The sequence below is a fragment of the Enterobacter asburiae genome, assembly GCF_008080435.1.
Taxonomy (GTDB): domain Bacteria; phylum Pseudomonadota; class Gammaproteobacteria; order Enterobacterales; family Enterobacteriaceae; genus Enterobacter; species Enterobacter asburiae_C.
Genome location: NZ_VRKN01000016.1, coordinates 1 through 57444 on the forward strand (window position 1 = coordinate 1; position 57444 = coordinate 57444).

The window sequence follows — 57444 nt, forward strand, 5'->3', positions numbered from 1 at the left end:
TTGTCCGAAGACGTTAAGAATCCATGTCACTTTGAGTGCCCACACAGATTGTCTGATAAATTGTTAAAGAGCAGTGCAACGCGGCTTTCGCTCACCGTTGCGAGGTCACGTATATTACGTTTTCCTCATTCAGAGTCAAGTGATTATTTTCGCTTTTCTCTGCTGGCGTTCATCTCTGAACCCCGCTAACCCGGCGGCCTGTAGCCGTTGTTCCGTGTCAGTGGAGGCGCATTATAGGGAGTTCTCAGACGTTGACAACCCCTCTTTTAAAAAAAACGTTCAACCGTCTCTTTTTTGCTCAAAACCGTGCTACAGCGCCAGTTTTTCGAGCGTTTCAAAGCCATAACGGCGTAAAACGGGTAAAAGTTGCTCAGTCTCTTTCGTGATGGCCATACAAAACGCGATATTCGCATCTGTAGATTTCGCATCCGGTGCTTCGTGTTCCAGCAGCCAGGCCGTACGACGGGCGATAGCTGCACCGGAATCCACCAGGCGCGTCCCCTCCGGCAGCACCTCTAATAGCTCTTCCTGTAATAGCGGGAAGTGGGTACAGCCCAGCACAACGGTATCCGGGGGTTCGGGCATCCGCAGCCACGGACGAAGAATACGACGCAGCTCGTCGAGTGATACCGCCTTTCCATGAAGCTTCGCTTCAGCCATCTCCACCAGCTCAGCCGAACCCAGCATCGCAATCTGGCATTCGTTGGCAAAACGGTCGATCAGCTCGCGGGTATAAGGACGCTTTACCGTACCTCGCGTTGCCAGCAAACCCACAATGCCGTTCGCCGTCAGACGTGCGGCAGGCTTTATCGCAGGCACGACGCCTACAACCGGGAACGGGAATTTTTCACGCAGGGCGGGAAGAGAAACGGTGCTTGCCGTATTACAGGCAATGACGGCCAGCGCAAGGGGATAGCGCTTTTGTACCGCGGTGACGATTTCAACCACACGCTCAACAATAAAATCTTCGCTCTTTTCCCCATACGGGAAAGCGACGTTATCGAAGGCGTAGATGTAATGGAGATCCGGCAGGAGATGCCGAATCTCATCATAGACCGAAAGCCCACCGACGCCGGAATCAAACACCAGCACGGTGGGACGCGGATTAGAAGGTGTAGCTGCCAGACAAGGTGTATTCCCGTCCTGCAGTTTGGTAGCCATAAACTGTCTCGTAATCTTTATCGAACAGGTTGGCTATTTTACCACGAACTGTGAGATGTGAGGTGACAGGATACGAAACTGCGACATCCCACAGACTGACACCGCCCATTTTCACGCGTTCTGACGAATAGGTGTCTGGATCAATCGCGACATCATAGCGGGTGCCCAGATAACGGTAGGCAAGGTTCCAGTCGAGATCCCATACCTGCCAGTCCAGCTGGTACTTAACCTGCTGCTTAGAACGGCGGGCCAGTACTTCGTTGGTTTTGGCATTACGCGGGTCGACATAATCATAGGAAATCTGATGTCCGACCGGGCCAGTATCGAACTGTGCCGTCGCTTCCACACCTTTAATACGTGCTTCGTCAACGTTGTAGTAACGATACGTATGCGGATCGCTGCTAATAAGATTATCGATGTCATTGCGATAACCGGTGATACGCCAGTTGACCGGTCCCGTCAGGCCTTCAAAGCCCCCTTCCCACTGCTTACTCTCCTCCGGTTTAAGATCCGGATTGCCGTAAGAAGCGCTGTGGATCTGGCTCATAGTTGGTGCTTTAAATGCGGTACCGTAGGAGGCAATCACGCGATAGCCATCCACAAACTCCCACGCTGCGCTGGTTTGCCATGTTCCATGGTTACCAAAGTTGGAGTTGTCGTCATTACGCGCCGCCGCTTCCAGCGTCACGCTGCTGAACTGCTGCATCGCCGAAACAAACACGCCGGTATTGCGTTGCTCGTAACCTTTATCCAGGTAGCCCGTTCCGGCCTGCGTCTTCTGCTTTTGCCAGTCCAGACCTGCGCCGATGTTGCCGTGACCGACTTCCACGGTGTTGAGCCATTGGGTGGTGTACTGCTTCACATCATCCATGGTGGCGGAATCAGCGTAACGCCCTTTCTTCGGATCATAGTTCTGATCTTTACTGCGACCGTAACCCGCCACCAGCTGAGACTGGAAAATCCCCTGGTTGTAACGCAGACCGGTATCCCAGTTCTGGCTGTAGAGCTGGCGAGTATCAGGTCGTCCATCCACCATAAAGTTGGCGTCGTAGTGATCGTAACCGTCATACGCGGTGCGGTTGTCATAACCAAAGCCACGGAAGAAGCCGCTCACGCTGTCGGTAATCTGCTGTTCCACGGAGCCGTACAGCGATTTACTCATAAAGCCATCGCGGTCAGGCTGGCGCGGCGCATCCTGGGCATCAATATCAAAACCACGGGTATAGGTGTAGTTACCCGCCATGGTGATTTTGGTTTTATCCAGCACCTGCTGAAAAGCGCCGTCATAGGTCTGATAACCCTTAGAGCCGACGCCCGCCGAGATTTCTGCACCCGGCTTGTCACGTCCGGTGATGATGTTGATCACGCCTCCAATCGCGTCGGAGCCATACAGGGCCGAACGCGGGCCACGGATGTACTCAATACGCTGAATCAGTGAGGTCGGGATTTGGCTCAGATCGGGAACATTGCTGATCCCGGCGTTATTCAAAGGAATACCGTCAATCAGCACCAGCACATGGCGAGATTCTGTTCCGCGAATAAAAGTCGAAGAGTTCGAGCCCATTCCACCGCTTTGCGCGATATCCACGCCAGGCAGACGTGACATGATTTCTACCACGCTCTTTGCCTGCCAGCGTTCAATATCTTCACGCGTCACGACGGACGTCGGCGCCAGAACAGTTTTTGCCGGTTGTTCAAAACGATTTGCCGTCACCACCAACGAGTCGGCGCTATCCTGCGCCCAGCCCGAAAATGCCGTAACGGACAACGCCGTCAACAGCGATACTTTTTTAATCATTGTTAAAGCATCCACAATATAAGAAGGATGCCGCAGGCCTCATCGATAGCACGCGATGATGAAACCAAATGCGACGTGATCCCGGCAGGTCTTCGGGCTAGGTGGCTATATAAGGATGAAGACTTCCCATTTTCACAGTGTCTACAACGCTCATCCCGCCAGACTTTACCGCTGCGCGTCAGCTCCAGATTTACACTGGATTCCCTTTTCACTCTCAGGAGACCGGAAACAGAATGCTACAATTAGACACGTATAGATGTCCAGACAGCTATTGGCCATTAAATCTGGACATCCCCTGAACAATGCCTACAATCCCCGCGTAATTCTTTATCACTCAGGACGCATCATGACCCCAGAACACCTCCCGACAGAACAGTACGACGCGCAGCTGGCAGAGAAAGTCGTCCGCCTGCAAAGTATGATGACGCCTTTCAACGCGCCCGTTCCCGAGGTGTTCCGCTCTCCTGTCAGCCACTACCGCATGCGCGCCGAGTTCCGCATCTGGCACGACGGCGACGACCTGTACCACATCATTTTCGATCAGCAGACGAAATCCCGTATTCGCGTGGACAGCTTTCCGGCGGCGAGCGAGCTCATTAATCAATTAATGACGCTGATAATGGACGGCGTGCGCAACAATCCGGTACTGCGTAACAAGCTGTTCCAGATTGACTACCTGACCACGCAAAGCAATCAGGCGATTGTCTCTCTGCTTTATCACAAAGCCTTGAACGACGAGTGGCGCGAGCAGGCAGAAGCGCTGCGCGATGCGCTGCGTGCGCAGAACATCAACGTTCACCTGATTGGCCGCGCGACAAAAACCAAAATCATGCTGGACCAGGATTACATCGACGAGCGCCTGCCGGTGGCAGGTAAAGAGATGGTGTATCGTCAGGTCGAGAACAGCTTCACCCAGCCGAACGCCGCGATGAACGTGCAGATGCTGGAGTGGGCGCTGAAGGCGACGGAAGGGTCAACGGGCGATCTGCTTGAGCTCTACTGCGGTAACGGTAACTTCTCGCTGGCGCTGGCGCGTAACTTCGATCGCGTCCTGGCAACGGAAATCGCCAAGCCGTCGGTGGCCGCCGCGCAGTACAACATTGCCGCCAACCACATCGACAACGTGCAGATCGTACGTATGGCCGCAGAAGAGTTCACGCAGGCCATGAACGGCGTACGCCAGTTTAACCGCCTGGAAGGGATCGATCTCAAGAGCTACCAGTGTGAGACGATTTTTGTCGACCCGCCGCGCAGTGGCCTGGACAGCGAAACCGAGAAGATGGTGCAGGCGTACCCGCGCATTTTGTACATCTCCTGTAACCCGGAGACGCTGTGCAAGAACCTCGAAACATTAGGCCAGACGCACAAGGTTGAACGTCTGGCGCTGTTCGATCAGTTCCCGTATACGCACCATATGGAGTGTGGCGTACTGCTCACGGCGAAGTAATGTGGGCCTTGTAGGGCAGGTAAGCGAAGCGCCACCTGCCAAAAAAGCCGGATGGCGCTTCGCTTATCCGGCCTACAATGAAGAAACCCTTTACTCTGGTAACTGGCTCTTACGGCTACGCATGCGCGAGCCAATCCAGAACACCAGCGCCACAGACAGTACCGCAGGGAAGAAGTTAGAGCCGATATCCGGATATTCCGCGCGTACCACGGTGCTATACAGCAATACGCCCAGAATAAAGCAGGCAGCGGCCAGCCCCGGTAACCCCACCGGCATGGTGCGGTTCAGGTAACGTTGATGCAGGCAGTAAACCGTCAGCACCAGCGCAATAAGCGGGAAAATAGAAAACGGCACGATTGAGCTAAAAATAGCGGCAAACGTACCATTAATGGATAAGCCAGCGATCAATGCCAGCAACAGCGTCCCTTTATCCTGACCTGACTGTTTCATTACTCACCTTCACTCTTCGGTTTGATGTGCCAGTTTCTCTTGTTCACGGCGATACCAGTAGTACGCGCCTTTGGAGATCATCCTGAGCTGCAATACCAGTCGCTCTTCGAGCTGCTTGCGTTGTTCAATGCTGACATCCAGCGCTTCGGCACCTGCGCTGAAAACAATCGTCACCATCGCCTCGGCCTGTGCTTCAGTAAACGCACGCGGCATATGGTTTTCGAGTTCAAGATAGTCGGCAAGTTCCGCGATGAAGTGCTGAATTTCACGCGCGACGGCGGCGCGAAACGCCGCCGATGTGCCCGAACGCTCACGCAGAAGCAGACGAAACGCGTTGGGATTATTGCCGATAAATTCCATAAAGGTCGATACGGAGGTGCGGATCACGCTGCCCCCTTTGGCGATACGCTGACGCGCCTGGCGCATCAGCTGGCGCAGCATCAGCCCGCTCTCGTCGACCATGGTCAGGCCCAGTTCATCCACATCACGGAAATGACGATAGAAGGACGTTGGCGCAATCCCGGCCTCGCGTGCGACTTCGCGCAGGCTCAAACTGGCAAAACTCCGCTCAGCACTCAGTTGACTGAATGCGGCTTCCACCAGCGAACGCCGGGTTTTCTCTTTTTGTTGTGCTCTTACGCCCATCACGATAGTTGAATCCTTCCAAAGGTCTGATGGCACTATACCAGAGAATAAAATTAATCTGTTTGCCTGGCTTTGTGAATGATTGTTTACGTGCGGTTTGTGCTCCACTGCCGGAAAAAAGCACAACGATAATTGGGTTACTCTGGCAATGATGTTATGATTCTGTTGCTTTTATGTATAAGAACAGGTAAGCCTTGCCATGCCACATTCCTACGATTACGACGCAATAGTTATTGGTTCCGGCCCCGGCGGCGAAGGTGCTGCTATGGGTCTGGTGAAACAGGGAGCCAGAGTAGCGGTCATTGAGCGCTACCATAATGTCGGCGGCGGTTGCACCCACTGGGGCACCATCCCTTCGAAAGCCCTCCGCCACGCCGTTAGCCGCATTATCGAATTTAACCAGAACCCTCTTTACAGCGACCACTCCCGACTTCTTCGTTCATCTTTTGCTGACATCCTGAATCACGCGGATACCGTTATTAACCAGCAGACACGCATGCGTCAGGGATTTTATGAGCGTAACCACTGTGAGATTTTGCAGGGCAACGCGCATTTTGTGGATGAACACACCCTGGCACTCGAATGCCACGACGGTTCGGTTGAAACCATCACGGCTGAAAAATTTGTGATTGCCTGCGGTTCACGCCCGTACCATCCGGCCGACGTGGACTTCTCTCACCCGCGCGTCTACGACAGCGACTCCATCCTCAGTCTGCACCACGAACCACGCCACGTGATCATTTATGGCGCGGGCGTGATTGGTTGCGAATATGCGTCGATCTTCCGCGGAATGGAGGTCAAAGTTGACCTGATCAACACCCGCGACCGCCTGCTGGCGTTCCTCGATCAGGAGATGTCGGACTCCCTCTCCTACCACTTCTGGAACAGCGGCGTGGTGATTCGCCACAACGAAGAGTACGAGAAGATCGAAGGCTGTGACGACGGGGTGATCATGCACCTGAAGTCCGGTAAGAAGCTGAAAGCAGACTGCCTGCTGTACGCCAACGGCCGCACCGGCAACACCGATTCACTGCAGCTGGAAAATATCGGGCTTGAAACCGACAGCCGCGGTCAGCTGAAGGTCAACAGCATGTATCAAACCGCCCTGCCGCACATTTACGCAGTCGGCGACGTGATTGGTTACCCAAGCCTGGCATCCGCCGCTTACGACCAGGGACGCATTGCCGCCCAGGCGCTGGTAAAAGGCGAAGCGACGGCGCATCTGATTGAAGATATTCCAACGGGCATCTATACCATCCCGGAAATCAGTTCAGTCGGGAAAACCGAGCAGCAGCTGACGTCAATGAAGGTGCCTTACGAGGTGGGTCGCGCGCAGTTTAAACATCTGGCGCGGGCGCAAATCGTGGGAATGAGCGTGGGGACGCTGAAGATCCTGTTCCATCGCGAGACGAAAGAGATCCTCGGCATTCACTGCTTTGGTGAACGCGCCGCGGAAATCATTCATATCGGCCAGGCGATCATGGAGCAAAAAGGTGGTGGTAACACCATTGAGTACTTCGTTAACACCACCTTTAACTACCCGACCATGGCAGAAGCCTATCGGGTAGCGGCACTAAACGGTCTGAACCGCCTGTTTTAACGCGCTGTCGAAATGGCCATCCATCGAACTACGGATGGCCTCTGCCAGCTGCTCATAGCGGCTGCGCAGCGGTGAACCCGGACGATACACCAGGCCGATAGTGCGACGCGGCTCCGGCTTAATGCACGGCAGATAGACCACGCCATCACGCTTACGCTCTCGCGGCACCGCCAGTGCAGGCAGCAGCGTGATGCCACTTCCCGCCGCGACCATATTACGCAGCGTTTCCAGGCTGGTTGCGCGGAAATGGGTATCCTCATCCGCACCCGCTTCGAAGCAGAAGCCCATCGCCTGATCGCGCAGGCAGTGGCCATCTTCCAGCATCAGCAGCTTTTCACCGGCCAGATCGGCCATCGGTACGCGATCGCGGTTCGCCCACGGGTGATCTTCATAGATCGCCAGCATCATTGGCTCATCGAACAGCGGCACTTCGATAAAAGCTTCACTCTCTTTAACCAGCGCCAGAATAGCGCAGTCGAGCTTACCGCTGTCTAACTGCGCCAGCAGCTGATGAGTTTGCGCTTCATGCAGGTACATTTCGAGTTTCGGGAACGTCTGGTGCAGCATCGGAATAATTTGCGGCAGCAGATACGGGCCAACGGTTGGGATCAGGCCAATATGCAGCGGGCCGGACATCGCTTCCCCCTGCTGGCTTGCCATTTCCTTGAGCACTTTGACCTCGCGCAGCACGGTGCGCGCCTGATCCACCAGCAGAAGACCTGCCTGTGTGAACAGAACCTTACGACTGGTGCGCTCCAGCAGCATCACGCCCAGCTCATCTTCCAGCTTGCGGATCTGACCGCTCAGCGTGGGCTGGCTGACGTGGCAGGAATCTGCCGCGCGGCGAAAGTGACGATGCTCGGCTAACGCTACCAGGTATTCAAGATCACGAATATTCATTATTCATCCTCCGTCGCCACGATAGTTCATGGCGATAGATAGCATAGCAACGAACGATTATCCCTATCAAGCATTCTGTTGAATAATACACCACATAGACGAGGTGGCACGTGTTTGACCCAAAACGACCCCGCACCGTCAGCGAGTTTCTCTCAAAACTCGAACAACTAAAGCCAACGTGAACTTTTGCGGACCCCGTGGTCCGCTTTTTTTTGCGTAAAAAAACCCAGCGCTAAGCCAGGCTTTGTTTTTCTCCCTCTCCCCGTGGGAGAGGGCTGGGGTGAGGGCACCAGCCCGCACTATTCAAACCAAATCAAACCAACCGGTTTTTCGCATCCGCAATCGCCTGCGCCACCTGCTTCGGCGACACACCGCCTTTCGCTGCACGCTTATCCAGGCACGACTGCAGCGCCAGAATCGGATACACATCATCCCCGATAACTGCGCTAAATTTCTGCAGGTCGGCCAGCGTCAGATCTTCCAGCGGTTTACCCTGACGAATGGCTTCCACTACCGCTTCACCCACAATATGGTGCGCCTCACGGAACGGTACGCCTTTCGCCACCAGGTAATCCGCCAGCTCGGTAGAGTTGGCATAGCCCTGCTGCGCCGCTTCCTGACAGCGCGGACGTTTCACCTGAATGCCGTCCAGCACCAGTGCGCCCATATGCAGACAGTCCAGCCAGGTGTCGAGCGCGTCGAACAGCCCTTCTTTGTCTTCCTGCATATCTTTGTTGTACGCCAGCGGCAGACCTTTCAGGGTCATCATCATGCCGGTCAGCGCGCCCTGCACGCGGCCACATTTGCCGCGAATCAGCTCCAGCGCGTCCGGGTTTTTCTTCTGCGGCATCAGGGATGAGCCTGAGGTCACGCGGTCGGACAGCTCGACGAAGCCCGCTTCGCCAGAATTAAAGAAGATCAGGTCTTCCGCAAAGCGCGACAGGTGCACCATCCCGATAGACGCATTGGAGAGCAGCTCCAGCACGTGGTCGCGGTCGGACACGCTGTCCAGGCTGTTACGGGTGGCGGAGGCAAAGCCCAGCCAGCCTGCCAGCTGATCACGGTCAATTTCATACGCCGTACCGGCCAGCGCGCCGCTGCCCAATGGGCTGACGTCCAGACGCTTCAGGGTATCCTGCAGACGGCTTTCATCACGCGCCAGCATCTCAACGTAGGCCAGACACCAGTGCGCAAAGGTCACCGGCTGGGCGCGCTGCAGGTGGGTATAACCCGGCATCACCGCGTCCTGGTTGTTCTGCGCGGTCTCCACCAGCGCGCTCTGCAGCTGACGGTTGGCCGCCAGCAATTCGCCAACGGTATCTTTACACCACAGCTTCAGATCGGTGGCGACCTGGTCGTTACGGCTGCGGCCGGTGTGCAGCTTTTTACCCAACTGACCGACTTTGTCGATAAGTTTGCCTTCCACCCAGCTGTGAATATCTTCAGCATCGCTTTCGAGGATCTGCTGCGGGTTAAGACGCACCTCTTCCAGCAGATTGTTCAGCGCCTCTTCCAGCTGTAATTGTTCGTCTGCGGTCAGTACGCCCACCGTCACCAGCGCTTTGGACCAGGCTACAGAGCCGACAATGTCCTGTTCGGCCAGGCGGTAATCGAAGCGCAAAGAGTCGTTGAACTGCTTGAACCGCTGATCCGCTGCCTGTGTAAAACGCCCACCCCAAAGTGCCATAACATGCTTCCTTAATATCTTTGAATTTCATTGCCCGGTGGCGCTGCGCTTACCGGGCCTACAAAACATTAAATCGATTACGCTAAAATACGCGTGCCAATCGACGTGCCGTTAAACAGCGCCGGCAGTTGTTCCGCGTGACGCCAGGAGGCGATATCCACCGGGCGACCCAGCGTGCGTGCGGCATCCAGCGCGGCGTTCACTTTGACGATCATGCCATCGGTAATAATGCCCTGGGCGATCAGCTGCTCGGCTTTCTCAGCCGTCATTTCCGCAATGCGCTGGCCTTTGCCGTCCAGAATGCCGCTCACATCGGAGAGCAGGATCAGATCCGCGCCCAGCGTTGCCGCCAGTGCCGTCGCCGCCTGGTCAGCGTTGACGTTCATCAGCTCGCCCTCTTCGGTCACGCCGATAGAGCTCACCACCGGCAGGAAACCGCCTTCCAGCAGCGTGTTAATCAGCTTAGGCGAACCTGGCTGCGCCAGTCCAACGTGGCCGAGCTCTTCGTCGAGCTGGGTCACTTTTACGCTGTCGCCATCGCCCAGATAGAGACCAACGGACGCGATATGATGTTTCTTCGCCCACGCCAGCAGCGTTTTGTTCGCCGTACCCGCCAGCGCACCGGTAATGATGTCAATCTGATCGGCAGGCGTGACGCGCAGGCCGTTTTTCTTTTTCACCGGCAGGTTGAGCCCTTTCATCAGCTCATCCACCACGCAGCCGCCGCCGTGCACAATCACCAGCGGACGCTGGTGTGATTCGCGATAGTTCACCAGCGCGGTAAACAGACGCTCCAGCGCTTCTTCGCTGTCCAGCAGTACACCACCGAGTTTGATAATTAATGGGTTCATCATCACACCTTAAATAAGAGCCTGCGTTTCCGGGAAACCGAAACGAATATTTGCACACTGCATTGCCTGTGCGGCAGCGCCTTTGAGTAAGTTATCTTCTGCGGCGACAACGATGAGATGCTCGCCCTGCACGGCAAAGCCGATGTCGCAGAACGGCAGGCCGACCACGTTTTTCAGCGCCGGCACGCCTTTGTCGTACAGGCGCACCAGCGGTTTATCCGCATACGCCTGCGTGAAGACCTCGCTCACCTGCTCTTTAGTCACGCCCGGCTTCAGGCGGCAGGTAATGGTTTCGAGGATCCCACGCGGGAAGCTACCCAGGTGCGGGGTGAAAATCACCTCCGCGCCCAGATGCGTCGTGATTTCAGGGTGATGACGGTGATTGAACACGCCATACGGCTGAAGGCTCACTTCGCAGAAGCTGTTGGAGATAGCGGCCTTACGCCCTGCTCCGCTCACGCCGCTGGTGGCGTTGATCACCGGCCACTGGTTGAGATCCAGCAGGCCTGCATCGATCAGCGGCTTCAGGGAAAGCTGCGCCGCGGTCGGGTAGCAGCCCGGCACGGCAATCAGGTCCGCTTCTTTTAGCTTGTCTGCGCTCCACTCCGCCAGGCCGTACACCGCTTTTTCAAGCAGATCCGGATGCTGATGAGTGAAGCCGTAATATTTTTCGTAAAACGCGCCGTCGTTAACCCGGAACGCGCCGGAGAGGTCGAAGACCACGCAGCCGGCCGCCAGGAACTGCGGCGCCAGGTCGTGGCTGACCTCATGCGCGGTGGCTAAAAACACCACGTCGACGCCGTCGGTAAACTCGCTGATGTCAGACATGGGCTGCAGCGGCAGATCGACAATGCCCTTAAGCCACGGATGCAAATCGGAAATTAACTTTCCTGCATCATTGCTTTGCGCTGACACGGTCAAAGCGGTTATGGTCATATGTGGATGGCGATTCACGTAGCTTACAAGCTCTGCGCCCGCATAACCGCTAGCGCCTACAATCAGCGTATTCAACATCGGGTTCCTTTATGCTCAACGTTAATGTATTTTTATTCACATTTATTGCATGAATATTGATACTATCACGACCTAAGGTGTGTCAACAATGAAAATGAACTTACCGCCATTTATCGAGATCTACCGCGCCCTGATTGCCACGCCGTCCATCAGCGCAACGGAAGAAGCGCTGGATCAGAGCAATGAGTCTTTAATCAATCTGCTGGCGGGTTGGTTTAGCGATCTTGGGTTCAACGTTGAGGTTCAGCCCGTCCCCGGAACACGCAACAAATTTAACCTGCTCGCCAGCACCGGAACCGGTGCGGGCGGCCTGCTGCTGGCCGGACATACCGACACCGTGCCGTTTGACGATGGCCGCTGGACGCGCGATCCGTTCACCCTGACCGAGCACGACAACAAGCTCTATGGTCTGGGCACCGCCGACATGAAAGGCTTCTTCGCCTTTATCCTCGACGCGCTGCGTGACGTGGACGTGACGAAGCTGAAAAAACCGCTCTACATCCTCGCGACTGCCGATGAAGAAACCAGCATGGCGGGCGCGCGTTACTTCTCTGAAAACACGTCAATTCGCCCGGATTGCGCGATCATCGGCGAGCCGACTTCTCTGCAGCCGATCCGCGCGCACAAAGGCCACATCTCTACCGCCGTGCGCGTGCTGGGCCAGTCCGGCCACTCCAGCGATCCGGCGCGCGGCGTGAACGCCATCGAGCTGATGCATGACGCCATCGGCCGCATCATGACCCTGCGCGACGCTCTGAAAGAACGTTATCACTATGACGCGTTCACCGTGCCGTATCCGACCCTGAACCTCGGCAGCCTGCATGGCGGCGACGCCTCCAACCGTATTTGCGCCTGCTGCGAACTGCATATGGACATCCGTCCGCTGCCTGGCATGACGTTGAGCGATCTCGACGGCCTGCTGAATGAAGCGCTGGCCCCGGTGAGCGAACGCTGGCCGGGCCGCCTGACGGTCTCTGAACTGCATCCGCCGATCCCGGGTTACGAATGCCCGCCGGACCATCAGCTGGTTGAAGTGGTGGAAAAGCTGCTCGGTGAGAAAACCGACGTGGTGAACTACTGCACCGAAGCGCCGTTTATTCAGACGCTTTGCCCTACGCTGGTACTTGGCCCTGGCTCCATCAACCAGGCGCACCAGCCGGATGAATATCTGGAAACCCGCTTCATCAAGCCCACCCGCGAACTGATTACCCAGGTTGTGCATCACTTCTGCTGGCATTAATGACGTTTCCCCTCTCCCTGGAGAGGGGAAAATCCCGCGATCTCCGTCACATTCCCATAAGCATCTCTTATCTGACGCAATGCGAATTAAATTTCGTAAATTGCCCACATTTATTCGTTTGCTGAACCGTTTTCGCAGCAATTGACGACGGGGGTTTTACGTGGCTTTATAAAGGGAGATGACAAAATAATGTCCAGAAGATTTTCGTCTGGGCATAAACAAAAATGATGGGGTGACTGGGTTTTTATGAACGAACAATATTCCGCGTTGCGTAGTAATGTCAGTATGCTCGGCAAAGTGCTTGGAGATACCATCAAAGATGCGTTGGGGGAGAACATCCTCGACCGCGTTGAAACCATCCGCAAGCTGTCTAAATCTTCCCGTGCCGGTAACGAGGCCAATCGTCAGGAGCTGCTCACCACCTTGCAGAACCTCTCTAACGATGAGCTGCTGCCCGTTGCACGCGCATTCAGCCAGTTCCTGAACCTGGCCAACACCGCTGAGCAATACCACAGCATTTCGCCAAATGGCGAAGCGGCCAGCAACCCGGAAGTCATTGCCCGCACCCTTCGTAAACTGAAAGACCAGCCAGACCTCAACGAAGCCACCATCAAAAAAGCGGTGGAGTCTCTTTCGCTGGAGCTGGTGCTGACCGCACACCCAACCGAAATTACCCGTCGCACCCTGATCCACAAAATGGTGGAAGTGAACAACTGTCTGAAGCAGTTGGATAACAAAGACATTGCCGACTACGAACGCAACCAGCTGATGCGCCGTCTGCGCCAGCTGATTGCCCAGTCCTGGCACACCGATGAAATTCGTAAGCATCGCCCAAGCCCGGTAGACGAAGCCAAATGGGGCTTTGCGGTGGTGGAAAACAGCCTGTGGGAAGGGGTGCCTAACTACCTGCGTGAGCTAAACGAGCAGCTGGAAGAGAACCTCGGCTACCGCCTGCCGGTCGACTTTGTTCCGGTTCGTTTCACCTCCTGGATGGGCGGCGACCGCGACGGTAACCCGAACGTGACCGCGGAAATCACCCGTCACGTCCTGCTGCTGAGCCGCTGGAAAGCGACCGACCTGTTCCTGAAGGATATTCAGGTACTGATCTCCGAGCTGTCGATGGTTGAAGCGACGCCTGAACTGCGCGCGCTGGCCGGTGAAGAAGGAGCCAGCGAGCCGTACCGTTTTCTGATGAAAAAACTGCGTGGTCAGCTGATGGCCACTCAGGCCTGGCTGGAAGCGCGTCTGAAAGGTCAGCGCCTGCCAAAACCAGAAGGCCTGCTCAGCCAGAACGAACAGCTCTGGGAGCCGCTGTACGCCTGTTATAAATCACTGCAGGCCTGCGGGATGGGCATCATCGCCAATGGCGAACTGCTCGACACCCTTAGGCGCGTGAAGTGTTTCGGCGTGCCGCTGGTGCGTATCGACGTACGTCAGGAAAGTACCCGTCATACCGAAGCCCTGGGCGAGCTGACCCGCTATCTCGGCATCGGCGATTATGAAAGCTGGTCCGAAGCCGACAAACAGGCCTTCCTGATCCGCGAGCTGAACTCCAAGCGCCCTCTGCTGCCGCGCAACTGGGAGCCAAGCAACGAAACCCGCGAAGTGCTCAACACCTGTAAAGCGATCGTTGATGCACCGAAAGGATCGGTAGCCGCCTATGTGATCTCCATGGCGAAGACCCCGTCCGACGTGCTGGGCGTTCACCTGCTGCTGAAAGAAGCGGGAATCGACTACGCTCTGCCGGTCGCCCCGCTGTTTGAGACCCTCGACGACCTGAACAATGCCAACGACGTCATGAGCCAGCTGTTGAATATCGACTGGTATCGCGGCTTTATTCAGGGCAAACAGATGGTGATGATTGGCTATTCCGACTCCGCTAAAGACGCGGGCGTGATGGCGGCATCCTGGGCGCAGTATCAGGCGCAGGACGCACTGATCAAAACCTGCGAGAAAGCCGGTATTGAGCTGACTCTGTTCCATGGCCGTGGCGGTTCAATTGGCCGTGGCGGCGCACCTGCACACGCAGCGCTGCTGTCGCAGCCGCCGGGAAGCCTGAAAGGCGGCCTGCGCGTCACCGAGCAGGGCGAGATGATCCGCTTCAAGTACGGCCTGCCGGAAGTGACCATCAGCAGCCTGTCGCTCTATACCAGCGCGATCCTGGAAGCAAACCTGCTGCCGCCGCCGGAGCCGAAAGCGTCCTGGTGCCATATCATGGACGAACTGTCTGACATCTCCTGCGATCTGTACCGCGGCTACGTGCGTGAAAACAAAGATTTCGTCCCTTACTTCCGCTCGGCCACGCCTGAGCAGGAGCTGGGTAAACTGCCGCTGGGCTCACGTCCTGCAAAGCGTCGCCCAACCGGTGGCGTAGAGTCTCTGCGCGCGATCCCGTGGATCTTCGCCTGGACGCAGAACCGTTTAATGCTGCCCGCCTGGCTGGGTGCCGGTGCCGCGCTGCAAAAAGTGGTGGAAGACGGCAAACAGAACGAACTGGAAACCATGTGCCGCGACTGGCCATTCTTCTCTACCCGTCTGGGTATGCTGGAGATGGTCTTCTCGAAAGCTGACCTGTGGCTGGCGGAATACTACGACCAGCGTCTGGTGAAACCTGAACTGTGGGCGCTGGGTAAAGAGCTGCGCGAACTTCTGGAAGGCGACATCAAAGTGGTGCTGGACATCGCCAACGACTCGCATCTGATGGCGGACCTGCCGTGGATTGCCGAGTCTATTCAGCTGCGTAACATCTACACCGACCCGCTGAACGTCCTGCAGGCAGAGCTGCTGCACCGTTCGCGTCTGGCGGAAGAAGAAGGCAAAGAGCCGGACCCACGCGTTGAACAGGCGCTGATGGTCACGATCGCGGGTGTTGCGGCGGGTATGCGTAACACAGGCTAATGCTGTATGCCCGGCGGCGCTGCGCTTGCACGGGCCTACGTCAGGTAGGCCGGGTAAGCGTGAGCGCCACCCGGCAAATTTCGGTCATCTCCCCATGCATCACGATATCACCCGCATTTTGACTGACCTGGTTAACCGTGCGTTACCGCTGCATCAGGTTAATTTTGCAGCCCTGGCCGAACAGCCCCCCCGGACATCACCCAGCCTCGTCATTATCCTTGATAACCCCTGTGAGGCGTTATTTTCATCATCCGGGCATACCCATCAACCGGCTAACGCCCTTAGCATACACTTTGGTAAACAGCTGCTGACTATCGAGTTGCAGTATGAGAACGCGCTTTTGCAACAGTTACAGGTTGCCCGGCGTGGCCCGCGAACGGGCGCTTTTCTGCTGCAAACGCTGAACGAAATACAAATGCAGCCGAATGAGCAAGACACCGCCAGACTGGTGGTACTGAGCCTGCTCAGCCATTGTCGGGATCTGCTCGGCAGCGATATCCACACCGCCAACCGCAGCCGCGCATTATTCGAAGCCGTTCGTAGCTATATCGAAGAAAATCACGCCTCTTCGTTAACTCGCGAATCCGTGGCGCAGGCGTTCTACATCTCACCGAACTACCTTTCCCATCTTTTTCAGAAAGTCGGCAGCGTCGGATTCAACGAATACCTGACACAAACGCGTCTCGAGCATGCTCGACAGCTACTGAAAGGCTACGATCTCAAAATCAAAGACATTGCCGCGAGCTGTGGATTTTCGGACAGCAACTACTTCTGCCGTCTCTTTCGCAAGCACACAGAACGCTCCCCTTCCGAATATCGACGCCAGTATCACAGCCAGCTGAGCGCCAAAAAATAGCACTGTGATCGCCCTCTCACTTTGCTAAGGACATTACATTTGTCCAGTATTTGGCAAAATTGACCTGTATCCGCCGCACCTGGCAGAGCCTTATCCTTTATTTAACCTTTCTGACTTAAGGAAAAATAATGGAACTGTACCTGGATACCGCCAACGTGGTGGAAGTTGAACGCCTGGCGCGCATCTTTCCCATTGCGGGCGTCACTACCAACCCGAGCATCATTGCCGCCAGCCGTGAATCCATCTGGGACGTGCTACCGAGTCTGCAAAAAGCCATCGGACCGGAAGGCACGCTGTTTGCTCAAACCATGAGCCGCGATGCCGAAGGCATGGTGGCGGAGGCCAAACGTCTGAGCAACGCCATCCCGGACATCGTGGTGAAAATCCCGGTGACGGCTCAGGGGCTTATCGCAATTAAGGCATTGAAAAAAGAGGGGATAACAACGCTGGGGACCGCCGTTTACAGCGCGGCACAGGGCTTGCTTGCCGCACTGGCAGGGGCGAAATATGTCGCGCCGTATGTAAACCGCGTTGACGCTCAGGGCGGTGATGGCATTCGTATGGTCCAGGAGCTGCAATCCCTGCTGGAAATGCACGCGCCGGAAAGCAAGGTGCTGGCCGCCAGCTTCAAAACGCCGCGTCAGGCGCTGGACTGCCTGTTGGCGGGATGCGAGGCAATCACGCTTCCCTTAGACGTAGCGCAACAAATGCTCGGCACGCCAGCGGTAGAGTCAGCCATAGAGAAGTTCGAACAGGACTGGAAAAACGCGTTTGGTAACCTCAACCTCTAAGGGAGAACTGTTATGGACCGTATCATTCAATCGCCGGGGAAATACATCCAGGGCGCTGATGTGCTTACCCGTCTCGGCGACTATCTGAAACCTCTGGCCAATCGCTGGCTGGTTGTCGGCGATAAATTTGTGCTGGGTTTTGCCGAAGAGACCCTGCGACAGAGTTTTAAAAAAGCCGAACTGCATGCCGAAATCGCACCGTTTTGTGGCGAATGTTCACAAAATGAAATCGATCGCCTGAAAAAACTGGCCGACAGAGCCGACTGCATGGCGGTGCTGGGCATTGGCGGCGGTAAAACGCTGGATACCGCCAAAGCGCTGGCCCATTTTATGGACGTACCCGTGGCTATTGCCCCGACGATTGCCTCCACCGACGCCCCGTGCAGCGCCCTTTCCGTGATTTATACCGACAACGGCGAATTCGATCGCTACCTGATGCTGCCGCACAACCCGAACATGGTTATCGTCGATACCAAAGTGGTAGCGGGTGCGCCGGCACGTCTGCTGGCCGCCGGGATTGGCGATGCCCTCGCCACCTGGTTTGAAGCACGCGCCTGCTCGCGCAGCGGCGCGACCACCATGGCGGGCGGCAAATCTACGCAGGCAGCACTCGCGCTGGCCGAGCTGTGCTACAACACGCTGGTTGAAGAAGGTGAAAAAGCGATGCTGGCGGCAGAACAGCATGTGGTTACACCGGCGCTGGAACGTATTATCGAAGCCAATACCTATCTCAGCGGTGTCGGCTTTGAAAGCGGTGGTCTGGCGGCGGCACATGCTATTCATAACGGAATGACGGCGGTGCCGGACGCGCATCATTTCTACCATGGTGAAAAGGTCGCGTTCGGCACGCTGGCGCAGCTGGTACTGGAAAACGCACCGGTAGAAGAAATAGAGACCGTCGCCGCGCTTTGTCACAGCGTTGGGCTGCCGATCACGCTGGCACAGCTGAACATCAAAGAGGATATTCCGGCCAAAATGCGTCTGATCGCGGAAGCCTCCTGTGCCGAAAGGGAAACTATCCATAACATGCCCGGCGACGTAACGCCGGATCAGGTATATGCGGCGCTGCTGGTGGCCGACCAGTATGGGCAGCGGTTCCTGCAGGAGTGGGAGTAAATAGCGTGAATAAAAATCCCCGCATCAGCGGGGATTTTTTTGCCAGTAACCCGGGTAAGCGTTAGCGCCACCCGGCACAAGGGTTACTGCAGGTCAAACCGGTCCAGATCCATCACCTTCGCCCATGCGGCAACGAAGTCGCGGACAAACTTCTCATGCGCATCATCACTGGCATAAACCTCTGCCAGCGCGCGCAGGACGGCGTTAGAACCGAAGACCAGATCGGCGCGGGTGGCGGTGTATTTCACTTCACCGCTGGCGCGATCGCTTCCGGCAAACAGTTCATTAGATTCGTCGGTCGCCTTCCACCGGGTGTTCATGTCCAGCAGGTTCACGAAGAAATCATTGCTCAGCACGCCCTCGCGGTCGGTGAATACGCCATTCTTGCTGCCATCAAAGTTTGCACCCAGTACGCGCAGGCCGCCGATCAGCACCGTCAGCTCAGGCGCGGTCAGCGTCAGCTGCTGGGCTTTATCAATCAGCAGTGACTCCGTCGTGGACACATCCACCTGCGCACGGTAGTTGCGGAAGCCGTCGGCAATCGGTTCGAGCAGGTTAAACATCTCGATATCCGTCTGATCCTGACGCGCATCCACACGACCCGGGGTGAACGGCACGTTGACGTAAACGCCTGCGGCTTTTGCCGCCTGCTCAACGCCTACCACGCCCGCCAGCACGATGATATCGGCCAGTGAGGCTTTGTTAGTGGTGCGCTGAATAGCTTCCAGAGCCGGCAACGCGCGAACCGCCGCGGCGTTAACGTCCCAGTCGCGCTGAGGTGCCAGCGCCAGACGTGCGCCGTTGGCACCGCCACGCTTATCGCCACCGCGGAAGGTTGAAGCTGACGCCCAGGCAACAGAAACCAGTTCGCTCACGGACAGACCGGATGCCACGATTTCCGCCTTCAGGCTTTCAATGTCTTCTTTCGACGGGTTGAACACCGCCTGCGGCAGCGGATCCTGCCAAATCAGATCTTCTTTCGGCACTTCCGGACCAATGTACCGCGCTTTTGGCCCCATATCGCGGTGGGTCAGCTTGAACCACGCGCGCGCGAAGGCTTCGTTGAAAGCCTGCGGATCGTTCAGGAAGCGGCGGGAAATTTTCTCGAACTCCGGGTCAAAACGCAGCGTCAGGTCGGTGACCAGCATAGTAGGTTTGCGTTTTTTCGACGGGTCGAACGGGTCAGGCATGATTTCCGGCGCATCCACGGCTTCAAACTGAATCGCACCCGCCGGGCTGCGGGTCTGTACCCATTCGTATTGGAACAGGTTCTCGAAGAAGTAGTTGCTCCACTGGGTCGGGGTTTGCGACCAGATGACTTCCAGACCGGAGGTAATAGCATCTGCGCCAACGCCCGTGCCGTGTGTGCTCGCCCAGCCCAGGCCCTGTGCTTCAATCGGCGAGGCTTCCGGGTCGGTGCCGACGTGCGTGGCTTCACCCGCGCCATGAGTTTTGCCGAGGGTGTGGCCGCCCGCGATCAGCGCAACGGTCTCTTCGTCGTTCATCCCCATGTTGCCGAAGGTCGCGCGAATCGCCGCCGCCGCGGACAGCGGTTCACCGCTGGCGTTTGGCCCTTCCGGGTTCACGTAGATCAGGCCCATTTCGGTGGCGGCCAGAGGACGCTTCGCCAGCGCTTCCGGATCGCGGTGGGTCAACCAGGCTTTTTCATCACCCCAGTTCACGTCCAGATCCGGTTCCCAGACGTCTTCACGCCCGGCACCAAAACCAAAGGTGCGGAAGCCGGAGTTCTCCAGCGCCACGTTACCCGCGAGGATAAACAGGTCAGCCCAGGAAATTTTTTGTCCGTATTTTTGCTTGATGGGCCACAGCAGACGGCGCGCCTTATCCAGGCTCACGTTATCCGGCCAGGAGTTCAGCGGCGCAAAGCGCTGTTGACCGCGTCCTGCGCCACCGCGCCCGTCAACGGAGCGATAGGTACCCGCGCCGTGCCAGGCCATACGGATAAACAGGCCCGCATAGCTGCCCCAGTCGGCAGGCCACCACGGTTGGGAGTCGGTTAAAAGTGCTTTGAGGTCGCCTTTAAGGGCGGAGTAATCAAGCTTGCTGAATTCTTTGCGGTAGTCAAAGTCTTCACCCAGTGGGTTCGAACGGTTGGAATGTTGGTTAAGAAGATCGATGCGGAGTTGTTTTGGCCACCAGTCGCGGCTGCCTGTACCTGCGCCCGCGCTGTGATCGACGCCGCCCTGATGGAACGGGCATTTGCCGACTGATGCCGCTTTATTGGTCTCGTCTGACGTGCTCATCGCTATGCTCCCTTTTACAGTGTTACCGTTACGATATACGCCCTTGTTGATAAGGTATAGTTGAGATAACCCACAGATTCGATAGTTAATTCCGTTTAATTTCCCATGGAAAATACATGAGTTCTGTACGTCAAATGCAGCTTTGCTGATATGGCGGGAAAATAAAACCCTTATAAATCAAAAAACCCTCCGAAGAGGGCTTTTCGTTATTATGCGCCAGGTCTCACACCGAGCGTATGGCAAATGGCGTAACTCATTTCCGCGCGGTTCAGCGTGTAGAAGTGGAAATCCTTCACCCCTTCACGACTTAAGATCTTCACCATGTCCATCGCGATATTTGCGCCCACCAGCTTGCGTGTTTCCGGGTCATCGTCCAGCCCCTCGTACATTTTAGACATCCACAGCGGAATGCGCACATTGGTCATATCAGCAAATTTCTTCGCCTGTTTGAAGTTTGAGACCGGCAGAATGCCCGGGATGATTTCGACATCGATACCCGCTGAGACGCAGCGATCACGAAAGCGCAGATAGCTTTCCACATCAAAGAAGAACTGGGTAATGGCGCGGTTCGCACCGGCGTCCACTTTACGCTTCAGGTTAAGCAGATCCGCCTGGGCGCTTTTCGCTTCCGGGTGCACTTCAGGGTATGCGGCAACGGAGATATCAAAGTCGGCCACATCTTTCAGCAGCGCGACCAGATCGGCGGCATACATGTCCGGCTTGCCACTGCCCGGCGGCAGGTCACCGCGCAACGCGACAATATGACGAATGCCGTTATTCCAGTAATCCTGGGCGATAGCCCGCAACTCGTCGCGGGTGGCGTCGATACAGGTGAGGTGCGGAGCCGCTTCCAGACCGGTACGATCTTTGATGCCTTTAATGATGCTGTGCGTACGGTCACGCTCGCCGGAGTTAGCACCGTAAGTCACGGAGACAAACTTCGGTTTCAGGCTGCTGAGACGATCGATAGAGCTCCACAGGGTTTGCTCCATTTCACTGGTGCGCGGCGGGAAAAATTCAAAAGAGACGTTAATCTGGCCGTTTACTTCGGCCAGGCTCTGATTCAGTGCTTCCCGCTGGTTGGCGTGAAAAAAGCTCATACCTTACCTCTATCAATCGCATGTCGTTGTCTGTTGTGTTGTGAACTTCTATACGTTTAGACGTCCAGATGTAAAAATGACGGAAAAGCGGAGGGACGTCAACATAAATAATCAACAATAACGGTGAGGTTTGCTCAGGGAATATGAGGGAAATTCATGTTGGGGGTGAGTGCGGTTGGTTGCCCTCACCCTAACCCTCTCCCACAGGGAGAGGGAAAAAGTGAAATTACAGCAGCTTAGCCAGACGGTTGATGTCGGACTGGATGGCCCCGGCGGTAACATCGCGCCCTGCGCCAGGACCGCGGATCACCAGCGGGTTATCGCGGTACCAGCGGCTTTCGATGGCGAAGACGTTATCACACGGCAGCAGCGCCGCCAGCGGATGTTCAGGACGCACCGCCTCGACGCCGACTCGCACTTTTCCATTGGCCTCGAAACGCGCCACATAGCGAAGCACCAGCCCCATCTCGTTCGCCGCTTCCAGACGCTGCACCATCTGCTCGTTAAGCTCTTCACCATTTTCAAAGAAATGGTCCACAGAACCTTCTTCACAGCCGGCAGGCACCAGCGATTCGACGCGGACGGAATCCGGTTCGATGTCGTAACCGGCTTCACGCGCCAGGATCACCAGCTTACGCATCACGTCTTTACCGGAGAGGTCAACGCGCGGATCGGGTTCCGTTAAGCCCTGCTGCCACGCCTGATCCACCAGGTCGGTGAACGGTACGGTGCCGTCAAACTGCAGGAAAAGCCATGAGAGCGTGCCGGAGAAGATACCGCTCAGCGCCAGAATGCTGTCGCCGCTTTCAATCAGATCACGCACGGTGTGGTTAACCGGCAGGCCCGCGCCCACGGTGGCGTTATACAGCCAGTGGCGCCCTGTTTTTTCAAACGCGTCGTGGATCTGGCGGTATTTATCGGTACTGCTTGCCCCCGCCAGCTTATTGGCACTGATGACGTGAAAACCGTGGCTGGCGAAATCAAGGTACTGATCGGCCAGCTGTTCGCTGGCAGTGACGTCCAGCACCACCAGATCGTCATACGGGTGCGCCCGCATCCACAGGAACAGCGACTCTTCATCCTGCTCTACGGCTTCATCATTAAAGAAGGCAAGCGCGCGGCTGGCGTCCAGCCCTTCGTAGTTCAGCAGGCTGCGGCGGCTGTCCACTACGCCCGCGAGAATGAATTCGAATCCGGTACGCGCTGAGAGTGTTACCTGTTCGCGGGCAAACAGCTCCAGCCAGCGGGAACCGATGTTGCCTTTACCAAACAGCACCAGACCGATGCGTTTTTCCGCGCGGAACAGGGAGGTGTGCAGGCCCTGAATCAGGCTCTCGGTTGGCCCTTTACGCAGGACGGCGACCAGGCTGATGCCCTCTTCCGACTGCCAGGTGACCTCCACCGGCTGGCCTTTCAGCTGCTGCCAGAAGCGGTGGCAGTGCAGCGGGTTACGGGTGACGCCCGCGCCCACCATCGCCACCAGCGCCAGTCCCTGACGCAGGCGAAGCTCGCCCGGCAGGCCCGCTTCATCCAGAATTTTCAGCGCGCTGTCAGCCACTTCAGCGGTATAGCAGAACTGCAGCAGCTGGCGGTCATTGTGAACACCAACGGCCAGCGGGCGTACCTGAGCACGCTTTAATACCAGGTCGATATCTTTATGCGCCAGTTTGAAGTCCTGGCCCGCAGGCACCTGGAACTCAATCAGGCAGATGTCGTCATGGCTGGTGACGATACGCGCCCCGGTACCGGACGCCAGCACGCGCTCAATGCGCGTGGAGCCTTGATCCGGGGTGTAACTGCAGCGCAGCTGGAGGTCGATATCGCTGCCGGAAACCGGCTGCAGCGTGCGCGCGTGCAGTACCGGCGCGGCCAGACGCGCCAGCTCGCTTGCTTCGTCGAGACGCAGCAGCGGCAGCAGACAGGCATCTTTCACTTTACGCGGATCCGCGCTGTAAACACCGGCCACATCGCTCCAGATGGTGACGCGGGACACGCCCGCCAGGGCACCAATTTGCGTTGCCGAGTAGTCCGAACCGTTACGGCCCAGCAGCACGGTTTCGCCCGCGTTGCTACGGCTGATAAAGCCGGTGACGACAATACGTTTGCCCGGATGCTGCACCAGCAGCTGTTGCAGCAGCGGGTAGGACAACCCTTCATCTACCTGCGGCTGCGCGGCGCGTTCGGCACGCAGGAAATCACGCGCATCGAGCCAGGCCGCTTCCACACCCAGGTGTTGCAGCACGGCCGCCATCAGGCGCGCGGACCACACTTCACCGTGGCCCACCACTTCGGCATACACCGCATCGGTAATTCCGCTGTCCAGCAGGGCAGCCAGACGCTCAAGGTCATGCGTGAAGGCGCTGATCAGCCCGTCCGCCATGTCCGCAGGCAGCAGGCCGGCAATCAGCTCGCTCTGGTAACGGCGTAAGGACTGTTGCACCTGATGCGCAGAAAGGCGATCGGTCTGGCTCAGTTTCAGCCAGCTAATCAACTGGTTGGTGGTGCTGCCCGCCGCCGAGACAACCATCATGTCACCCGGCTGTGAATATTCCGTCATGATCCCTGCGACACGCAGGTAACATTTCACATCAGCAAGACTACTACCACCAAACTTGTGCAGTTGACGACCCTTCGCCCCTGCCTGCGCTATCACACTCATGATTACCCCTTGGCTGCGATCCGGAAGGCATTTTCCAGATCGGCAATTAAATCTTCAGAATCTTCAATACCGGTTGAGATCCGCAGCAGCGTCTCAGAAATCCCGGCGGCGGCACGTGCTTCGGGTGCCATACCTGCGTGCGTCATGGTCGCGGCGTGGGAGATTAAGCTTTCAACCCCACCTAAGGATTCCGCCAGCGTAAACAATGACAGCCCGCTCAGGAAGCGACGCAGCGTTTGCTCGTCACCGTCCAGTTCAAAACTTAACATCGCGCCAAACCCTTTCTGCTGACGCGCGGCAATCTCGTGCCCCTGATTTTCCGGCAGCGACGGGTGATAAAGCTTTTTCACCAGCGGCTGGTTTTTCAGGAAATCGACAATCGCCTGGGCATTGCGCTGCGCCATATCCATGCGCGGCGACAGCGTGCGGATGCCGCGCAACAGCAGATAGCTGTCGAAGGCACCCGCGGTGACGCCAATATTATTGGCCCACCATGCCAGTTCGGTGACAACGTCGGGATCTTTGGCAATCACCACGCCCGCTACCACATCAGAATGGCCGTTCAGATATTTAGTGCATGAATGCAATACCAGATCGGCACCCAGTGCGAGTGGGTTCTGAAGGGCCGGACTGAGGAACGTATTATCCACTACACTTATCGCTCCCGCATCCCTTGCGAGCTGACAAATTTTCGCAATATCGACAACGCGCAACAATGGATTGCTTGGACTTTCCACCAGAACCAGCTTTGGTTTCTCTGCCAGCGCCTGTTTCAGCGCCTGTTCGTCGTTTTGATCGACAAACAGTACGCGATAGCAGCCGCGTTTCGCCAGGCTATCAAACAGGCGATAGCTGCCGCCGTAGCAATCGTGCGGCGCAACCAGAAGGTCACCTGGTTTCAGGAACACCGTGGTCACCAGGTGAATGGCGGACATCCCTGTATTGGTTAATACTGCACCTGCGCCACCTTCCAGCTCGGCCAGCGCACGCTGGGTCACGTCACGCGTAGGGTTACCACGACGCGAATAATCATGCGCGCGGGGTTCATTAAATCCGGTGAAATTATAGGTACTGGAAAGATGAATCGGCGGGACAACGCAGCCGTACTGCTCGTCATCATTTAATCCGCTACGCACTGCAATAGTGGCCTGTTTACGCGTCATGGTGAGGGCTTCCTGGCGAATGAGGTGAAAAGTCAGGCATCAGAGTAAACATTGAAAGTATGGACGTCAATACATCTGGACATCTAAACTTCTTTGCGTATAGATTGAGCAATGCGCAAATAGCCGTTAAAATTATATGCTTTAGTGCACGCTGCAGTGGCAATATCCGTGCCACGGTATCGTCTCTACGGTAAACTAGGCAAGATTGCGGTTCAAAACGGGTGGTTACAGGTTTTGCACCTTTAGATAAATGACTGAGAGGATTAAAGGTATCTCATGGCTGAATGGAGCGGCGAATATATCAGCCCATACGCTGAGCACGGTAAGAAGAGTGAACAAGTAAAGAAAATTACGGTTTCTATTCCTCTGAAGGTGTTGAAGATCCTCACCGATGAACGTACGCGTCGTCAGGTGAACAACCTGCGCCACGCGACCAACAGCGAACTGCTGTGCGAAGCGTTCCTGCATGCGTTTACCGGTCAACCGTTGCCGAACGATGACGATCTGCGTAAAGAGCGCAGTGATGAAATCCCGGAAGAGGCGAAGGTGATCATGCGTGAACTGGGTATCGACCCGGAGACGTGGGAATACTGAAAAGCGGATACAAAAAAGGCACCTTGCGGTGCCTTTTTTTCGGGAAACTTATTTAGCGCCCGGGATGCTGAAACGCTTGTTGAAGCGGTCAACACGGCCACCGGTTGCAACATCACGCTGCTTACCAGTGTAGAACGGGTGGCATTTGCCGCACACGTCCAGGTTCAGATCGTGGCCCACGGTGGAGCGGATCTGGATAGAGTTACCGCAAGAACAGTTTGCAGTAATCATTTCGTATTTCGGGTGAATATCTTTTTTCATGGGAGAACCTCAGTTAAGGCCGCGTCGCTCTTCCAGCCCTAACGCCAGACACCACGCGATGTTGAATGTAATTTCTCTGGCGTAATATACACCAAAGGCGGCGAATCATACAGAATTTGACCAACGTATGCAAACTGATCCGCACGCCGCTTTTACTAATGTGTATACTAACGCGCCACTTTTCAAGTCAGGAAGATTCGATGCCCGTCGCTCACGTTGCCCTGCCCGTTCCGCTTCCCCGCACCTTTGACTATCTGCTGCCCGACAGCATGAGCGCCAAAGCGGGCTGTCGCGTGACCGTGCCGTTTGGCAAACAGCAGCGCGTGGGGATTGTCGTCTCCGTCAGCGATCAAAGCGAACTGCCGCTCAATGAACTCAAGTCAGTCGTTGAGGTGCTGGACAGCGAGCCGGTTTACTCCACCAGCACCTGGCGACTGCTGCTGTGGGCGGCGGATTATTATCATCATCCGATTGGCGACGTTCTGTTCCACGCTCTGCCGATTATACTGCGCCAGGGCAAGAGCGCCAGCCACGCACCAATGTGGTACTGGTTTGCTACCGAGCAGGGTCAGGCTGTGGACATTAACAGCCTCAAGCGCTCGCAGAAACAACAGCAGGCCCTGGCGGCGCTGCGTCAGGGGAAAATCTGGCGGCATCAGGTCGACGAACTTGAGGTCAGCGAAACGGCGCTACAGGCCTTAAGAAAGAAAGGGCTGAGCGAACTGGCCAGCGAAGCACCTGTCCTTTACGACTGGCGGGAGAGTTTCTCCGTGTCAGGGGATCGCCTGCGTCTGAATACCGAGCAAGCCACCGCCGTGGGCGCGATTCATAGTGCCTCCGATCATTTCTCTGCCTGGCTGCTGGCAGGGGTGACGGGTTCCGGCAAAACGGAGGTCTACCTGAGCGTGCTGGAAAATGTGCTCGCTCAGGGCAAACAGGCGCTGGTGATGGTGCCGGAAATTGGCCTGACGCCGCAGACCATCGCCCGATTCCGCGAACGCTTTAACGCGCCGGTTGAGGTGCTGCACTCCGGCCTGAACGACAGCGAGCGCCTCAGCGCCTGGCTAAAAGCCAAAAACGGCGAAGCGGCGATTGTGATCGGCACCCGCTCGTCGCTGTTTACGCCGTTTAAAAATCTTGGCGTCATCGTCATCGACGAAGAGCACGACAGCTCCTATAAACAGCAGGAAGGCTGGCGCTATCACGCCCGCGACTTAGCGGTATACCGCGCGCACAGCGAGCAAATCCCCATTATTCTGGGGTCGGCCACGCCAGCGCTCGAAACGCTGCACAACGTTCGCCAGCGTAAATACCACATGCTGCGCCTGACGCGTCGCGCGGGGAATGCCCGTCCGGCCATTCAGCACGTGCTGGATCTGAAAGGTCAGCAGGTGCAGGCCGGATTAGCGCCTGCATTGATTACCCGTATGCGCCAGCATTTGCAGGCGGGAAATCAGGTCATTCTGTTCCTCAACCGGCGCGGATTTGCCCCCGCCCTGCTGTGCCACGACTGCGGCTGGATTGCCGAGTGCCCGCGCTGCGACCATTACTACACCTTCCACCAGGCCCAGCGGCATTTGCGCTGCCACCACTGCGACAGCCAGCGCCCGGTGCCGCGCCAGTGTCCGTCATGTGGTTCCACGCATATCGTGCCGGTGGGGCTGGGAACGGAACAGCTGGAACAGGCGCTTGGCCCGTTCTTCCCTGACGTGCCTATTTCGCGTATCGACCGGGACACCACCAGCCGCAAAGGGGCGCTGGAGCAGCAGTTGGCGGAAGTGCATCGCGGCGGCGCGCGCATCCTGATTGGCACCCAGATGCTGGCCAAAGGCCACCACTTCCCGGACGTGACGCTGGTCGCCCTGCTGGACGTGGACGGCGCGCTGTTCTCGGCAGATTTCCGCTCTGCCGAGCGTTTTGCCCAACTTTATACGCAGGTGGCGGGGCGCGCCGGTCGCGCCGGTAAACAGGGCGAGGTGGTGCTGCAAACGCACCACCCTGAGCACCCGCTGCTGCAAACCCTCCTGCATAAAGGCTATGACGCCTTTGCCGAGCAGGCGCTGGCCGAACGCCAGACCATGCAGCTGCCGCCGTGGACCAGCCACGTCATCATCCGCGCGGAAGATCACAACAACCAACAGGCCCCTCTTTTCCTGCAGCAGCTGAGAAACCTCCTGCAGGCCAGCCCGCTGGTGGATAATCAGCTGTGGATTTTGGGCCCGGTGCCGGCACTCGCACCAAAACGCGGCGGACGTTTTCGCTGGCAAATTTTGCTCCAGCACCCCTCGCGTATTCGTCTTCAGCATATCGTCAGCGGCGCGCTGGTACTGATTAATACCCTGCCGGAAGCGCGAAAAGTGAAGTGGGTACTGGACGTCGATCCCATCGAAGGTTGAAGACGGATCGAAAAATTTAACGCTCCTCACACTTTTTATGAAAATTCTGTAACCGATTCCATTAACTATCTGTAAAAATGGTGATGTCAGAAGTTCGGTGTTCAGGCGAGGAGAAGACGTTGAAGTCCAGGAAAGAGGTTGCACCGGCGACCATGAAAGACGTTGCCCAGAAAGCACAAGTCTCTACGGCAACGGTATCCCGCGCATTAATGAACCCGGATAAAGTCTCCCAGGCGACCCGTAACCGGGTGGAGCAGGCTGCGCTTGAAGTGGGCTATTTCCCACAGGCGATGGGGCGTAACGTCAAACGCAATGAGTCGCGCACCATTCTGGTGATTGTGCCGGACATCTGCGATCCCTTCTTCAGCGAGATTATCCGCGGTATTGAAGTCACCGCAGCGGAACAGGGTTACCTGGTGCTGATTGGCGACTGCGCCCACCAGAACCAGCAGGAAAAAACCTTCATCGACCTCATTATCACCAAGCAGATCGACGGCATGCTGCTGCTTGGCTCTCGCCTGCCGTTTGATGCCAGCATTGAAGAGCAGCGTAATTTACCGCCGATGGTCATGGCCAACGAGTTTGCGCCAGAGCTGGAGCTGCCGACGGTCCATATTGATAACCTCACCGCCGCGTTCAACGCCGTAAATTATCTCCAGGAGCTGGGGCATAAGCGCATTGGTTGTATTGCCGGGCCGGAAGAGATGCCGCTGTGTCACTATCGCTTACAGGGCTACGTTCAGGCGCTGCGCCGTACCGGCGTCACCGTCGATCCGCACTACATTGCGCGCGGTGACTTTACCTTCGCCGCGGGTGGACAAGCGCTGGAGAAACTTCTGGACCTGCCTGAACCGCCAACCGCCGTATTTTGTCACAGCGACGTGATGGCGCTGGGCGCATTATCGTACGCCAAACGCCGCGGCCTGCGGATACCGAAAGATTTATCGATCATCGGATTCGATAATATTTCGCTTTCAGAATTTTGCGATCCGCCGCTCTCAACGGTCGCTCAGCCGCGTTATCAAATCGGCCGCGAAGCGATGCTGCTTTTGCTGGATCAGCTTCACGGTCAAACAGTTAGCAGCGGTTCGCGGTTGCTGGACTGCGAACTGATTGTCCGCGGAACTACCCAGGCATTGACTTAAAGTAAACGTCTTTCGGATACCCTTATCTGGTCAAAGCCCCGCCGCTTAAGTAACATGGCGGACTGACGAACGAATAAATACAGCGAAACGATAGTGGCACAACGAGATTATGTACGTCGCGGCCAGCCGGCACCTTCGCGACGCAAAAAGAGTAGCTCAAGGAAAAAGCAACGTAACCTGCCTGCTGTATCGCCAGCAATGGTCGCTATTGCTGCGGCTGTAGTCGTCGCCTTTATTGGTGGCCTGTACTTTATCACGCACCATAAAAAAGAAGAGTCTGAGGCGCTTCAGGCCAGTAAAGTTGCCGGAAATGGCCTTCCTCCGAAGCCTGAAGAGCGCTGGCGCTATATCAAAGAGCTGGAAAGCCGTCAGCCTGGGGTGCGTGCGCCAACCGAACCTTCTGCGGGCGGTGAAGTGCAGAATGCGAATCAGCTGACGGATGAACAGCGTCAGCTGCTGGCACAAATGCAGGCCGATATGCGCCAGCAGCCTACGCAGCTGAACGAAGTGCCGTGGAATGAGCAGACGCCGGCACAGCGCCAGCAAACGCTGCAGCGACGTCAGGCGCAACAGCAGATTCAGCAGCAACAGCAGCAGCAGTGGGCGCAAACCCAGCCGGTGCAGCAGCCGAAAGCACAGCCGCGGGTAACGGAACAGCCATACCAGCAGCAGACGCGTACGGTGCAGTCTCAACCGGTCCAACAGCAGCCGAAAACTCAGCCGCAGAAACAGGCGGCTCAGCCGTATCAGGATCTGCTCCAGACGCCAGCGCATACCACCGCGCAGCAGCCGAAAACGCAGCAGGCCGCGCCGGTCACCAAAGAGACCGAAGCGCCGAAGCAGACGGCAGAGAAAAAAGACGAACGCCGCTGGATGGTGCAGTGCGGTTCGTTCAAAGGCGCCGAGCAGGCGGAAACGGTACGCGCACAGCTGGCCTTTGAAGGGTTTGATTCACGTATTACCACCAACAATGGCTGGAACCGCGTGGTGATTGGTCCGGTTAAAGGCAAAGAAAATGCCGATGGCACCATTTCGCGTTTGAAAGTGGCCGGCCACACAAACTGCATTCGACTCGCCTCCGGGGGTTGAAACCCCCAAAATCCCCCCCATCTATCATTTAATTCAGCCCTGAGCACAGGCTCAGGGCTTCTGTTTCCCGATTCTGTAACCAGGGGGTCTGCTCGTGACAACAATAGTAAGTGTACGCCGTAACGGCCATGTGGTAATCGCCGGTGATGGCCAGGCCACGCTGGGTAATACCGTCATGAAAGGCAACGTGAAGAAAGTGCGCCGTCTCTACAACGACAAAGTGATCGCCGGTTTTGCAGGCGGCACGGCGGACGCCTTTACGCTGTTTGAACTGTTTGAACGCAAACTGGAAATGCACCAGGGTCATCTGGTGAAAGCTGCCGTTGAGCTGGCGAAAGACTGGCGTACCGACCGCATGCTGCGCAAGCTCGAAGCGCTGCTGGCCGTGGCCGATGAAACCGCCTCGCTGATCATCACCGGTAACGGTGACGTGATTCAGCCGGAAAATGACCTGATTGCCATCGGCTCTGGCGGCCCTTATGCCCAGGCTGCAGCCCGCGCGCTGTTGGAAAATACCGACATGAACGCGCGTGATATCGCGGTGAAGGCGTTGGATATTGCAGGTGATATCTGCATTTATACCAACCACAACCACACCATCGAAGAATTGACCTCCAAAGCGTAAGGATCTCCCATGTCTGAAATGACCCCACGCGAAATTGTCAGCGAACTGAACAAACATATTATCGGCCAGGATAACGCCAAGCGTTCGGTGGCTATCGCTCTGCGTAACCGCTGGCGTCGTATGCAGCTTGACGAAGAGCTGCGCCACGAAGTGACGCCGAAAAACATTCTGATGATCGGCCCGACCGGCGTCGGTAAAACTGAAATCGCCCGTCGTCTGGCGAAGCTGGCTAACGCACCGTTTATCAAAGTTGAAGCCACCAAGTTCACCGAAGTGGGCTATGTGGGTAAAGAAGTGGACTCCATCATCCGCGATCTGACCGACTCGGCGATCAAGATGGTGCGCGTCCAGGCGATCGAGAAAAACCGCTATCGCGCGGAAGAGATGGCTGAAGAGCGCATTCTCGACGTGCTGATCCCACCGGCAAAAAACAACTGGGGCCAGGCAGAGCAGCAGGCGGAACCTTCTGCGGCACGTCAGGCATTCCGCAAGAAACTGCGTGAAGGCCAGCTGGATGACAAAGAGATTGAGATCGATCTCGCTGCCGCGCCAATGGGTGTGGAAATCATGGCACCTCCGGGCATGGAAGAGATGACCAGCCAGCTGCAGTCTATGTTCCAGAACCTGGGCGGCCAGAAGCAGAAAGCACGTAAGCTGAAAATCAAAGACGCGATGAAGCTGCTGATTGAAGAAGAAGCGGCGAAGCTGGTGAACCCGGAAGAGCTGAAGCAGGACGCTATCGACGCGGTTGAGCAGCACGGGATCGTGTTTATCGACGAAATCGACAAGATCTGTAAGCGCGGCGGCAACAGCTCCGGCCCGGATGTGTCCCGCGAAGGCGTTCAGCGCGACCTGCTGCCGCTGGTTGAAGGCTGCACCGTCTCCACCAAGCACGGCATGGTGAAAACGGACCACATCCTGTTTATCGCTTCAGGCGCGTTCCAGGTTGCCAGCCCGTCGGATCTGATCCCCGAACTGCAGGGGCGTCTGCCTATCCGCGTTGAGCTGCAGGCGCTGACCACCGAAGATTTCGAGCGTATCCTGACCGAACCAAACGCCTCTGTGACCGTACAGTACAAAGCGCTGATGGCGACCGAAGGCGTGAATATCGAGTTCACCGAAGACGGTATCAAACGCATCGCCCAGGCCGCATGGCAGGTCAACGAAACCACCGAAAACATCGGTGCGCGTCGTCTGCACACCGTGCTGGAACGCCTGGTGGAAGATATCTCTTACGATGCGAGTGACCTTAACGGTCAAACCATTACCATTGACGCAGAATATGTGGGTAAACACCTGGATGCGTTAGTGGCAGATGAAGATCTGAGCCGTTTTATCCTATAATCGCGGTTACTGGATTCTCATCACGTTTAATGGGGGCTAATGCCCCCATTTTTATTGGCTAAATACTTATGACTGACATCAGCCGTACTCAGGCGTGGCTCGAAAGTCTGCGCCCTAAAACACTTCCTCTGGCCTTTGCCGCGATTATCGTCGGCACCGCCCTTGCCTGGTGGCAGGGTTATTTCGATCCGCTGGTCGCCGCGCTGGCATTGATTACCGCCGGCCTGCTACAAATCCTCTCCAATCTCGCCAACGACTACGGCGACGCGGTAAAAGGCAGCGACAAGCCGGACCGCATAGGGCCACTGCGCGGAATGCAGAAAGGGGTGATTACCCAGGCGCAGATGAAACGCGCGCTGATTATCACCGTGGTGCTGATCTGCGTATCCGGCCTGGCGCTGGTGACGGTGGCGTCTAATACCACCAGCGATTTCATTGGCTTCCTGGTGCTGGGGTTGTTGGCCATTATCGCGGCCATTACCTATACCGTCGGCACACGCCCTTACGGTTATATTGGGCTCGGGGATATCTCCGTACTGGTGTTCTTCGGCTGGCTGAGCGTGATGGGAAGCTGGTACCTGCAGGCGCATACGGTGATCCCTGCCCTGTTCCTGCCCGCGACCGCCTGCGGTCTGCTGGCGACGGCGGTCCTCAACATCAACAACCTGCGCGACATCGACAGCGATCGCGAGAACGGCAAAAACACCCTGGCGGTTCGTCTGGGGCCGGTCAATGCCCGCCGCTATCATGCCTGCCTGCTCATTGGCGCACTGGTTTGCCTGGCGCTGTTTAACCTGATTTCCCTGCAGAGCTTGTGGGGCTGGCTGTTTGTGCTTGCCGCGCCGCTGCTGATTAAGCAGGCCCGTTTTGTGATACGTGAACTCAGCCCGTCCGCCATGCCGCCGATGCTGGAACGCACGGTAAAAGGTGCATTGCTGACTAACCTGTTGTTCGTCATTGGGATTGTCCTGAGCCAGACGCTCAGTTAGCTGACAAATATCAATTAACAATTGATGATTTTGCCAACAACGCGTTTCGCACGATATACTGAACACATTCGCAGCAACTGAGCGTTAAACCTATGAAATACGATACCTCCGAGCTTTGTGACATCTACCAGGAAGATGTCAACGTCGTTGAACCGCTGTTCTCCAACTTTGGTGGACGGCCGTCGTTTGGCGGTCAAATCGTCACGGTGAAATGTTTCGAGGATAACGGGTTGCTGTACGATCTGCTCGAACAGAACGGTCGTGGCCGCGTTCTTGTGGTCGACGGCGGCGGTTCCGTACGCCGTGCATTAATTGATGCTGAACTGGCCGGGATTGCCGTCCAGAATGAGTGGGAAGGGATTGTGGTGTACGGTTCCGTGCGTCAGGTGGACGATCTTGAAGACCTGGATATCGGGATTCAGGCCATCGCGGCCATACCGGTAGGGGCGGCGGGTGACGGCATCGGCGAAAGCGACGTGCGCGTTAATTTCGGCGGCGTGACCTTCTTCTCCGGGGACCATCTCTACGCCGATAATACCGGCATTATCCTTTCCGAAGATCCGCTGGATATCGAGTAGTAAAACCGTAAGCGTGAACCATAAAAAAACCGCCAACAGCAATGTGGCGGTTTTTTTGTCCCTCGGGATTCGCGGTCCGTTGGGAAGTTTTGCAACCTTTAACCAGGATTTTTATCTTACCCTGGTTCAAACCTCAGGTAACCCCATCAACCCTTTATAAATTCCTAATTATCTATGAAAACCTTAACTACGCTGCTGTTGCTCATTATGATGCTGCGTCCATTTCCGCCATTTCGCAAATGGGCATCGGTCCTGGGAAAGGTGTACTCACAACCGTAAAGCAGCCTTTAACCAGGCTTGTGTCCACCGACTTATCACCGGTGGTGAACGGTGGAGCGGTGTTCGTTGCTTTTGCTATGACAGCGCAGGACAAGTAGCGTTAAGGCCGCCTCTGGCGGCCTTTTTTATAACTGGCATAAAAAAAGCCGGGTGGCGGCTTCGCCTTACCCGGCCTGGTCAGTTCATCCCAATGGGAATCAAACTTCTTCCATACGTCCCAGCAGCGCCTGCAGGCGATCCTGCCAGCCGTTCTGCTGTTCGCGCAGCTGGTTGTTTTCGCGCTCCAGTTCTTCGCGGCCGTGCTGAGCGTTCTGAACTTCCTGCGCCAGGCTGTTGTTCTTCTCTTTCAGCTCTTCAATTTCCATCTGCAGCAGGGTGATGGTGTCAATCGCCTGCTGTACTTTCGATTCCAGTTTCTCAAACACTTCTAAAGACATGATGCTACCTCTCCTGAATTGCAAGGCGACGCTTTAACATAAACGCGCACGACATATACCGTCGATTGTATGGAGCGCGGCGCTCTGTGTCCAGCGACACACCGCGCAGATCGCGGTTTGCAACACTTTTAGGTCTGGTCCTGGTGCGTTCGCGTCACATACCCCTAAATTGTTAACTGATTCGTTAATGAAATGATTCAGCTCACATTCCTGTACTGATGTAAAAATGTGCTTTATGGCGCGAAAACGCTCATTTTATTGACGCAGACCACACATTTTGATTTCGATATTTCTCGTTTTTGCTCGTTAACGATAAATTAACACTATGTCTACAGGGCATCGTGGCTGTCACGGGCGGTCATGCTAACAATAAACATCAATTTCTTCAGGATTCCGATTATGAGTCAGACATCAACCTTAAAAGGCCAGTGCATTGCCGAGTTCCTTGGTACCGGGTTGTTGATATTCTTCGGAGTGGGCTGTGTCGCTGCACTGAAAGTGGCGGGTGCCAGTTTTGGTCAGTGGGAAATCAGTATCATCTGGGGTCTGGGCGTGGCGATGGCCATCTACCTGACTGCAGGGGTTTCCGGTGCACATCTTAACCCGGCGGTGACAATCGCACTGTGGCTGTTCGCGTGCTTCGACGGACGCAAAGTTGTTCCTTTCATTCTTTCTCAGTTTGCCGGCGCGTTTTGCGCAGCGGCGTTAGTTTACGGGCTTTATTACAATCTTTTCATCGACTTCGAACAGACGCATCATATGGTACGCGGCAGCGTCGAAAGTCTGGATCTGGCAGGCATCTTCTCAACCTACCCTAACCCGCATATCAATTTTGTGCAGGCGTTCGCAGTTGAAATGGTGATTACCGCTATTCTGATGGGCGTTATCCTGGCGCTGACCGACGACGGAAACGGCATTCCGCGCGGCCCGCTGGCCCCCCTGCTGATTGGTTTGCTGATTGCGGTGATTGGCGCATCCATGGGCCCGCTGACCGGATTCGCGATGAACCCGGCACGTGACATCGGACCAAAAGCCTTCGCCTTTATCGCAGGCTGGGGCGACGTCGCCTTCACCGGTGGCAAAGACATTCCTTACTTCCTGGTACCGCTGTTTGCGCCAGTTGTCGGGGCTGCGCTGGGTGCGTTTAGCTACCGCAAATTAATTGGTCGCCACTTACCGTGCGACACCTGTGTGGAAGAGGAGAAGGAAACGACTTCTACCGCACAACAAAAAGCTTCGCTGTAATCTGACTACGGGACACATACCATGACCGAAAAAAAATATATCGTTGCGCTCGACCAGGGCACTACCAGCTCCCGCGCTGTCGTAATGGATCATGACGCGAACATCGTCAGCGTGTCACAGCGCGAATTTGAGCAAATTTATCCTCGTCCAGGCTGGGTGGAGCACGACCCGATGGAGATTTGGGCATCACAGAGCTCCACGCTGGTCGAAGTGCTGGCGAAAGCCGATATCAGTTCCGACGAAATTGCCGCCATCGGTATTACCAACCAGCGTGAGACCACTGTCGTCTGGGAGCGCGAAACCGGTAAGCCTATTTACAACGCCATTGTCTGGCAGTGCCGCCGTACCGCAGAAATCTGCGAAAAGCTGAAACGCGACGGAATGGAAGATTACATCCGTAGCGCAACCGGCCTGGTGATTGACCCGTATTTCTCCGGCACCAAAGTGAAATGGATCCTCGACCACGTGGAAGGTTCACGCGAGCGTGCTAAACGCGGCGAGCTGCTGTTCGGTACCGTCGATACCTGGCTTATCTGGAAAATGACCCAGGGACGCGTTCACGTCACCGACTACACCAACGCCTCGCGTACCATGCTGTTCAATATCAACACCCTGGAGTGGGATGACAAGATGCTGGACGCGCTGGACATTCCGCGCGCGATGCTGCCTGAAGTGCGTAAGTCTTCAGAAGTGTACGGTCAGACCAACATCGGCGGTAAAGGCGGTACTCGTATTCCTATCGCCGGTATCGCCGGTGACCAGCAGGCGGCGCTGTTCGGCCAGCTGTGCGTCAAAGAAGGGATGGCGAAGAACACCTACGGCACCGGCTGCTTTATGCTGATGAACACCGGCGAGAAAGCGGTGAAATCAGAAAACGGTCTGCTGACCACCATCGCCTGCGGCCCGCGCGGCGAAGTGAACTATGCGCTGGAAGGTGCGGTGTTTATGGCCGGCGCGTCTATCCAGTGGCTGCGCGACGAGATGAAGCTGATCAGCGATGCGTTCGATTCCGAGTACTTCGCGACCAAAGTGAAAGACACCAACGGCGTGTACGTGGTGCCTGCGTTCACCGGTCTGGGCGCACCGTACTGGGATCCGTATGCACGCGGTGCGATTTTCGGTCTGACGCGCGGTGTGAACTCTAACCACATCATTCGCGCCACCCTGGAATCCATCGCCTACCAGACGCGCGACGTGCTGGAAGCGATGCAGGCTGACTCCGGCATTCGTCTGCATGCCCTGCGCGTGGACGGCGGTGCGGTAGCGAATAACTTCCTGATGCAGTTCCAGTCCGATATTCTGGGCACCCGCGTTGAGCGCCCTGAAGTGCGTGAAGTGACGGCGCTGGGCGCAGCGTACCTTGCCGGTCTGGCGGTAGGCTTCTGGCAGAACCTGGACGAGCTGCAGGAAAAAGCAGTTATTGAACGCGAATTCCGCCCAGGCATCGAAACCACCGAGCGTAACTTCCGCTACAGCGGCTGGAAAAAAGCGGTGAAACGCGCCCTGGCGTGGGAAGATCACGAAGAGTAATTGTCCTTAATCCCCTCTCCCCTGGGGAGAGGGTTAGGGTGAGGGGCTCCGACTGCACCGGTCCCCTCACCCCTCCCCACTCTGTGATAAACTTCGTGCAATTCCTTTTGATTGCACGAGTACCTCATGAAACGTGAACTTGCTATCGAGTTTTCCCGCGTCACCGAAGCAGCTGCCCTCGCAGGATATAAATGGCTGGGCCGTGGCGACAAAAATACCGCAGACGGTGCCGCCGTCCATGCCATGCGCATTGTGCTTAACCAGGTCAACATCGACGGCACAATCGTGATCGGCGAAGGCGAAATCGACGAAGCGCCAATGCTCTATATCGGTGAAAAAGTCGGTACCGGCAAAGGCGATGCAGTGGATATCGCCGTTGACCCAATCGAAGGCACCCGCATGACGGCGATGGGTCAGGCCAATGCCTTAGCGGTGCTGGCCGTGGGCGATAAGGGCTGCTTCCTCAACGCGCCGGATATGTACATGGAAAAGCTGATTGTCGGTCCTGGCGCGAAAGGCGCAATCGACCTGAGCCTGCCGCTGGAAGAGAACCTGCGCAACATCGCCAAAGCCCTGGGCAAGGCCCTTAGCGAACTCACCGTGACTATTCTGGCAAAACCGCGCCACGACGCTACCATCGCGCAGATGCAAAAGCTCGGCGTGCGCGTGTTTGCTATCCCTGACGGTGACGTTGCCGCCTCGATCCTGACCTGCATGCCGGACAGCGAAGTGGACGTGCTGTACGGCATCGGCGGCGCGCCGGAAGGTGTAGTTTCCGCGGCAGTGATCCGCGCGCTGGATGGCGATATGCAGGCCCGTCTGCTGCCCCGCCATGAGGTGAAAGGCGACAGCGAAGAGAACCGTCGTATCGGGGAAAACGAGCTGGCACGCTGCGAAGCGATGGGCATCGAGGCCAATAAAGTGCTGGCTCTGGACGAGATGGCGCGTAGCGATAATGTTATCTTCTCGGCGACCGGCATCACCAAAGGCGATCTGCTGGACGGCATCACCCGCAAGGGTAATATGGCCACCACTGAAACGCTGCTGATCCGCGGTAAATCACGCACCATTCGCCGCATTCAGTCTATCCACTATCTCGACCGCAAAGACCCGGACGTGCAGACGCATATTCTGTAAAACCGTTTGATCGATAGAGCTTTCCGGCCCTGACGGGCTGGAAATTGTCACCACAAGTACGGAAGATAGAACAGAGAAACAGCACAGGAGAAGATCATGGCGGACTGGGTAACAGGTAAAGTCACAAAGGTACAGTTCTGGACCGATGCGCTATTTAGTCTCACCGTACATGCTCCCGTCCACCCGTTTAAAGCCGGGCAATTTGCGAAGCTGGGACTGGATGTCGACGGCGAGCGCGTGCAGCGCGCCTACTCTTACGTTAACGCACCTGATAACCCGGATCTCGAGTTCTATCTGGTCACCGTTCCTGACGGTAAGCTCAGCCCGCGCCTTGCCGCCCTAAAGCCCGGCGACGACGTGCAAATTGTGAGTGAAGCGGCAGGCTTCTTTGTGCTCGAAGAGATCCCTGATTGTGACACGCTCTGGATGCTGGCAACCGGTACGGCCATCGGCCCTTATCTCTCTATTTTGCAGTACGGCAAAGATCTGGAGCGCTTTAAAAACATCGTGCTGGTGCACGCTGCGCGCTACGCTGCAGACCTGAGCTATTTGCCGCAGATGCAGGCGCTGGAACAGCAGTACGGCGGGAAATTAAAGATTCAGACGGTGGTCAGCCGCGAAACCATAGCAGGAACGCTTACCGGTCGCGTACCGGCGCTTATTGAGAGTGGCGCTCTGGAAGAGGCAGTAGGTTTGCCGTTGAACGCTGAAACCAGCCACGTCATGCTGTGTGGCAACCCGCAGATGGTGCGCGACACGCAGCAGCTTCTGAAGGATACCCGGCAGATGACGAAACATCTTCGCCGCCGACCGGGCCATATGACCGCCGAACACTACTGGTGATCAGCGGTATTTCACCTCAACGGTATCTTTACCGTATTTATTCTCGCTCTGGGTGCCGATAAACGCGCCCAGATCGACAATCATCATCACGAAGATGATCGATGGCAGCAGCCTGCCCACGACCCACGGCAGGATAGACGGCAGCATCGCCCAGTTCCCCGCCACCAGCATCCACGCCAGAATAATCAGAAATGCCCACGCACCGGAACGGCCGCGATCGTGCAGCCGTTTTACGACAACAGCCGCCGTAGGCCATAGCAGGCAGACCAGCGCGAAGGCCGCCGTTTGCGTGCTCAGCCAGGCATTGTAAGCAACGAAAAACAGAAGCAGCATGGCGACAATCCACGTCACCATCCAGATCCAGAAATCACGGCGTCCAATACGCCCTTTGAACGAAAACAGCCACTGCTGTATGGTCATGTAAGGTTCCTTATTATCGTATAGCGCGCATTTTACCCTGGAGTTGTGACCTTTTGACAAGCCGACCAGATATCGTTTTAATCATGAGCACTTACGGCCAGGGGCAATGTTGATGAAAAGTTCGGCACGTTCTCTCTTCCTGTGTTTAGCGCTGCTCAGCGTGGGTTATCCCCTGCACGCCGCCGAAACCACTGCCCCGACCACAGCACCGTATCTGCTGGCGGGCGCACCGTCGTTCGATCAGTCCATCAGCCAGTTTCGTGAAACCTTCAATCAGGCCAACCCCACGCTGCCGCTGGATGAGTTTCGCGCCATTGATGGCTCCCGCGATACCCCTGCACTGACCCGTGCGGCAAGCAAGATTAACGAGAATTTGTATGCCTCTACGGCGCTGGAACGCGGTACGTTAAAAATCAAAAGCATGCAAATCACCTGGCTGCCGATACAAGGGCCAGAGCAGAAAGCCGCTAAGGCGAAAGCGCTGGAGTACATGAGCGCGGTATTGCAGGCCTTTACCCCTGCGCTGACGAAAAAGCAAAGTCAGCAAAAGCTGCAAAAACTCCTTACCGCCGGGAAAAACAAGCGTTACTACGCCGATACCGAAGGCGCGATCCGCTATGTTGTGGCGGACAACGGCGAAAAAGGACTGACCTTCGCAGTTGAACCGATTAAGCTGGCACTATCTGACACTCTCGGCGGGGCGAATTAATGACAAAAAGCAAAGCCTTTCGAGGGAAAATCTCTATACTGATTCACAGACCATGCTGCCCGACAGGGTGGCCATATTCCTTAATTCGCTTATTTAGCGTGGAGAATTGAAATGCGACATCCTTTAGTGATGGGTAACTGGAAACTGAACGGCAGCCGCCACATGGTAAACGAACTGGTTGCGAACCTGCGTAAAGAGCTGGCTGGCGTGACCGGCTGCGCGGTTGCTATCGCTCCGCCGGATATGTATCTGGATCTGGCTAAACACGCCGCTGACGGCAGCCACATCATTCTGGGCGCGCAGAACGTTGACGTTAACCTGTCTGGCGCGTTCACCGGTGAAACCTCCGCTGAAATGCTGAAAGATATCGGCGCGAAATACATCATCATCGGCCACTCCGAGCGTCGCACCTATCACAAAGAATCCGATGAGTTCATCGCGAAGAAATTCGCCGTGCTGAAAGAGCAGGGTCTGACCCCGGTTCTGTGCATCGGTGAAACCGAAGCGGAAAACGAAGCGGGTAAAACCGAAGAAGTGTGCGCACGTCAGATCGACGCAGTGCTGAAAACCCAGGGCGCGGCAGCGTTCGAAGGCGCGGTAATCGCTTACGAGCCAGTCTGGGCGATCGGCACCGGCAAATCTGCAACCCCTGCGCAGGCTCAGGCGGTTCACAAATTCATCCGTGACCACATTGCTAAAGCCGACGCGAAAGTCGCTGAGCAAGTGATTATCCAGTACGGCGGTTCCGTAAACGCCTCCAACGCTGCTGAGCTGTTCACCCAGCCAGACATCGATGGCGCGCTGGTTGGCGGTGCATCCCTGAAAGCTGACGCTTTCGCGGTGATCGTTAAAGCGGCAGAAGCGGCTAAACAGGCGTAATTGCCTTTGTGGCGGGTGGCGCTTGCGCTTGCCCGCCCTACAAAAAACCTACAACTTCCCTAACACGCTAAACCACAGATAATCCAGCGGCAGCAGCACCAGATAGGTCGCTATCGCCAGCGCCAGACAGAGCACCATCCCCGCCTTTGCAGGCACCTTTCCTAAACCCATCGCCACGACGATCGGCGACGCCTGATACGGCAGCAGCGGCGTGGAATAACCCAGCACCTGAATCATGATCACTGACAGCAACGGGAAGCCGGTCGCGTCCGAAAAACTCTGCGCCAGAGTGGTGTACAGCGCCGGAACGCCGTTGGCGGTCATAATGAAGTTGAGCGCTGTGGTAATACCGGTCAGCGCCAGGAAACTGGTGAATGGTCTGTCTGCATCCAGCGGCATAATGCGGAGCAACGCCTCGCCCACCGCCGTACCAATACCCGTTTGCGTCACGACGATCGCCAGACCAAGAATACCCGCGACGTAAATACAGGTACGCATATTCACTCCCGCCGAAAACTCTTCCCCGGTAATGAACCCAATGCGCGGCAGCATAACAATGACCGACGCCGCCAGCCCCGTCCACGCGGGCCCTACGCCGTGCCAGCTCTCCGTCACCCACATCCCCAGCACCACCGCCAGCAGCCAGGCGAGACGCTTTTCGTCCCGCCCCATAGGCTCAGACGGCGCCTGTTCCTTCGCCGGTTTCGGGCTGCCGGGAAATAGCCAGCAGATCAGGCCAATCAGGATCAGGCCTTTGAGAATACCCAGTACCGGCGTGTGCAGCAGCAGATACGGGACATAGTTCAGATGGATGCCGTACGAGCCTTCCGCCGCACCGCTCATCACCAGATTAGGGACGTTAGCAGGCAGGATAGTCGCCGAAAGCTGGAAAGTCCCGAACCCCACGGCCAGCGCCAGACCATACCAGGCGCGGGAGCCGTCGGCGATACCGGCGCGTTTTGCCATCGCCGCGACAATCGGCATCAGCAGCGCAATACGTCCCATATTCGACGGCATCACAAACGCCAGCGCATAGCTCAGCAGCACCACGCTCGCCACCATCAACACCCAGGAGTCGGTGAGCTTTGCCGACAGTGCCCGGGCGGCCCTGTCCGCCAGTCCGGTTTTACGGATCGCCACGCCGAGCACAAAACCGCTGAATACCAGCCAGAAAGCCGACGAGGCAAAACCGCCGAAGATCGTCTCAGGCGGGGCGATTCTGGCGGTCATCGCCGCCGTGAAGAACAGCAGCGCGGTGATAAATTCCGGCAACAGCGACGTCGCCCACAGCACGATGGTGACGCCCACAATCAATGAAGGCAGCAGCAGAGGATGCGTTAACCAGAGCGACATACCTGTCTCCTGTAGAATTTTTCAGCAAGTCTACGGTGACAGGCAGCCCGAGTAAACGCGATTTATGGTGGGGTTATTTCAGGATAGTGCATTGATGATCCTGTAATTCCTCTGCTGACGCGCGGTTAAGCATGAGCAGGTTACGCTCTGTCGCCAGCAAAACGAACGAGCCGTCCGACTGCTGCGCCATCGCCAGGGCAAAGCGCCCCATATGGTCGCGCGCCTCCGGCAGCTCTTCTGCCAGCATCATAAACGGGCTGCGCTGCACCAGTTCATTCTCCGTCACCCGGCGAGCAAGATACTCATGTCCTTCCAGCCCCCCAGGAAGAGGCAGCCACTGGGTGCTGATTTCTCCCTGTGCCGCGTTGAGCTTCTCACGCACGTCCGGGCGCAGACAGGAGATATGAATATGAAAATGGTTCTGCGTGCGCCCTGTCGGCGAGTTAATCGTCAGCGAAATGGCGCTGTCAGGCACCTCGGATCCACGCTTCAGGGTCATAAAGCTGCGCGACTGCCACGCCAGCCAGAAAAAGTTCGGCGTATGCGCTTCGGTCAACAACGGGCTCTCGGTACCGTTGATGCGATATGTCGGCATCAGCAGGTATTGCAGCGGCCCGTTGCGATCTTTAAACACCACATAGCCTGCATCCGTTTTCACCTGCGCACACGGCGCCGGGTGACGGTTCTGGATCTGATTCGGCACACACTGGTCGAGAACGATATGTCGCAACGCATTCGGATTACCCGCCTTCATCCAGTACCAGCCGCCAGCGGCAAGGGCGATGACAATGAGGATCAATAAGATAATTTTTTTCACAACGCGTTCCCTGTTTTCAATAGAGGCAAAAGAGTAACGCAAAATGATGACCAAATAAAAAACCCGGCGGATTTCTCACGCCGGGTCACCGTGTCATTGGCTAATGGTTAGCGCTGGCTGATCTGGTCGAAAGTACCGCCGTTAGAGAAGTGCTCTTTCTGCGCTTTCGTCCAGCCGCCGAACTCGTCATCAATGGTGAAGAGTTTCAGTTTAGGGAATACGCTTTCGTATTTCTTCGCAACGGCCGGATCGCGTGGACGATAGAAATTTTTCGCCGCAATTTCCTGGCCTTCTGGCGAATAGAGATACTTCAGGTAGGCTTCCGCCACCGCGTTGGTCTCTTTCTTCTCAACCACTTTATCGACCACAGAGACGGTCGGTTCAGCCAGAATCGATTCGCTTGGGGTCACGATCTCGAATTTGTCTTTACCCAGCTCGTGGGTCGCCAGCAGGGCTTCGTTTTCCCATGCGATCAGCACGTCGCCAATCCCGCGCTCTACAAAGGTGTTGGTGGCGCCACGCGCGCCGGAGTCCAGCACCTCAACGTTTTTATACAGCGCTTTCACGAATTCCTGCGCTTTGGCCTGGTCGCCATTGTTGTGGTGCAGCGCGTAGCCCCACGCGCCCAGGTAGTTCCAGCGAGCACCGCCAGAGCTTTTCGGGTTCGGGGTAATCACAGAAACGCCCGGTTTGATCAGGTCGTTCCAGTCTTTAATTTGTTTCGGGTTGCCTTTACGCACCAGGAAGACGATGGTCGAGGTGTATGGCGCGGAGTTATCCGGCAGGCGTTTGATCCAGTTTTTGTCGATGCGGCCACGCTCGGCGATCGCGTCGACATCGTAGGCCAGCGCCAGGGTCACCACATCGGCTTCAATACCGTTGATAACGGAGGTCGCCTGCTTGCCAGAACCACCGTGAGACTGGCGAACCACGACATTGTCACCGGTTTCCTGCTTCCAGTGTGCCGCAAACGCTTTGTTGTATTGCTCGTACAGTTCACGCGTCGGGTCGTATGACACGTTCAGTAACTGGATGTCCTTAGCCAGAACGCTGGTCGATGCCAGCAATAATGTTAAACCCACGCCCCATTTATTCATCGCCCAGCTCTCTTGTGTAGTGTTTTGATGAATGCAGCGTGCCAGAAAGCGATTCGAGGATTAAAGAATAAAAAAAGATTGGCTATAACGTAGTGGAATAAAAGAAGTGAATGAGCGGCCTGATGCCCTCACCCCAACCCTCTCCCACGGGAGAGGGAGCAACCATAAAAAACGGTAACCCAAGGGTTACCGTTTTGCATTTACCTTGCCGCCACCGGGCAACAGAGCCGATCAGTACAATTTTTTCGCGCAGTCCAGCCAGTCACCTTTGAACGGACGCTTCATGCTTTCAATGGCGTCGATGATGTCATGGTGAACCAGTTTTTCGTTCTGAATACCGACGCAGCGGCCGCCGTGACCCTGCAACAGCAGATCGATAGCGTACGCGCCCATACGGGACGCCAGGATACGGTCGTAAGGACCAGGGGAACCACCACGCTGGATGTGACCCAGTACGGTCGCGCGGGTTTCGCGTTTGGTTTCGGCTTCGATGTACTTCGCCAGCTCGTCAACGTCACAGATGTGCTCGGTGATAGCCACGATCGCGTGTTTTTTACCTTTCGCGATGCCCGCTTTGATTTCAGCCACCAGATCTTCACGACTAAATTCGACTTCTGGCACGACGATAAATTCGCAACCGCCCGCAATGGCTGCCGCCAGCGTCAGGTCACCGCAGTAACGGCCCATCACTTCAACGATAGAGATACGCTGGTGAGAAGACGAGGTGTCACGCAGACGGTCAATCGCTTCAACAACGGTACCCAGCGCAGTAAAGAAGCCGATAGTGTAGTCAGTACCTTTGATGTCGTTGTCGATGGTGCCTGGCAGGCCGATGCACGGGAAACCCATTTCGGTCAGACGTTTTGCACCCATGTAGGAGCCGTCACCACCGATAACCACCAGGGCGTCCAGGCCGCGTTTCTTCATGTTTTCGATAGCCACTTCACGAACGTGTTCATCACGGAATTCCGGGAAGCGCGCAGAACCGAGGAAAGTACCGCCACGGTTGATCATGTCAGACACGCTGTAACGGTCGAGCTGAACCATACGATCTTCATACAGGCCCAGATAACCGTCATAAACGCCAAAAACTTCCAGACCTTCCGTCAGCGCTGCACGGACAACACCACGAATTGCCGCGTTCATGCCCGGCGCATCACCGCCGCTTGTCAACACACCGATTTTCTTAATCATGACTACCTCTGAACTTAGGAATGCAAAATTGAAATCTGTTGCCGGAAGAAACTTATCGACCAACGAATACTGCAAATAGTATATCAATCCCTTCCAGCTGAATTGATTCAGGTCAGACCAAATGGCGGTAATTTATACACAAAATGCTGGCCTGGCTCACTTTTTTACAACGAATTACGAAAGCCCAACATGACCGGGTACAACCGAGCAGGGATCCTGGTGAATGATGACGTCTGAACCAGGAAAACGCTGCAAAATCGCCTGCTCGACCTGCTCAGCAATAACGTGAGCCTGTACCAGTGGCAGGTTGTCTTCCATTTCAATGTGAATCTGAATAAAGCGGGTCGGCCCTGACTGCCGCGTTCGAAGATCGTGTGCACCGCTGACGCCGGGCCATGAGGTCACGATAGAAAAAATTTCATTACGTTCTGAGTCCGGGAGGGCGCGGTCAAGCAGTGATTGCACCGCTTCATACCCCATCCGCAGGGCGCTATATAAAATATAGATACCAATCCCTAACGCAAACAACGCATCGGCCCGATGCCAGCCATACCAGGCCAGACCGAGCGCAATAAGAATAGCCCCATTCATCATAACATCAGATTGATAATGAAGCATATCTGCCCGTACAGCCTGACTTTGCGTTTTGCGAACAACCCAGCGCTGGAACGTTACCAGAACAAGTGTGCATATAAGCGCAACGATCGTCACAATCACGCCCACGCCGGGATCGTTCATCGGTGTCGGCGAGACGAGATGCTGAATGCCGGTTAAAAACAGGAAAAGCGCAGAACCGGAAATGAACATACTTTGCGCCAGCGCGGCCAGCGACTCCGCTTTGCCGTGCCCAAACGTGTGCTCTTCATCCGCTGGCTGCAGCGAATAACGCACTACCAGCAGGTTGGTCAGCGAGGCGGCAATATCCACCAGCGAGTCCACCAGCGCCGCCAGAATACTGACCGATCCGGTATACCACCACGCGAAAACCTTGATGACCAGCAAACACGACGCCATTACCGTCGCGGCCATTGCGGCCCGGCTTACCAGTCTTCCATAGGATTGATTCATAAACGCTCCTGTCATGTCATGCCGCTATTATAACGGAAGCATGGGGAGTCGAAGGATGAATAAACGGTTAACAAAAGAGAATGACAGGCAAAAAAAAACCCCACATCATGTGGGGGAAGACAGGGATGGTGTCTATGGCAAGGAAAACAGGGTTTACTGGTTACTACGGGTACTGCTATTGCTACTGAAAAACGTCGTTTCTGAGCTTCGCTGCATCCGTGCAACCTCACGCAGCTGGTCCATTCGCTGCTGATGTCTGGTGTTCAAAACCGCTTGCTGCTCGGGCGTTAGCAGGTGGAACATCTGGTTGCGGACCTTCGCCATCTCTACCTGGCGGGCAACCTGTTCCTGTGCCATTTTTTCGGCCTGAGCGCGTACAGCGCTTTCGTCAAAATTTTCTGCGGTGACAAGGCGATGCATTGTCTCCATTTCGCTAACATTAACAGGGGGCTGGTCGTGTCGTGCCCTCTGCATCAGATCTCGCATCTGTTGACGCTGATGTTCGGTTAAACTAATGCCGTCAAACATATGGCTTTGGCTGCTGTTCTGCGTTGCGCCCTCTTGTAAGGGACTGTTATCGCTGATAATAGCTACAGCAGCCTGGCTAAACGCACTGAACGCCAGCGTTGAGGCCATGACGGCAGCGGTAACTTTGCGCATCACTTGCTCCCAAAATCTTTCGTGTCGCGATTCAACGAGAGACAGTCTACGATTCAGGCTGCAAACATGCGTCAGGGGGTGTAAAACAACGTAAAGTCATGGATTAGACAGCCTTGATGTCGTAATTTCTGCCTCGGAGGTATTTAAACAATGAATAAAATCCTGTTAGTTGATGATGACCGAGAGCTCACATCCCTTTTAAAGGAGTTGCTCGACATGGAAGGTTTCAATGTCCTGGTTGCCCATGATGGCGAGCAGGCGCTGAGTCTCCTTGACGACAGCATCGATTTACTTTTGCTCGACGTGATGATGCCGAAGAAAAACGGCATTGATACGTTGAAAGAGCTTCGCCAGACACACCAGACTCCCGTTATTATGCTGACCGCGCGCGGCAGCGAACTTGACCGCGTACTCGGCCTTGAGCTGGGCGCGGATGACTATTTACCGAAGCCGTTTAACGACCGTGAACTGGTTGCCCGTATTCGCGCTATCCTGCGTCGTTCCCACTGGAGCGAGCAGCAGCAAAATACCGACAACAGCTCACCCACCCTTGAAGTCGACTCCCTGAGCCTGAACCCGGGCCGTCAGGAAGCGAGCTTTGATGGCCAGACGCTGGAACTGACCGGCACGGAGTTCACCCTGCTGTATCTGCTGGCGCAGCACCTCGGCCAGGTGGTATCGCGTGAGCATCTAAGTCAGGAAGTGCTGGGCAAACGTCTGACCCCGTTTGACCGCGCCATCGATATGCACATCTCTAACCTGCGCCGTAAGTTGCCGGAGCGTAAAGACGGTCATCCATGGTTTAAAACCCTGCGTGGTCGCGGTTATCTGATGGTTTCCGCTTCATGATAGGAAGCTTAACCGCCCGCATCTTCGCCATCTTCTGGCTGACGCTGGCACTGGTTTTAATGCTCGTACTGATGTTGCCAAAACTCGACTCACGCCAGATGACGGAGCTTCTCGACAGCGAGCAACGTCAGGGCGTGATGATCGAGCAGCACGTGGAAGCCGAGCTGGCAAACGATCCGCCGAACGATTTAATGTGGTGGCGAAGGCTGTTTCGCGCTATCGACAAGTGGGCGCCGCCCGGACAACGCCTGCTGCTGGTGACCAGCGAAGGCCGCGTCATTGGGGCCGATCGCAATGAAATGCAGATTATCCGCAACTTCATTGGCCAGGCGGATAACGCCGACCATCCCCAGAAGAAGAAATATGGCCGCGTAGAGATGGTGGGGCCTTTCTCCGTCAGAGACGGAGAGGATAATTATCAGCTCTACCTGATCCGTCCGGCGAGCAACTCCCAGTCTGATTTTATCAACCTGCTGTTTGACCGCCCTCTCCTGCTGCTGATTGTCACCATGCTGGTCAGCTCGCCGCTGCTGTTATGGCTGGCGTGGAGCCTGGCAAAACCAGCACGTAAGCTGAAGAATGCTGCCGATGAAGTGGCGCAGGGTAACCTGCGACAACACCCTGAACTGGAAGCCGGACCGCAGGAGTTCCTTGCCGCCGGAACCAGTTTTAACCAGATGGTGAGCGCTCTCGATCGCATGATGACCGCACAGCAACGTCTGCTGTCGGATATCTCGCACGAGCTGCGTACCCCGCTTACGCGCTTGCAGCTTGGCACCGCGCTGCTGCGCCGCCGCAGCGGTGAGAGCAAAGAGCTGGAGCGTATTGAAACGGAAGCTCACCGCCTGGACAGCATGATCAACGACCTGCTGGTCATGTCGCGCAATCAGCAGAAAAATGCGCTGGTCAGCGAAACGGTGAAAGCGAATCATCTCTGGCATGAAGTGCTGGATAACGCGGCGTTCGAAGCGGAACAGATGGGTAAATCCTTCACCGTCAACTTTCCGCCGGGCCCGTGGCCGCTGTACGGTAACCCCAACACGCTGGAAAGCGCGCTGGAGAACATCGTGCGTAACGCCCTGCGCTACTCACATACGAAGATTGAGGTGGCGTTCTCGGTGGATAAAGACGGGATCACCATCATCGTGGACGACGACGGTCCTGGAGTCAGCCCGGAAGACCGCGAGCAGATTTTCCGTCCGTTCTACCGTACCGACGAAGCGCGCGACCGGGAATCGGGTGGCACGGGGCTGGGTCTGGCGATTGTTGAAACCGCCATGCAGCAGCACCGCGGCTGGGTTAAAGCCGACGACAGCCCGCTGGGTGGACTACGGTTAACGCTGTGGCTACCGTTGTATAAGCGTTCGTAGTTTCCCCTCACCCCGCCCCTCTCCCCTTTGGGGAGAGGGTTAGGGTGAGGGGCAGTTACTTCCCCCACAATCTCCGCGAATTATCCTCGATCTTGCTGCTTAAACGCCGCTTCTGCATCGTTCTCGTCCAGCTGGTCGATAACCCCGCCGCCGACAGCAGGCGGTGATACTGCTCGTCATCAAACGGCATATGCCAGGCAATGGCGCAGGCGTCATAAATAGACACATCACTCAGGCGTGATGCCAGCTCAAGCGGGGCGTCCGCTGAAACCTGCCCTGCCAGCACCACGCGGTACAGCCAGCCGGTTTTGCCTGCTGTTTGCAGCTGGGCAGACATATCCTGAATACCGAAGTGGAAGTTGAGCTTGAAGCACGGCGAGCGTGGCTGCGTCACCTGAATCAGGGCATCGCCCCAGCGGTAGATATCACCTATAAACACGTTCTTTTCGGTGAGCCCTTCGGTAGAGAGATTCTCGCCAAACGCGGGAGCGACGAAGAGGTCCGCCTGCTCGGGGAACTCGGTTTTCCAGTACTGATAGTGTTCGCGCGGGTAGTGGCACAGCGCGCGATCAGGCCCGCCGTGGATTTTCTTTTCGGCCTGCTCGTCACCCGCAAGCCCGAGGTCGGTTAACGTCAGCTCACCGTCGACCTGAATTTTGGCGATGGCACTCGGGCGGCTGCCGTCGTACTCCCTTACCTTGCCTGTAAATACATTCACCGGATAATGCATCGCTGCTCCTTTCTGCAGATACAAAAAAAGCGAGTCATCAGACTCGCTTCTCACAGGCGTCAATGCAACCTTATTTTTTAGCAGCGAAACGTGCTGCTGCTTCGTCCCAGTTCACCACGTCCCAGAAGGCTTTGATGTAGTCCGGACGACGGTTCTGGAATTTCAGGTAGTAAGCGTGTTCCCACACGTCCAGACCCACGATTGGGAAGCCGGATGCGCCAGAGATCGCTTCACCCATCAGCGGGGAGTCCTGGTTAGCAGTAGACACTACCGCCAGCTTGTCGCCTTTCAGAACCAGCCACGCCCAGCCAGAGCCGAAACGGGTTGCAGCAGCTTTTTCGAATTCCGCTTTGAAGTTGTCAACAGAACCGAAGTCGCGCTCGATAGCCGCTTTCAGGTCGCCCTGCAGGGTGGTACCGGTCTTCAGGCCTTTCCAGAACAGGCTGTGGTTAGCGTGACCGCCAGCGTTGTTACGCAGAACGGTTTTCTTGTCCGCTGGCAGCTGGTCCAGCTTGGTGATCAGCTCTTCAGCAGACAGGTTAGCGAACTCTGGCAGGCTTTCCAGCGCGGCGTTCGCGTTGTTCACATAGGTCTGGTGGTGTTTAGTGTGATGGATTTCCATCGTCTGCTTGTCGAAATGCGGTTCCAGTGCGTCGTAGGCATACGGCAGGGATGGCAGTGTATAACTCATAATCCTCTCCATTATTGTCGGGCGGCACAGCTGTTAATGCCGCGTAAGCAGTTGGTTCATTATAGTTAATTAAATGATATTGAAAATGATTATCAATGCCGTAGTTTTTATAAGGTTATTCGCATTCTGACAAAAGCCAAAATGGGTAATTCACTCAGGAGGTTAACGGAAGATGCTGCCGCGATGACGACAGCATTGTCGGGTTAGTTTTGTTCTGCCACCAGCAGCGCATACGTGTCTGGCTCCAGAGCCTTAAAGATGTGCGGCTGGTCGGCGGGGTAGCAGATGTAATCCCCGGCAGCGAGCTCTTCCGCCGCGTCGAGCAGGCCGACCAGGGCCCGTCCCTGCGTCACAATAATATGCTCTACTGCGCCAGAGGAATGCGGTTGGGAAATACGATCGGCACCTGGCTGAGTCATCAGCAAGTAGACATCCCGCCGTGCGCCCGGTGGACATGCGGCGAGCAAAATGGCTTCATAGTTTGCCTGCCCGGCGACCACTTTCGTTCCTTCACCACGGCGGATCACCTGCGTGGTCGGTAGCTGCGGCTCAAGCAGGCGGGCGAAAGGTATATCCAGCGCCACGCAAAGCGACCACAGCGTTTCCAGGCTAGGGTTACCGTTGCCGGACTCCAGTTGGGAAAGGGTGGATTTAGCGATCCCGGCACGGCGGGCAATTTCCGCCAGTGAAAGCCCGGTTCGCAGACGTTCCCGCACCAGACTTTTAGCGATCAGGCTGATTGGCTGCGTCATATAACGGCCTCTTTGTTCTATAAATCGAACGAATCGTTCATCTTGAAAAACACTTCTGTTGCGTTCATTATAATGGATACACGTTCGATATGGCTAAAAATGTATGAAGCATCATCTCTCTTGCCTGAAAGGCGACACCATAAAAGCAATCATCCTGGTCTGCCTCGCGGTCGGCGTGGTCGGGATGTCATACGGCTCCCTGGCGATGGCCTACGGTTTCCCGGTCTGGGTACCGTTTGTACTCTCCATCACCGTACTCGCAGGCGCGTCAGAGTTTATGTTTATCGGCATTGTGGCAAGCGGCGGTAACCCGCTGGCGGCCGCAGCGGCGGGGTTGCTGGTCAACGCGCGGCACGTGCCGTTTGGCGTGACGGTGCGTGAACTGGTGGGTAAACGTGGCCTGAGCCTTTTGGGCTGCCACATCATGAACGACGAAAGCGTGGTGTTTGGCCTGTCGCAAAAAACAGCCGAGCAGCGCAAAGCCGCTTACTGGCTATGTGGGTTAGGCGTGGCGATTATCTGGCCGCTGGGGGCATTGCTGGGTGCGATGGTCGGCAAATTACTACCGGATCCGGAAACCATCGGGCTGGACGCGGTATTCCCGGCGATTTTGCTGGCGTTAGTGGTGCCTGCGTTTAAAAACCGTACTACGCTGATCCGCGCCTGTAGCGGTGCGGTGTTGTCGCTGGCCGCCGTGCCGTTTGCACCGGTGGGCTTGCCGGTGCTGCTCTCTTTACTGGGTCTCGCTGCGAGGAAAAAATAATGGGAAATATGACGTTTTTTATTCTCGGCATCGCCATTTTGTCTGCGGGAACGTATCTGATGCGTCTTGGCGGGGCGAAACTGGGGAACAGGCTGGCACTGTCAGAACGCTCTCAGGCGCTGCTTTCGGACGCGGCAACGGTGCTGCTGTTTTCCGTCGCGCTGGCGACGACGTTTTATGAAGGTGAACATTTCGCAGGAATGGCGCGCGTGCTGGGCGTGGCATTTGCGGTGTTTCTGGCCTGGAGAAAGATGCCGTTAATTGTGGTGATCGTCGCAGCAGCGGTGGTGACGGCGTTACTGCGCCTGGCGGGCATAAACTAAAAAAGCGCCCCGAGGGCGCTCTTTCGACGGTGTGACAGCTTATTTATTCAGTTCAGCGGTCATGTGTACGCGGTTACCGGAGAATGCCTGGGTAATTTTGTAAGATGACGCGCCGGCTTCCTGAGCCTGAGCCGCGATTTTAGCTTCTGCGCCATCAATGGTTGACGCGGTTGCGGTCACGGTCTGTGCAGCGAAAGAACCGAAAGACGTAGCCAGAGCGATTACAGCGACAAAAGTTTTGATGCTTTTCATAATATAAACCCTTTCGTTAAGTTGTTCAGGTAAGGCACCGTGCCTTGATGAGATAAATACTAGACCTCATCCCGAACAACTAAAAGCGGAAGGATTTGCTATTATCATTCAAAATTACTGATTAACAATTAACCGCTGCGGATGGGTATAAATCGTCGCCCTTCCCGGCTTGCAGAAGCCCACCAGCGTCAGGTTGCAGCGCTCCGCCACCTCCACCGCCAGCGTCGTTGCGGCTGAGACCGCAAACAGAATTTCCACACCGCACATCGCGGATTTTTGCACCATCTCATAGCTGGCGCGGCTGGAAACGAGTGCCGCCCCCTGCTGCCAGAGATCGCTTTCCCGCGCACGGCGGCCAAGCAGCTTATCCAGCGCCACATGGCGGCCAACGTCCTCATGCCCCCCGGCAATATCCCCCGACGGCAACACCCATGCCGCCGCGTGCGTGCAGCCGCTCAGCTGGCCGATGGGCTGCACATCGTTCAGGTGCTCGAGCGCATGGTCGAGGTGAGCCAAATTAAAGGTCTGAGTAAACGGCAGTGGCGCAACGGGTTTGCCAATATCATTGAGCTGCTCAACGCCACATACGCCGCAGCCGGTACGCCCGGCCAGCGCGCGGCGGCGCTCTTTCAGCCCCATAAAGCGGCGGCTGGAGAGTTCGATTTGCACTTCAAGGCCGTTACACGCCTGCACCACGTCCATGCCGTAGATCTCCTGCGGATGGTCAATGATGCCTTCCGAGAGGGAAAAACCGATGGCGAACAGCTCAAGATCTTTCGGCGAAGCCATCATCACCACATGCGAGATACCGTTGTAAACGAGCGCAACGGGCACTTCTTCCGCCAGAAAATCGGGCGTGGCATGGGTGATGTGGGTCGGTCTGTGTACCGACAGTTCCACAATGCCTGCAGGCAGTGGTGACGAGTGGGGAGCACGGTTTTGTTTAGACACAGCGGTATTCCTGAACAACCACGGAGGTGAGCCTGCTATTCCAGCATAATCCACAGGCTTTACGCATAGTATGGATCAACTTTTCAACAATCATTCTCCTACTCATTCAGAAGGGGTGCAACCCGACACCTGCTACACCCCTTTAACATGCAGAGCTGTTAATGTGATCAATATCACACTTTATAATCAACATGGTGATAATACGTTCACTTTGTATTAACGCCATTAGAACAGCTGTGCCGACATTGTGGTATTCTGATGATATCCCTCGTGGAATTGAGGGATTAACGCAAATTTTTTCCTTTGCGGTCATTCTTCAGCCGCGAAGTCAAAACTACATATGTAAGCAATGTCGAAACAAGGAGTGACCCATGCAGGTCAGCAGAAGGCAGTTCTTTAAGATCTGCGCTGGCGGTATGGCAGGCACCACGGCAGCGGCACTGGGCTTTGCGCCCGGCGTAGCGCTGGCGGAAACGCGGCAGTATAAACTGCTGCGCACCCGTGAAACCCGTAATACCTGTACGTACTGCTCTGTCGGTTGCGGGCTGTTGATGTATAGCCTCGGCGACGGTGCTAAAAACGCCAAAGCGTCTATTTTCCATATCGAAGGCGACCCGGATCATCCGGTCAACCGCGGCGCATTGTGCCCGAAAGGGGCCGGTCTGGTGGACTTTATCCACTCCGAAAGCCGCCTCAAATTCCCTGAATATCGCGCGCCTGGCTCCGACAAATGGCAGCAAATCAGCTGGGAAGAGGCGTTCGACCGCATCGCAAAACACATTAAAGAAGACCGCGATGCCAACTTTGTTGAGAAGAACGCCGACGGCATCACGGTCAACCGCTGGCTCTCCACCGGGATGCTGTGTGCCTCTGCTTCCAGCAACGAAACCGGTTATTTAACCCAGAAATTTACGCGCGCACTCGGTATGCTCGCGGTCGACAACCAGGCGCGTGTCTGACACGGACCAACGGTAGCAAGTCTTGCTCCAACATTTGGTCGCGGTGCGATGACCAACCACTGGGTCGACATCAAGAACGCCAACCTCATTGTGGTGATGGGCGGTAACGCCGCTGAAGCGCACCCTGTCGGGTTCCGCTGGGCGATGGAAGCCAAAATCCACAACGGTGCGAAACTGATTGTGATCGATCCCCGCTTTACGCGTACTGCGTCAGTGGCGGATTTCTACACCCCTATTCGTTCAGGTACTGACATCACTTTCCTGTCAGGCGTATTGCTGTACCTGATGACCAACGAAAAATATAACCGCGAATACACCGAAGCCTATACCAACGCCAGCCTGATCGTGCGTGAGGATTACCACTTCGAAGATGGCCTGTTCAGCGGTTACGACGCCGAAAAACGCAAATACGATAAAACCAGCTGGAACTACGAGCTGGATGAGAAAGGCTTTGCGAAGCGCGATACCACCCTGCAACATCCGCGCTGCGTGTGGAACCTGCTGAAAGAGCACGTATCCCGCTACACGCCGGAGGTTGTCGAAAACATCTGCGGTACGCCGAAGGCAGACTTCCTGAAGGTGTGCGAGCTTATCGCCGAAACCAGCGCGAAAGATAAAACCGCGTCGTTCCTGTACGCACTCGGCTGGACGCAGCACTCCATCGGCGCGCAGAACATCCGTACCATGGCGATGGTTCAGCTCCTGCTCGGCAACATGGGGATGGCAGGCGGCGGCGTAAACGCCCTGCGCGGCCACTCCAACATTCAGGGTCTGACCGACCTCGGCCTGCTGTCTCAAAGCCTGCCGGGTTATATGAACCTGCCAAGCGAGAAACAGACCGATCTGCAAACCTACCTGACGGCCAGCACGCCTAAACCGCTGCTCGAAGGCCAGGTAAACTACTGGGGCAACTATCCGAAGTTCTTCGTCTCGATGATGAAAGCCTTCTTCGGAGACAAAGCGACGGCTGAAAACAGCTGGGGCTTTGACTGGCTGCCGAAGTGGGACAAAGGTTACGACGTTCTGCAGTATTTCGAGATGATGCACCAGGGCAAAGTGAACGGCTATCTGTGCCAGGGCTTTAACCCGGTTGCCTCGTTCCCGAACAAGAACAAGGTCGTTGAGTCTCTGTCGAAACTGAAGTTCCTGGTGACGATTGACCCGCTCAATACCGAGACCTCAACCTTCTGGCAGAACCACGGTGAATCGAACGACGTCGATCCATCGAAGATTCAGACCGAAGTGTTCCGTCTGCCATCGACCTGCTTCGCGGAAGAGAACGGTTCTATCGTCAACTCCGGCCGCTGGCTGCAGTGGCACTGGAAAGGCGCAGACGCCCCGGGCATCGCCATGAACGACGGCGAGATCCTGGCCGGTATCTTCTTACGCCTGCGTAAGATGTATGCGGCAGAAGGCGGCGCGAACCCGGAACCGGTGCTGAACATGAGCTGGAACTACTCGACGCCGGAAAACCC

52 protein-coding genes and 1 riboswitch (1 of these 53 only partly in view) are annotated in these 57444 nt (G+C 56.1%); of the genes, 26 read left to right on the forward strand and 26 right to left on the reverse strand.

The window, feature by feature from the left end; genetic code table 11:
• Positions 1-309 precede the first annotated feature (309 nt).
• Positions 310-1161 (reverse strand): glutamate racemase, encoded by an 852-nt coding sequence (murI, locus tag FU672_RS20555; RefSeq protein WP_121423302.1) that lies wholly within the window; start codon positions 1159-1161, stop codon positions 310-312.
• Positions 1106-2959, reverse strand: a complete 1854-nt coding sequence (gene btuB / locus FU672_RS20560; RefSeq protein ID WP_148244623.1) for a TonB-dependent vitamin B12 receptor BtuB — start codon at positions 2957-2959, stop codon at positions 1106-1108. Before btuB ends, murI begins: the two co-directional genes overlap by 56 nt.
• Positions 2960-3025: 66 nt before the next feature.
• A riboswitch (cobalamin riboswitch) is annotated at positions 3026-3201 on the reverse strand.
• A gap of 104 nt (positions 3202-3305) precedes the next feature.
• Between btuB and trmA the strand changes: the two genes are divergently transcribed.
• On the forward strand, positions 3306-4406 hold the full coding sequence (trmA, locus tag FU672_RS20565) for a tRNA (uridine(54)-C5)-methyltransferase TrmA (protein WP_134867021.1): 1101 nt from the start codon (positions 3306-3308) through the stop codon (positions 4404-4406).
• Positions 4407-4496: 90 nt separating this feature from the next.
• On the opposite strand, the gene FU672_RS20570 is transcribed toward trmA, so the two are convergent.
• A complete protein-coding gene (locus FU672_RS20570; protein WP_008501783.1) occupies positions 4497-4856 on the reverse strand; it encodes a YijD family membrane protein in 360 nt (119 codons plus the stop codon).
• A 9-nt stretch (positions 4857-4865) separates the two neighbouring features.
• Entirely contained in the window at positions 4866-5504 is a 639-nt protein-coding gene (fabR, locus tag FU672_RS20575) for an HTH-type transcriptional repressor FabR (RefSeq protein ID WP_008501784.1), read from the reverse strand.
• Between the two features lie 196 nt (positions 5505-5700).
• Here fabR and sthA point away from each other — a divergent pair, with 196 nt between their 5' ends.
• Positions 5701-7101 carry a Si-specific NAD(P)(+) transhydrogenase gene (sthA, locus tag FU672_RS20580; RefSeq protein WP_148244624.1) on the forward strand — a complete coding sequence of 467 codons (1401 nt, stop codon included), beginning with the start codon at positions 5701-5703 and terminating at the stop codon, positions 7099-7101.
• Here the strand turns inward: sthA and oxyR are convergent.
• From oxyR to argC, 4 genes are all read right to left on the reverse strand, one after another.
• Positions 7075-8001, reverse strand: coding sequence for a DNA-binding transcriptional regulator OxyR (gene oxyR / locus FU672_RS20585; protein ID WP_148244625.1), 927 nt, complete (start codon positions 7999-8001; stop codon positions 7075-7077). The two genes, sthA and oxyR, sit on opposite strands and share 27 nt — an antisense overlap.
• A 313-nt stretch (positions 8002-8314) precedes the next feature.
• Positions 8315-9688, reverse strand: coding sequence for an argininosuccinate lyase (argH, locus tag FU672_RS20590; RefSeq protein ID WP_148244626.1), 1374 nt, complete (start codon positions 9686-9688; stop codon positions 8315-8317).
• Between the two features lie 77 nt (positions 9689-9765).
• Positions 9766-10542: an acetylglutamate kinase gene (gene argB / locus FU672_RS20595; protein ID WP_148244627.1), complete on the reverse strand. Its 777-nt coding sequence runs from the start codon at positions 10540-10542 to the stop codon at positions 9766-9768.
• Positions 10543-10548: 6 nt separating this feature from the next.
• Complete coding sequence (gene argC / locus FU672_RS20600; protein ID WP_148244628.1) at positions 10549-11553, reverse strand: N-acetyl-gamma-glutamyl-phosphate reductase; 1005 nt, start codon at positions 11551-11553, stop codon at positions 10549-10551.
• 88 nt (positions 11554-11641) lie between these two features.
• Between argC and argE the strand changes: the two genes are divergently transcribed.
• The 5 genes from argE to gldA all read left to right on the forward strand — a co-directional run bounded on the left by argE (position 11642) and on the right by gldA (position 18454).
• On the forward strand, positions 11642-12793 hold the full coding sequence (argE, locus tag FU672_RS20605) for an acetylornithine deacetylase (protein ID WP_148244629.1): 1152 nt from the start codon (positions 11642-11644) through the stop codon (positions 12791-12793).
• 246 nt (positions 12794-13039) lie between these two features.
• The gene (gene ppc / locus FU672_RS20610; protein ID WP_148244630.1) at positions 13040-15691 is read left to right on the forward strand and encodes a phosphoenolpyruvate carboxylase; all 2652 of its coding nucleotides are present in this window, start codon (positions 13040-13042) and stop codon (positions 15689-15691) included.
• Positions 15692-15785: 94 nt separating this feature from the next.
• Positions 15786-16547, forward strand: coding sequence for a helix-turn-helix transcriptional regulator (locus tag FU672_RS20615; protein ID WP_148244631.1), 762 nt, complete (start codon positions 15786-15788; stop codon positions 16545-16547).
• A gap of 128 nt (positions 16548-16675) precedes the next feature.
• The gene (fsa, locus tag FU672_RS20620) at positions 16676-17338 is read left to right on the forward strand and encodes a fructose-6-phosphate aldolase (protein WP_148244632.1); all 663 of its coding nucleotides are present in this window, start codon (positions 16676-16678) and stop codon (positions 17336-17338) included.
• 12 nt (positions 17339-17350) lie between these two features.
• Positions 17351-18454 (forward strand): bifunctional L-1,2-propanediol dehydrogenase/glycerol dehydrogenase, encoded by a 1104-nt coding sequence (gene gldA, locus FU672_RS20625; protein ID WP_148244633.1) that lies wholly within the window; start codon positions 17351-17353, stop codon positions 18452-18454.
• 83 nt (positions 18455-18537) lie between these two features.
• Here gldA and katG read toward each other — a convergent pair whose 3' ends face one another.
• The 4 genes from katG to metB form a co-directional block, all read right to left on the reverse strand.
• Complete coding sequence (katG, locus tag FU672_RS20630) at positions 18538-20718, reverse strand: catalase/peroxidase HPI (RefSeq protein ID WP_148244634.1); 2181 nt, start codon at positions 20716-20718, stop codon at positions 18538-18540.
• A 209-nt stretch (positions 20719-20927) separates the two neighbouring features.
• A complete protein-coding gene (metF, locus tag FU672_RS20635) occupies positions 20928-21818 on the reverse strand; it encodes a methylenetetrahydrofolate reductase (RefSeq protein ID WP_148244635.1) in 891 nt (296 codons plus the stop codon).
• 226 nt (positions 21819-22044) lie between these two features.
• On the reverse strand, positions 22045-24477 hold the full coding sequence (locus FU672_RS20640) for a bifunctional aspartate kinase/homoserine dehydrogenase II (RefSeq protein ID WP_148244636.1): 2433 nt from the start codon (positions 24475-24477) through the stop codon (positions 22045-22047).
• Between the two features lie 2 nt (positions 24478-24479).
• On the reverse strand, positions 24480-25640 hold the full coding sequence (gene metB / locus FU672_RS20645; protein WP_148244637.1) for a cystathionine gamma-synthase: 1161 nt from the start codon (positions 25638-25640) through the stop codon (positions 24480-24482).
• Between the two features lie 276 nt (positions 25641-25916).
• On the opposite strand from metB, the gene metJ reads away from it, so the two are divergent.
• On the forward strand, positions 25917-26234 hold the full coding sequence (metJ, locus tag FU672_RS20655; protein WP_003862042.1) for a met regulon transcriptional regulator MetJ: 318 nt from the start codon (positions 25917-25919) through the stop codon (positions 26232-26234).
• A gap of 48 nt (positions 26235-26282) precedes the next feature.
• Here the strand turns inward: metJ and rpmE are convergent, their stop codons facing one another.
• Complete coding sequence (rpmE, locus tag FU672_RS20660) at positions 26283-26495, reverse strand: 50S ribosomal protein L31 (RefSeq protein WP_003862040.1); 213 nt, start codon at positions 26493-26495, stop codon at positions 26283-26285.
• Between the two features lie 200 nt (positions 26496-26695).
• On the opposite strand from rpmE, the gene priA reads away from it, so the two are divergent.
• From priA to rraA, 7 genes are all read left to right on the forward strand, one after another.
• Positions 26696-28891, forward strand: coding sequence for a primosomal protein N' (gene priA, locus FU672_RS20665; RefSeq protein ID WP_148244639.1), 2196 nt, complete (start codon positions 26696-26698; stop codon positions 28889-28891).
• Between the two features lie 119 nt (positions 28892-29010).
• Positions 29011-30036: a DNA-binding transcriptional regulator CytR gene (gene cytR, locus FU672_RS20670; protein ID WP_023309683.1), complete on the forward strand. Its 1026-nt coding sequence runs from the start codon at positions 29011-29013 to the stop codon at positions 30034-30036.
• A gap of 93 nt (positions 30037-30129) precedes the next feature.
• Positions 30130-31125, forward strand: coding sequence for a cell division protein FtsN (gene ftsN / locus FU672_RS20675; RefSeq protein ID WP_148244640.1), 996 nt, complete (start codon positions 30130-30132; stop codon positions 31123-31125).
• Positions 31126-31219: 94 nt separating this feature from the next.
• Positions 31220-31750, forward strand: a complete 531-nt coding sequence (hslV, locus tag FU672_RS20680; protein ID WP_008501802.1) for an ATP-dependent protease subunit HslV — start codon at positions 31220-31222, stop codon at positions 31748-31750.
• Positions 31751-31759: 9 nt separating this feature from the next.
• Positions 31760-33094, forward strand: a complete 1335-nt coding sequence (gene hslU, locus FU672_RS20685; RefSeq protein ID WP_148244641.1) for an ATP-dependent protease ATPase subunit HslU — start codon at positions 31760-31762, stop codon at positions 33092-33094.
• Positions 33095-33162: 68 nt separating this feature from the next.
• Complete coding sequence (menA, locus tag FU672_RS20690) at positions 33163-34083, forward strand: 1,4-dihydroxy-2-naphthoate polyprenyltransferase (protein WP_148244642.1); 921 nt, start codon at positions 33163-33165, stop codon at positions 34081-34083.
• A 92-nt stretch (positions 34084-34175) separates the two neighbouring features.
• Positions 34176-34661 carry a ribonuclease E activity regulator RraA gene (rraA, locus tag FU672_RS20695; RefSeq protein WP_148244643.1) on the forward strand — a complete coding sequence of 162 codons (486 nt, stop codon included), beginning with the start codon at positions 34176-34178 and terminating at the stop codon, positions 34659-34661.
• A 476-nt stretch (positions 34662-35137) separates the two neighbouring features.
• Here the strand turns inward: rraA and zapB are convergent, their stop codons facing one another.
• A complete protein-coding gene (gene zapB / locus FU672_RS20705; RefSeq protein ID WP_010436935.1) occupies positions 35138-35377 on the reverse strand; it encodes a septal ring assembly protein ZapB in 240 nt (79 codons plus the stop codon).
• 399 nt (positions 35378-35776) lie between these two features.
• Here zapB and FU672_RS20710 point away from each other — a divergent pair, with 399 nt between their 5' ends.
• The 4 genes from FU672_RS20710 to fpr all read left to right on the forward strand — a co-directional run bounded on the left by FU672_RS20710 (position 35777) and on the right by fpr (position 40132).
• Positions 35777-36622 carry an MIP/aquaporin family protein gene (locus tag FU672_RS20710; protein WP_014885705.1) on the forward strand — a complete coding sequence of 282 codons (846 nt, stop codon included), beginning with the start codon at positions 35777-35779 and terminating at the stop codon, positions 36620-36622.
• A 21-nt stretch (positions 36623-36643) separates the two neighbouring features.
• The gene (gene glpK, locus FU672_RS20715; protein ID WP_148244645.1) at positions 36644-38152 is read left to right on the forward strand and encodes a glycerol kinase GlpK; all 1509 of its coding nucleotides are present in this window, start codon (positions 36644-36646) and stop codon (positions 38150-38152) included.
• 126 nt (positions 38153-38278) lie between these two features.
• On the forward strand, positions 38279-39289 hold the full coding sequence (gene glpX / locus FU672_RS20720) for a class II fructose-bisphosphatase (protein ID WP_148244646.1): 1011 nt from the start codon (positions 38279-38281) through the stop codon (positions 39287-39289).
• 96 nt (positions 39290-39385) lie between these two features.
• Positions 39386-40132 carry a ferredoxin--NADP(+) reductase gene (fpr, locus tag FU672_RS20725; RefSeq protein ID WP_148244647.1) on the forward strand — a complete coding sequence of 249 codons (747 nt, stop codon included), beginning with the start codon at positions 39386-39388 and terminating at the stop codon, positions 40130-40132.
• Here the strand turns inward: fpr and FU672_RS20730 are convergent, their stop codons facing one another.
• The gene (locus FU672_RS20730) at positions 40133-40552 is read right to left on the reverse strand and encodes a DUF805 domain-containing protein (RefSeq protein ID WP_148244648.1); all 420 of its coding nucleotides are present in this window, start codon (positions 40550-40552) and stop codon (positions 40133-40135) included.
• Between the two features lie 112 nt (positions 40553-40664).
• Here FU672_RS20730 and FU672_RS20735 point away from each other — a divergent pair, with 112 nt between their 5' ends.
• Both FU672_RS20735 and tpiA read left to right on the forward strand, forming a co-directional pair.
• The gene (locus tag FU672_RS20735; protein ID WP_148244649.1) at positions 40665-41261 is read left to right on the forward strand and encodes a DUF1454 family protein; all 597 of its coding nucleotides are present in this window, start codon (positions 40665-40667) and stop codon (positions 41259-41261) included.
• 111 nt (positions 41262-41372) lie between these two features.
• Entirely contained in the window at positions 41373-42140 is a 768-nt protein-coding gene (tpiA, locus tag FU672_RS20740; protein ID WP_028018119.1) for a triose-phosphate isomerase, read from the forward strand.
• 48 nt (positions 42141-42188) lie between these two features.
• Here tpiA and FU672_RS20745 read toward each other — a convergent pair whose 3' ends face one another.
• The 6 genes from FU672_RS20745 to cpxP form a co-directional block, all read right to left on the reverse strand.
• Positions 42189-43493 carry an SLC13 family permease gene (locus FU672_RS20745; protein ID WP_148244650.1) on the reverse strand — a complete coding sequence of 435 codons (1305 nt, stop codon included), beginning with the start codon at positions 43491-43493 and terminating at the stop codon, positions 42189-42191.
• Between the two features lie 73 nt (positions 43494-43566).
• Positions 43567-44310, reverse strand: coding sequence for a CDP-diacylglycerol diphosphatase (locus FU672_RS20750; protein WP_148244651.1), 744 nt, complete (start codon positions 44308-44310; stop codon positions 43567-43569).
• Positions 44311-44417: 107 nt separating this feature from the next.
• Positions 44418-45407 carry a sulfate ABC transporter substrate-binding protein gene (locus FU672_RS20755; protein ID WP_148244652.1) on the reverse strand — a complete coding sequence of 330 codons (990 nt, stop codon included), beginning with the start codon at positions 45405-45407 and terminating at the stop codon, positions 44418-44420.
• 231 nt (positions 45408-45638) lie between these two features.
• Complete coding sequence (gene pfkA / locus FU672_RS20760) at positions 45639-46601, reverse strand: 6-phosphofructokinase (protein ID WP_134347562.1); 963 nt, start codon at positions 46599-46601, stop codon at positions 45639-45641.
• A gap of 174 nt (positions 46602-46775) precedes the next feature.
• Entirely contained in the window at positions 46776-47669 is an 894-nt protein-coding gene (fieF, locus tag FU672_RS20765) for a CDF family cation-efflux transporter FieF (protein ID WP_148244653.1), read from the reverse strand.
• Positions 47670-47822: 153 nt separating this feature from the next.
• Complete coding sequence (cpxP, locus tag FU672_RS20770) at positions 47823-48329, reverse strand: cell-envelope stress modulator CpxP (protein ID WP_063144343.1); 507 nt, start codon at positions 48327-48329, stop codon at positions 47823-47825.
• A gap of 150 nt (positions 48330-48479) precedes the next feature.
• Here cpxP and cpxR point away from each other — a divergent pair, with 150 nt between their 5' ends.
• Together cpxR and cpxA are read left to right on the forward strand one after the other, a co-directional pair.
• Positions 48480-49178 (forward strand): envelope stress response regulator transcription factor CpxR, encoded by a 699-nt coding sequence (gene cpxR / locus FU672_RS20775; protein ID WP_006179159.1) that lies wholly within the window; start codon positions 48480-48482, stop codon positions 49176-49178.
• Positions 49175-50548, forward strand: coding sequence for an envelope stress sensor histidine kinase CpxA (gene cpxA, locus FU672_RS20780; RefSeq protein ID WP_010436910.1), 1374 nt, complete (start codon positions 49175-49177; stop codon positions 50546-50548). Before cpxR ends, cpxA begins: the two co-directional genes overlap by 4 nt.
• Before the next feature lie 55 nt (positions 50549-50603).
• Here cpxA and yiiM read toward each other — a convergent pair whose 3' ends face one another.
• The 3 genes from yiiM to FU672_RS20795 all read right to left on the reverse strand — a co-directional run bounded on the left by yiiM (position 50604) and on the right by FU672_RS20795 (position 52721).
• Complete coding sequence (yiiM, locus tag FU672_RS20785; RefSeq protein WP_410053335.1) at positions 50604-51278, reverse strand: 6-hydroxyaminopurine reductase; 675 nt, start codon at positions 51276-51278, stop codon at positions 50604-50606.
• Positions 51279-51348: 70 nt separating this feature from the next.
• Positions 51349-51969: a superoxide dismutase [Mn] gene (sodA, locus tag FU672_RS20790; protein WP_010436906.1), complete on the reverse strand. Its 621-nt coding sequence runs from the start codon at positions 51967-51969 to the stop codon at positions 51349-51351.
• A 203-nt stretch (positions 51970-52172) separates the two neighbouring features.
• Positions 52173-52721, reverse strand: coding sequence for a helix-turn-helix domain-containing protein (locus FU672_RS20795; RefSeq protein WP_148244655.1), 549 nt, complete (start codon positions 52719-52721; stop codon positions 52173-52175).
• Positions 52722-52824: 103 nt separating this feature from the next.
• On the opposite strand from FU672_RS20795, the gene FU672_RS20800 reads away from it, so the two are divergent.
• Positions 52825-53484, forward strand: coding sequence for an AzlC family ABC transporter permease (locus FU672_RS20800; protein WP_045909098.1), 660 nt, complete (start codon positions 52825-52827; stop codon positions 53482-53484).
• On the forward strand, positions 53484-53807 hold the full coding sequence (locus FU672_RS20805; protein ID WP_148244656.1) for an AzlD domain-containing protein: 324 nt from the start codon (positions 53484-53486) through the stop codon (positions 53805-53807). Before FU672_RS20800 ends, FU672_RS20805 begins: the two co-directional genes overlap by 1 nt.
• 39 nt (positions 53808-53846) lie before the next feature.
• Here the strand turns inward: FU672_RS20805 and FU672_RS20810 are convergent, their stop codons facing one another.
• Together FU672_RS20810 and fdhD are read right to left on the reverse strand one after the other, a co-directional pair.
• Entirely contained in the window at positions 53847-54059 is a 213-nt protein-coding gene (locus tag FU672_RS20810; RefSeq protein ID WP_014072382.1) for a YdgH/BhsA/McbA family protein, read from the reverse strand.
• Between the two features lie 114 nt (positions 54060-54173).
• A complete protein-coding gene (fdhD, locus tag FU672_RS20815) occupies positions 54174-55010 on the reverse strand; it encodes a formate dehydrogenase accessory sulfurtransferase FdhD (protein WP_148244657.1) in 837 nt (278 codons plus the stop codon).
• Positions 55011-55381: 371 nt separating this feature from the next.
• On the opposite strand from fdhD, the gene fdnG reads away from it, so the two are divergent.
• A protein-coding gene (gene fdnG / locus FU672_RS20820) for a formate dehydrogenase-N subunit alpha (RefSeq protein ID WP_148244658.1) crosses the window boundary here: on the forward strand, positions 55382-57444 show its 5' portion. The gene runs 988 nt beyond the window's last position; only the first 2063 of its 3051 coding nucleotides appear in the window; the start codon lies at positions 55382-55384; its stop codon lies beyond the right edge, outside the window.

What these genes read in the sequence shown, in the direction of transcription:
- murI (WP_121423302.1), bottom strand. Translation starts at nt 1,161, where the DNA reads ATGGCTACCAAACTGCAGGACGGGAATACACCTTGTCTGGCAGCTACA.
- btuB (WP_148244623.1), bottom strand. Translation starts at nt 2,959, where the DNA reads ATGATTAAAAAAGTATCGCTGTTGACGGCGTTGTCCGTTACGGCATTT.
- trmA (WP_134867021.1), top strand. Translation starts at nt 3,306, where the DNA reads ATGACCCCAGAACACCTCCCGACAGAACAGTACGACGCGCAGCTGGCA.
- FU672_RS20570 (WP_008501783.1), bottom strand. Translation starts at nt 4,856, where the DNA reads ATGAAACAGTCAGGTCAGGATAAAGGGACGCTGTTGCTGGCATTGATC.
- sthA (WP_148244624.1), top strand. Translation starts at nt 5,701, where the DNA reads ATGCCACATTCCTACGATTACGACGCAATAGTTATTGGTTCCGGCCCC.
- oxyR (WP_148244625.1), bottom strand. Translation starts at nt 8,001, where the DNA reads ATGAATATTCGTGATCTTGAATACCTGGTAGCGTTAGCCGAGCATCGT.
- argH (WP_148244626.1), bottom strand. Translation starts at nt 9,688, where the DNA reads ATGGCACTTTGGGGTGGGCGTTTTACACAGGCAGCGGATCAGCGGTTC.
- argB (WP_148244627.1), bottom strand. Translation starts at nt 10,542, where the DNA reads ATGATGAACCCATTAATTATCAAACTCGGTGGTGTACTGCTGGACAGC.
- argC (WP_148244628.1), bottom strand. Translation starts at nt 11,553, where the DNA reads ATGTTGAATACGCTGATTGTAGGCGCTAGCGGTTATGCGGGCGCAGAG.
- argE (WP_148244629.1), top strand. Translation starts at nt 11,642, where the DNA reads ATGAAAATGAACTTACCGCCATTTATCGAGATCTACCGCGCCCTGATT.
- ppc (WP_148244630.1), top strand. Translation starts at nt 13,040, where the DNA reads ATGAACGAACAATATTCCGCGTTGCGTAGTAATGTCAGTATGCTCGGC.
- FU672_RS20615 (WP_148244631.1), top strand. Translation starts at nt 15,786, where the DNA reads ATGCATCACGATATCACCCGCATTTTGACTGACCTGGTTAACCGTGCG.
- fsa (WP_148244632.1), top strand. Translation starts at nt 16,676, where the DNA reads ATGGAACTGTACCTGGATACCGCCAACGTGGTGGAAGTTGAACGCCTG.
- gldA (WP_148244633.1), top strand. Translation starts at nt 17,351, where the DNA reads ATGGACCGTATCATTCAATCGCCGGGGAAATACATCCAGGGCGCTGAT.
- katG (WP_148244634.1), bottom strand. Translation starts at nt 20,718, where the DNA reads ATGAGCACGTCAGACGAGACCAATAAAGCGGCATCAGTCGGCAAATGC.
- metF (WP_148244635.1), bottom strand. Translation starts at nt 21,818, where the DNA reads ATGAGCTTTTTTCACGCCAACCAGCGGGAAGCACTGAATCAGAGCCTG.
- FU672_RS20640 (WP_148244636.1), bottom strand. Translation starts at nt 24,477, where the DNA reads ATGAGTGTGATAGCGCAGGCAGGGGCGAAGGGTCGTCAACTGCACAAG.
- metB (WP_148244637.1), bottom strand. Translation starts at nt 25,640, where the DNA reads ATGACGCGTAAACAGGCCACTATTGCAGTGCGTAGCGGATTAAATGAT.
- metJ (WP_003862042.1), top strand. Translation starts at nt 25,917, where the DNA reads ATGGCTGAATGGAGCGGCGAATATATCAGCCCATACGCTGAGCACGGT.
- rpmE (WP_003862040.1), bottom strand. Translation starts at nt 26,495, where the DNA reads ATGAAAAAAGATATTCACCCGAAATACGAAATGATTACTGCAAACTGT.
- priA (WP_148244639.1), top strand. Translation starts at nt 26,696, where the DNA reads ATGCCCGTCGCTCACGTTGCCCTGCCCGTTCCGCTTCCCCGCACCTTT.
- hslU (WP_148244641.1), top strand. Translation starts at nt 31,760, where the DNA reads ATGTCTGAAATGACCCCACGCGAAATTGTCAGCGAACTGAACAAACAT.
- menA (WP_148244642.1), top strand. Translation starts at nt 33,163, where the DNA reads ATGACTGACATCAGCCGTACTCAGGCGTGGCTCGAAAGTCTGCGCCCT.
- rraA (WP_148244643.1), top strand. Translation starts at nt 34,176, where the DNA reads ATGAAATACGATACCTCCGAGCTTTGTGACATCTACCAGGAAGATGTC.
- zapB (WP_010436935.1), bottom strand. Translation starts at nt 35,377, where the DNA reads ATGTCTTTAGAAGTGTTTGAGAAACTGGAATCGAAAGTACAGCAGGCG.
- FU672_RS20710 (WP_014885705.1), top strand. Translation starts at nt 35,777, where the DNA reads ATGAGTCAGACATCAACCTTAAAAGGCCAGTGCATTGCCGAGTTCCTT.
- glpK (WP_148244645.1), top strand. Translation starts at nt 36,644, where the DNA reads ATGACCGAAAAAAAATATATCGTTGCGCTCGACCAGGGCACTACCAGC.
- glpX (WP_148244646.1), top strand. Translation starts at nt 38,279, where the DNA reads ATGAAACGTGAACTTGCTATCGAGTTTTCCCGCGTCACCGAAGCAGCT.
- fpr (WP_148244647.1), top strand. Translation starts at nt 39,386, where the DNA reads ATGGCGGACTGGGTAACAGGTAAAGTCACAAAGGTACAGTTCTGGACC.
- FU672_RS20730 (WP_148244648.1), bottom strand. Translation starts at nt 40,552, where the DNA reads ATGACCATACAGCAGTGGCTGTTTTCGTTCAAAGGGCGTATTGGACGC.
- FU672_RS20735 (WP_148244649.1), top strand. Translation starts at nt 40,665, where the DNA reads ATGAAAAGTTCGGCACGTTCTCTCTTCCTGTGTTTAGCGCTGCTCAGC.
- tpiA (WP_028018119.1), top strand. Translation starts at nt 41,373, where the DNA reads ATGCGACATCCTTTAGTGATGGGTAACTGGAAACTGAACGGCAGCCGC.
- FU672_RS20745 (WP_148244650.1), bottom strand. Translation starts at nt 43,493, where the DNA reads ATGTCGCTCTGGTTAACGCATCCTCTGCTGCTGCCTTCATTGATTGTG.
- FU672_RS20755 (WP_148244652.1), bottom strand. Translation starts at nt 45,407, where the DNA reads ATGAATAAATGGGGCGTGGGTTTAACATTATTGCTGGCATCGACCAGC.
- pfkA (WP_134347562.1), bottom strand. Translation starts at nt 46,601, where the DNA reads ATGATTAAGAAAATCGGTGTGTTGACAAGCGGCGGTGATGCGCCGGGC.
- fieF (WP_148244653.1), bottom strand. Translation starts at nt 47,669, where the DNA reads ATGAATCAATCCTATGGAAGACTGGTAAGCCGGGCCGCAATGGCCGCG.
- cpxP (WP_063144343.1), bottom strand. Translation starts at nt 48,329, where the DNA reads ATGCGCAAAGTTACCGCTGCCGTCATGGCCTCAACGCTGGCGTTCAGT.
- cpxR (WP_006179159.1), top strand. Translation starts at nt 48,480, where the DNA reads ATGAATAAAATCCTGTTAGTTGATGATGACCGAGAGCTCACATCCCTT.
- cpxA (WP_010436910.1), top strand. Translation starts at nt 49,175, where the DNA reads ATGATAGGAAGCTTAACCGCCCGCATCTTCGCCATCTTCTGGCTGACG.
- yiiM (WP_410053335.1), bottom strand. Translation starts at nt 51,278, where the DNA reads ATGCATTATCCGGTGAATGTATTTACAGGCAAGGTAAGGGAGTACGAC.
- sodA (WP_010436906.1), bottom strand. Translation starts at nt 51,969, where the DNA reads ATGAGTTATACACTGCCATCCCTGCCGTATGCCTACGACGCACTGGAA.
- FU672_RS20795 (WP_148244655.1), bottom strand. Translation starts at nt 52,721, where the DNA reads ATGACGCAGCCAATCAGCCTGATCGCTAAAAGTCTGGTGCGGGAACGT.
- FU672_RS20800 (WP_045909098.1), top strand. Translation starts at nt 52,825, where the DNA reads ATGAAGCATCATCTCTCTTGCCTGAAAGGCGACACCATAAAAGCAATC.
- FU672_RS20805 (WP_148244656.1), top strand. Translation starts at nt 53,484, where the DNA reads ATGGGAAATATGACGTTTTTTATTCTCGGCATCGCCATTTTGTCTGCG.
- FU672_RS20810 (WP_014072382.1), bottom strand. Translation starts at nt 54,059, where the DNA reads ATGAAAAGCATCAAAACTTTTGTCGCTGTAATCGCTCTGGCTACGTCT.